Below are 47915 nucleotides of genomic sequence, written 5' to 3' on the forward strand. Positions count from 1 at the left end.
GCCGCAGCACGCCGGAAGAGGTGCGTTCGCACGGGAGTCGAATCCACAACGGCGTTCCGGCAAGCGCGGCGCTTGCCGCAATCCAGCAAGGGAGAATGAGATGGCAGGAAGTACGATTCGCGCTCTGGCCTGGTCCGAGATGTCGGAGCCGGCCAACGTCTATCCCAACGGTATCAACGGCGCCTTGGCGGAGCACCTGAATACGTGCCAGGGCATCACCGCGAAAACGGCGCAGATCGGCGACCCGGATCAGGGCGTCCCCGAGGATGCGCTGGCCGAGACCGACGTGCTGTTGTGGTTCGGGCACGTCAAGCACGGCGACGTCACCGACGAGACCGTGGCCCGCGTCGTGAAACACGTCAAGGAGCGCGGCATGGGCTATCTCGCGCTGCACTCCAGCCACTTCGCCAAGCCCCTCAAGGCGCTCCTCGGCACCGCCTGCTCGTTTCGCGCCTACGTCCATGACGGCAAACCCGGCCGCATCCTCGTCGCCGCGCCCGATCACCCCATCGCGAAGGGAGTCGCGGACTTCGTCATCCCCAACGAAGAGTGGTACGGCGAGCCGTTCGAAGTGCCGACCCCGGAGGCGATCGTGATCGCAGGCGTCTACAACGATGACACGGAACTCACGCGCGACGGCCTGGTGTGGACGGTCGAGAAGGGCCGCGTGTTTTACTTCCGGCCGGGGCACGAAACCTACCCCATCTTCGTCATGCCGCAGGTGCAGAAGATCGTGGAGAACGGCGTGCGGTGGCTGGCCGGTAAAGCGTAAGCCGGAGCGGCCGGTTCCCAAGGCGCGCCACAGAGTCGCACAACCGTTCGGCGAACAGCGGCGGGGGCGCTTGTGACCAGACACGAGCCCCCCGCCGCGCGTTAATTGACACCCCCCTGCGGGTCTGCTAGAATGCACGCGCGCTCGGATGTGACGCGGCGCGCGTAGCCCAAATGCGCGCGCTGCAATCCCGATCGAGGACCGACCATTGCGACGGCGTTCATGCGGATGCGCTTGTGGGCGAGCCCCCGGCAAGGCCCGACTCCCGGTGGTGATCGGGCTTGTCATCCTCGCCGTCGTAATCGTACTCGCCGCCGTGCTGATCGCCGGACGCGACCGGACGCCGCCTCCGCCCCCCGTGCCGCCGCCACCGCCCGGACCGACTCAGAGCGCCCCGGACGCGGCGCGCGAGGCCGTGGTCACCTACATGCAGCACCTCCAGCACGGCGAATACGCCGAGGCCCACGCCCTGCTTTCCAAGGAGTCGCGCGAGCGCCATCCCCTGGATAAGTTCCAGCGCCAGGCGGAGCAGAGCGTCACCTTCTATGATCTGTCCTCCGCCCGCGTCAAGCTCACCAAGCCGGGGCGGGCCGAGGTGACCCTCCGCCAGGAGGAAGACCCGGCATCGGCGACGGTCATCGCGGTCCGAGAGGATGACGCGTGGCGCGTCGTGTACCTCGGCGGACGCCCAAGCCAACCGTATCCCTAGCGCGTTCCCGCAAAGGCTATGACGCGTATCTCCAACCCGATCCGTGGGCTCATCGGTTCGACCTTCAGGCCCGTCGTGCAGGTCTTCGACTTCCTGCGGGCGGTTGCCCGCGACTATTCCGCAAAACGGCTGTCCATCATCGCTGCCGGGCTGGCGTACTACACGTTCCTCGCGTTCTTCCCCTTCGTGCTCGTCATGTTGGCGGCGGCCGGGTACGCGCTCGGCTCCTCGGAGCAGCAGTACCAGGTGGTGGAGAACGCGCTGACCAGGGCGATGCCCACCGCCGGTCTCCGGATCCGGGAGCAGCTCGACACCATCGTCGCCAACCGCGCCGTGGTGGGCGGACTGGGGCTGCTCGCTCTGGTGTGGACCGCCTCCAACGCCTTCGCGATCATCATCCAGGCGCTGCGGATCGTGTGGGAGGTGAAGGTGCCGTCGAGGTTCGTCGTCATGCGCCTGCGCGCCCTGGCGCTCCTCGCCATCGCCGTGGTCTTCCTCCTGCTCTCCGTGCTCGCCAGTTCGGCGATGCCTGTCGTAGCGCACCTTCCCATGGCAGGAGTTGTGCGGCGGCTGGGTGAATTACCATTACTGTGGTGGCTCGCGTCGGCGGCGCTGTCGCTCGCGATAAGCTTTCTCGCCGTTCTCGTCCTGTATCGGATCGTACCGACGCCGCAGATCAAGCTGCGCCACGAGGCGGCGGGGGCGGCCTTCGCCGCGGTTTCGTGGGAGCTTGCCAAGAGCGGATTCGCCTGGTACCTGCAGAGGTTCGCCAATTTCGACCGCGTCTATGGCCCCGTCGGCGCCATCGTCATTCTGCTGCTGTGGATCTACATATCGGCGGTCATCGTGCTCGTCGGAGCTGAGATTGCAGCGGTCTACGCGGTGCGCGAGCGGGGCCCCGGCCCCGACCAAGCCGCACGATCCGCGCGATTGATGGAGATCCTGGGGGAGACCGAGCGGTGATCGGCGGACGGGACGTCCCGGGCCGCCATCGAGGAAAGCATCACGGCGCCGCCGGAACCGCCACCGGCCGACGCGGCGCCGAGTGTCACGCTGAAAGGAAAGAGACCTGCGCCGCCAGCGCCGCGACGAGCGGACCTGGCGCCGGCGCGAACCGTTGAGGGAGGGATGATGAGAGTAATACTCACCGAGGAAGTGCCCAACGTGGGCATGCCTGGCGAGCTGGTTGATGTTGCCGCGGGCTATGCGCGCAATTACCTGTTGCCGCGCAAGCTCGCGATTGCGGCGACCAAAGGCAGCGTCAAAGCACTCGATCACCACCGGCGCGGCATCGAGTCGCACCAGAAGAAGAGGGCCCAGAGCGCGGCCGCGGTTGGCGAGCGCGTGAGCGCAACGCCGATCACTATCTCCGCCAAGGCCGGGGAAACGGGCCGGCTCTACGGGTCTATCACCAGTGCCGCCATCGCCGAGGAAGTGCATCGCACCCTCGGCCTGGAATTGGACAAGCGCAAGATCGAGATTCCGGAGCCGATCAAGGTGCTCGGCGACCACGAGGTGAAGGTGCGCCTGCACCGCGATGTTCAGGTGCCGTTGACGGTCACCGTCGTGGCTGAGAGCGCGCCCGAGGAGGCCGCAGCGCCTCCGGCCGAGGGCGAGCCCTCGGCGACGGAGGACGCTGCACAGGCGCCCGAAGCTGCAGCCGCTGAAGCGCCGGCTCCTGCGCCTCCTGCCGAGCAGCCGCCCGCAGCCGCGCCATCGGCGGAGGATGACAGTGGCGCGGAGGCTGGGCAGGAACCCGCCGCGTCGGCCGGCGAACAGGAATCTACGCCGGAGTGATCTCGGCGGCCGGGTAGGTGGAGGGATGCGCCGGCGGGCCGTCCGTCGGGAACATCACGAGCCCGGCACGCCTGCCCGTGCCCGGGGATGCACCAATCGCGGGCACGCGCCGTAGTCCCGGGGGAGCGTCACATGGATACCACATCTGGCGGGCCCGCTCCGCGCTCTGGAGCGGCCGCCGCCGCGGATAGTGCCACAATCCTAGATCGAGTGCCGCCGCGCAGCGAGGAGGCTGAGCAAGCCACGCTCGGCGCCATGCTGCTCGAGCGCGAGGCCATCGCGCGCATCGTCAACATCGTTCAGCCCGGCGACTTCTACACCGACGCCCACCGCAATGTGTTCAACTGCGTCGTCGAACTCTTCAACGAGGGGCAGCCGGTGGACGTGGTCACCCTGGCCGAGCGGCTGCGGGTGCGCGACCTGCTGGAGCAAGTCGGTGGGCAGGCGTACCTGGCGCGCCTGCTCGACGCCGTGCCCACCGCGGCGAGCGCCGAGCGCTACGCCAACATCGTGCGGGACAAGGCGATCCTGCGCGACATGATCGGCGCCGCAAACCGCGTGCTCGCCAAGTGCTACGAGGACAGCGACGACATCCCCGAGCTGGTGGATACGTGCGAGCGAGTCATCTTCGAGGCCGGCGAGCGCACCGTCGCCTCCGCCTTCACCTCCCTCAAGCCGCTGCTCAGCGAGACCTACGACCGCATCGAGAAGATGAGCCAGACCGGCCTGCCCGGCACCGGCCTGCTGACCGGCTTTGCCGAGATAGACCTCATCACTTCCGGGCTTCAGCCCGCCGATATGGTGATCCTTGCCGCGCGCCCTTCGATGGGCAAGACGGCGCTCTCCCTTAACATCGCCACGCACGTCGCCCTGCGCCACAATCTGCCGGTGGCTTTCTTCAGCCTCGAAATGGCGAAGGAGCAGTTGGCCTTGCGCACGCTGTGCTCCGAGGCTTCCGTGGATCAGCAGCGCATCCGCCAGGGCGAGGTGGACGACGACGAGATGGAGCGCTTGGTGCGCGCGACCGAGACTCTCTACCACGCCCCCATCTTCATTGACGACACCGCAAGCATGAGCGTGCTGGAAATGCGCGGCAAGGCGCGGCGGCTGCAGGCGGAACTCGGCGGGCTCGGCCTCATCGTCGTTGACTACCTCCAGCTCATGCACGGCCACGGGCGATACGAGAACCGCACCCAGGAGATATCGCAAATTGCCCGCGGCCTCAAGACGCTCGCGCGCGAGTTGCGCGTACCGGTGCTCGCGCTGAGCCAGCTCAGCCGCGCGGTCGAGCTGCGGCAGGTGCGCCGGCCCATGCTCTCCGACCTGCGCGAGAGCGGTTCCATCGAGGCGGAAGCCGACGTCGTAAGCTTCATCTACCGCCCATCATACTACGGCGCGGACGAGTTGAAGCGCGCGGACTACAGCTCCGATGACCAGAGCGTCACCGAGGTCATCATCGCGAAGCAGCGCAACGGCCCCATCGGCACCGCGCGGCTTGCCTGGATCGGGAAGTACATTCGCTTCCGCCCGCTGGAGGAACTGCACCCGGTCGAATAGCATCCCGGCCCGGAAGCGTTGGCGGAGGTAGGCGCGTCACGCCACCCGCGCCGATGCGCCGGGCGTCCGGCGCTGTCACTACATAACCGGGAAAGGCCCGCTGGCGGCGGCGCCTCCCGTGGGAGAGTGACTGACAATGGAGCATTATCGCATCGCCGCGGCGGCCGTCACCGGTCTTCTCGGCCTGTGCTTCCTGATCGGTTTCTTCAAGGCCTTCCTCGAGCGCATCTACCTCGGCCTGCTCGGGTTCAGCTTCATTGCCCTCGCGGCGGCGTTTCTCATAGCGGCGCCCGCCCTGGCGTGGCTCAAGATCGTGCTCCTCGTGGTTGCCGGGCTTCTCTTCGTTAGCGCGGCGTTCTTCGCGGTCGTTCAGACCATGGCACAGATGCGCCTCATTCAGGAGCGCCGCAAGGGCCTCGAGCGGGAGATGTGGGAGTACCTGGAGCAGCTCAAGCAGCGCGCCGCAGAGGAAGCGGCGGCCGCGGATACGGGGCAACCCGCCGAGTCGGCGGAGGCGAGCGACGGCGACACCGAGCCAGGTGATGCGGGCAGCGAGACCCAGGAGTAATCCCGATGCGCGTCGTGCTCGACCCGCATGCACCTGATTCCGTTTGCAGCGGGACGAGTCGGCCCTCGGCGGCTGCGGAGCCTGCCGAGCATGACTGCCGGGAGACGCGTTCGCTTCGCTCGGCGGTGGCGCGCGGGCGCGGGCCTGCGGTGTTATTCTGTCAGGAGAGGTGAGCGATGTTCAGGCTTGGCGTAATGACGGACGAGATCTCGCAGGATTTCGCGTATGCGGTGCGCGTGTGCCAGGAGTACAAGCTGCAGACCGTCGAGATCAGATCGGCGTGGGATAAGCCGCCCCAGGAGTTGGCCGACAAGGACGTCGCCGAGATCGCGCGCATCCTCGAGCCGACGGGGATGAAGGTCTCCAACATCGCCTCGCCGTTCTACAAGTGCGACATCGACGACGAGGCCGCAGTCAAGGAGCACCACCGGATTCTCGCCCGGTGCATTGAGGTCGGGCGCAAGCTGGGCAGCAACATTATCCGGGGATTCACGTTCTGGAATACCGGGCGCACCGAGGAAGTGTGGGGCAAGATACTGGAGCTCTACGAGAAGCCGGTGCAGATTGCCGCGGAAGCGGACGCCATCATCGCCATCGAAAACGAAGCCGCGACCAGCCTTGCCACCGCGCGGCTGCTCCAGCGCTTCCTCGCCGACCTCGACGCCCCCAACGTCAAAGCCCTGTGGGATCCGGCGAACGAGGTCTTTGCCGACGGCGGCGAGCGGCCGTTCCCCGAGGCCTTCCGCCGCATCGAAAAGGAGATGGTGCATTTCCACCTCAAGGACGCCCGCCGCAATGAGGACACCGGGCAGCCCGAGTGCACCCCGGTCGGCGAGGGTGTCATTGACTGGCAGGGGCAACTCGCCGACCTGCTCGCGTCAGGCTATGCCGGCGCCGTTTCGCTCGAAACCCACTGGCGCCCGCAGGCGCTGACTGAGGAGCAGTTGAACCGCCCCGGAGGCGCCGCGTTCTCCGAGTCCGGCGAATACGCCTCGCGCCTGTGCCTCGACAACCTGATGCGGATCATGAAGCAGGTCGCGGGGTAGCAAACAGCCGCCGTTCGCCGCGGGTGAATGCCGATTCGGGGTCCGACGACATCCCATCGTCAGCCCGGCAGGCATTTGCCCTGAACCGGCGTCGAAAGGCCCTCGCCTGCCAACTCCATCTGCCGCGCCGGCCCTCAGGTCTGCCAGGAGATGTCCACCGGCTCGCCCGAATCCGCGGACTGCTCCATCGCCTGAATGACGCGCGTCGCGGCGAGACCATCCTCGCCGGTCACCAGCGGCTCGCCGTCGTTGACCACACAGTCCACGAAGTGCCGGATACTCTCAACCGCGAACCCCAGCGGCTTGCCGTACACCGTGGGCTGAATGAACGTGTCGGGGAAAGCCGCTTCGTTCTGCGTGTAACGCTCCAGCATGCGGTGGTGGCTGCCGTCCACGTACAGCGCGCCCTGGTCGCCGACAATCTCGAACTTCAGGTCAATGATGTTCGGCGTCGTCTCGGGCAGGATCCACCCGTTCTCCATGAGCGCCGTCGCGCCGCTCGGGAACTCGAGGGCGGTCTGGTAGAAATCGGGAGTCTCGATACCGCGCGCGGTGAGGGTGCGCGCGCGCCGCATGCAGTAGACCCGATGCGGCCTCTCGCCGAGTAGCCAGTGCATCGTGTCCACGCTGTGGCTCGACAGGAACCACGCGACGGTGGACTTGCCCGCCCAGCTCAGCATCTGCGTCGGCACCCAGATCGTGTCGCTCAGCCGGTAGTACATGTACATCGGCGCGCCGATCTCGCCCGCTTCAATCGCCGCCTTCGCCTTGAAGAACGGCGGGCTCCACCGATTGTGGAAGTCCACCATCAGCTTGACCTTGGCTTGTTTCGCCGCGGCGATGATCTCCTCGCAGTCCGCGACGGTGAACGCGAGGGGCTTCTCGACCAGCAGGTGCTTGCCCGCGCGCAGCACCGCAAGCGCCGGCTCGACGTGCGCGAAGTCGGGCGTCGCGATGCCCACCGCGGCAATCGAATCATCGCCGGCGATCTCGTTGAAGTCGGTGCACCAGCGCTGCGCCCTCGCGCTCTGCGCGACCTCCTTCGCCCGCCCTTCGTTGGCATCGCACACCGCCGCCAACTCCACGTGTGGATGCTCCGCAAATATCCGCGCGTGGGTGCTTCCCCACGTCCCCGCGCCGATTACCGCAAACCGTATTCGCTTCATCGCTTCCTCCGTCTTACGTCGTCCGCGGCGCACGTCGTTCCGTGACACAAGCCCCATGTCATTCCGAGCCGCAGGCGGCGCTTGCCCGCCGGTGGCGAGGAATCTCGGCGGCGCATGACGCCCCCGCCCCACGCTGCCCTGCGATCCGCGCCGGGATCCCTGCCCGAGGCAGGTGAGCTTCGCTCGCTGTACGCGCCCTGAATGACAGACCGATGCGCCCTGCCGTTCCACGCTTTCGCTCACGGTGACGCGATACCTGCGCCGCGCCCCCGCAGCACCCGGCCCGGCAGCGCGCCGGTCAGCGCGCCGTCGCGCGCGACGATGCGCCCGTTGACCCAGACCCCCTTGATCCCCTGCGGCGGCTGGATCGGATCCTCGTACGTCGCCCGGTCCGCGATGCTCTCGGGGTCGAAGAGCACCAGATCCGCGTGCGCGCCCCGGCGCAGCACCCCGCGATCCGTCAGCCCCAGCCGCCGCGCGGGCAGCCAGGTCATCTTCCGTATCGCTTCGCCGAGCCCGATGACTTTCCGCTCGCGGACGTAATGGCCGAGCACGCGCGGGAACGTCCCGAACGCGCGCGGGTGGGGCTTGCCCCGCGCCCGCGGGCCGGCCGTCGCGCGCGCGGACGCGTCGCTGCCGACCATGACCGCGGGATGTTTCATCACCCGCTCGATATCCTTCTCACACATCGCGAAGCGCACCATGGACACGTGCCCGCGCTCGCGCACGATGAGTTCGATGACCGCCTCGGGTTCGCTCATCTCCAGCTGCCGCGCCGCCTGCGGCACGGTCAGCCCCTCGGCCCAACGATTCCCGTCGGCCTTGACCTGGGCGATGCGGACCTGCTCCCATGCCTCGGGCGGCAAGCCTTGGAAGTCCGCCGCGGCGCGCCGCCGCGTGTCCGCATCGAGCAAGCGGCGGCCCGCCGCCTCCGCCCCACCCTCCTGCGCCCACTCCGGCAGCAGCACGTACAGGCCGGTGCTCGTCGCGGTGTAGGGATACTGATCGGCGGCGACGTCCATGCCCGCCTGCCGCGCGAAGTCGAGCAGCGCCAGGCTGTGTTCGACCAGGCCCCAATTCGCCTCGCCGCACACCTTGTGGTGCGCGAGCTGTACCGCGCACCCGCTGCGACGGCCGACTTCGAGCGCTTCCCCGACCGCGTCGAGCAGTTGTCCCCTCTCGTCGCGCAGGTGGGTGGCGTAGAAGCCGCCCACCGCTCCCGCCGCGCGGCATACCTCGCCGATTTCGGCCGCGTCTGCAGACGTCTGCGGCGGGTAGATGAGCCCGCTCGACACGCCCACCGCGCCGGCACTCATGGCCGCGGCCACCTCGGCCTGCATGACACGGATCTCCTGCTGCGACGCCGGGCGCTGCTCGTAGCCCATCACCGCCGCCCGCACATTGCCGTATCCGACCAGGCATGCGAAGTTGAGCCCAATCCCGCCGGCTTCCAGGAGCGCCAAGAACTCCGCCAGCGTCTCCCACGTCACCGCCATGCCGAAGTCCGCCAGCTCGGCTTCGGCCTCGGCGCGTACCGCGTCCACCATCGGCGCGGGCGACCCCCCGCAGTTGCCGCCGACCTCCGTCGTCACCCCCTGCAGCACTTTGCTTTCGGCATGCGGCGCCGCGAGGAGCAGGTAGTCGGAGTGGCCGTGGATATCAATGAACCCGGGCGCCAGTGCAAGCCCCTCGCAGTCAATGACCTCATGCGCGCGCGCCCCCTCGGCGTCGCCGACGAACGCGATGCGGTCACCGGCCACGCCGACATCGGCCGAGAACGGGGTGGTGGCCGTGCCGTCGATCACCCTGGTCTTGCGAAAAAGGAATGTGAGTTCTGATGCTGCCATGGGTGCGTCGCGCGTCTGACACCGGGCCGCGCTGCCTGCTGCCAGCCGCGCGGATGATTCACCTCAAGTCGAAGTTCCAGCGCAGCAGCGGGTCGCCGACCCGCTCCATCCACTCCGCCAGTCTATCCTTCATCTGCCGCAGCGGGTCGGCGTAGTCCGCGTCCTCCGCCAGGTTGCGCAGCTCGAATGGATCCGCGCGCTCGTCGTACAGTTCGTCCAGACCATCGGGGTAATAGACGTACTTCCAGTCGTCGTCACGCACCATGCGCAGCGAGCACAGCGAGTACTCGTCCCCGTGGAACTGCGAGTAGATGCTGTCCGGCCAGTCGGGCTGCTCCCCGCACAGCCATGACGCGAGGGATCTCCCGTCACGCGAGCCGAGCGCCTCGACGCCCGCCGCCTCCAGCAGCGTCGCGGGCACATCAATCGCGCTCACGTACGCCTCGCACACCGCGCCTTGCTGCGACACACCCGGCCAGCGCATCACGAGCGGGATGCGATACAGCTCCTCGTACATGATCGCGCCCTTGTTGAAAATCTTGTGGCTGCCGGAGAGGTCGCCGTGGTCCGTGGTGAAGACGACCAGGGTATCGTCGCTCATGCCGAGGCCGTCCAGGGCTGCCAGTATGCGCCCGATCTCGTGGTCTATCAAGCTGGTCAGCGCAAAGTACCGCGCGACGTACACGCGCCACTGCTCCCACGGCGCGTCAATCCCGTTGCGCAGCACCGCGTAGCGCCAGTGCGAGCGCGGCTTGCCCTCGAATGTCTCGTCGAAGTTGCCCCACGGCGGGATCGTTTCGGGATCGTACCTCGCCGCCCACTCCGGCGGCACGTAGCACGGGAAGTGCGGCCCTTCGAACGAGCAGACCAGAAAGAATGGCTGCGCATCATCTCGCTTGTAGCGTTCGAGCGCCTCGATCGTGCGCGAGGCGAGGAACGCGGGCCGCAGTTGATCCCCGCGCGCGTTGGTGATCGCGGCCCAGGGCATGTCGCGGCCGCGCCGCACGCGGCCGACCGGGTCGGTCAGCTCCTGCCCGAAGCCGGTGCTGCGCAAGTACTCGCCGAAGCCGCGGCCTTCGATGTACTCCGTGTCCGCGAAGCCGCGCTCGGCCGCCTTCGCGGCCGACCCGATGTGCCATTTCCCGATGTACCCGCAGCGGTAGCCGCCGCGCGACAAGGCCTCGCTGATCGTCGGCACCTCGTCGCGCAGCTCCGGGCATACCGAGTCCTTGGCGTGCGTGTTATTGAGCATGCGATGGTTGTGCGCCCACAGGCCGGTGAGCAGCGACGCGCGCGCCGGCGAGCAGATGCCGACGGAGGAATAGTGCTTGACGAAGTTGACGCCGGATTCCGCCAGCGCGTCGGTGTGCGGCGTCCGGGAGATCTCGCTGCCGCAGCAGCCGGTGGCGTCGAACCGCTGCTGATCGGTCATGATGAACAGGATGTTCGGTCGGTCGGGCATTGTCGCGAAATCCGGGTCGGCAATCTACTTATCCGAGCCCACCATCACCGGCTGGGTGTACACCTTGCGCCCGTCGGCGTCCTCGACCTCCGCGCGGACGTAGATCTCGTCTCCGCGCACCGCGTACGACGCCTCGCCGCTCCCGCGATTGGCGCGCGCCAGTTGCTCCCCGCCGCGGCCGATGAAGCGGATCACCCTCGCGCCGTCGGCGGCGACTCGGTATTCGCTCCCCGCCTTCCCCTCCCCCCGGTTGACGTCCAGCACGAGAGCCGCGCAGCCCTCCTGCACCGCGATGAATTCGCCCCGGCGCAGCGCCTCCAGCACCGGCCACTGCTCCAACTTCCCGGCACGCACCTCGACGTAGCCGAAGCGCCCGAGGTGGCTGATGTGGTGGATGTCGGTCGCCTTCGAGCCGTAGAGCACCATCCCCTCCGCGAGCGCCTGGTCCCACAGCCGCACGGCGAAGACGACCTCCTCCGCCTTGCGCTCCTCCTCGTTGGCGTGGATCTCGATGATCCGCGCTCCCCGCGCGACGGCGTCGCGGATGTCATCCATCTCCCAGCGCCGGTCGGCGGGGTGGTTGATGCGAATCAGCGCCTTCGGAATCCGCTCGTTGATCTTGTCGAAGCCCTCGGGGACATGCCAGTAATCGGTTTCCGTGTCGGGGAACGGGATATGATTCGGCGCGATGCTGAGGTGGGCGTACTTGTCGGCACGCGAGAGGAACGCCTGCTCCGAGCCGTGGATGACCAGGAAGTCCGGCCGAGTCAGCGACCCCTGCGGCGGGATTATCTCCACCGGCTCCATGTCCTTGTACTCCAGGATCACGAAGTCATACCCCAGCTCCTGCAGCATGGGGATCGTGTCCGCCACCGGCACCTGCTTGACCCAGTGGTAGTGAATGTCGCCCTTGTACCAGGTGGAACCTCCGGCTGTGCGCATCAACACGTCCTTTCGCTTGGTTTGCTCATCATCCCCAGCGGGTTTGACTTTGACGGCGCGAGCACGGGCTCCTGCACCAGCGGGCGCGTGGCTTGACGCATTCCAGGGAAGGCAGCGCGCGGATCCCTCACGTTGCGCCCGGCTGCTCGACTCGAGCGCGGAACGCGATCAGATACACGACGGCGGACGAGACCACGGAGGCGGCGGCGACGAGGTACGCCGATGCAAGGCCCCACGCGGCCGCGATTGCGAGCCCGACCAGCGGGCCGCACGCTGACCCGAGGTCGAGCAGCGTCACGTAGGTGCTGACGAATCGGGCCCGGTCGCGATCGGTCGTCAGGTCCCTCACCGTTGCATCGAGCGCGGGCGCGACCGCCGCCGCGGCGACCGCCAGCAGCAACACCGCGCCGACGATCAGCGCCAGGTGCGTCGTTCCCGCGAGCAGCACGTGGCACGCGATCGCGACCAGCAACGCCGCCACGATGACGAGCCGCCTGCCCAAGACATCCGAGGCGTGCCCGAACACGGGCGAGAGCACCAGCGACAATCCCGGCCGCACGCCGATCAGGATGCCGGTCAGCGACGCTACGCCAAGCGTGAGGCCGAGCACCGGGATCGTCGCCCCGAGGCGCACCAGCAGGAGCCGGCCAAGGGTGGCGACGACGATGCTGCTGATCGCGAACAGGCTGCAGAAGCCGACCCAGCAGACCGCGACGCGGCGCGCTCGCAGCAGCCGCGCGTGGGCAGGCGGGTCGTCCGTCGCATACTCCGCGATATCCCCGTCGGCGATCGCGTCCGGGTCCGCGATTGCGCTCGTCGGTTCGCAGCGGGCGCCGCGCGGCGGCGGACGGCGTGCGGCAACGGCGGCGCCGGTGAGGCCGATCGCCGCGAACGCAAACAGCGCGCGGCTGAAGCCGATCGCATCCGTCAGCACACCGCCAAGGACGCTGCCGGCGAGGGTCCCGATGCGAACGATGGACTGCGAGGTGCCCATCACGCGGCCGATGTTGGAGGAAGACGAGGTCTCGTACGCGGTCTGGTACCATTCCAGCCGCAGGAACGACCAGCAGAAACCCCATAGGATGCGCAGCATGAGGAAGGCGAAAAAGCCCCGCGCGACGCCGTAGCCCGCCGTGATCGCCGCGCCGACGATCAGCGCGGCGAAGAACGGGATGCGCCGCCCGTGCTTGTCGCAGATGCGGCCCGCCCACGTGTTGGTCAGCAAGCGCACGAAGCGGTTGGCGGAGAGGATGACGCCGAGCAGACCCACACTCACCCCCACCGATTCCGCGCGCGACGGGAGCACCGCGTACATCGTGGCATCGCCCAACAGCGACAGCGCCACCGCCGCCGCCACCGCGAGCAGCCGCGCTTCCATGCCCTCGACCAGCGCCGCTAATCGCCGACGTACCACCGCTGCTCCATCGTCAGCGTTCCGCCCCACAGCCCGCGCAGCATCTCGCGCGCCTCCGCGCACACCGCGATCACCTGCGCGATGTCATTGCCCTGCAGCTCGAACACGATCGGTCCGCGAAAACCCACCTTGCGTACCGCCGCCGCCACCGCCGGATAGTCAATCACATTGTTGCGGTTCACCGGCACGTGCTCCATGAACCCGCCCCAGTAGTGAACGACCCCGTTGAAGTGGATCTCCACGAGCCGGTCGGCGAATTCCTCGATCAGCGCCGCCGGGTCAACACCCTGCATCGCCGTATGACCGAGGTCAATGTTGACGCCCATGTCCGGCACTTCCGCGAACACGCGGCGCAGCCGCCCGACCGCGCCGGTCTCGTACCCCACGCGCAGAGCGCGCCGCTCCGCGTACTCGACCGCCCGCCGCGCAAACGAAACCTCGTGCGCGAGCAGCTCCTCCTCGGGCCGAATGAAGCCCGGCGTCGCGTGGCCGGAATGAAAGGTGACGATCTCGACCCCCAGGTCTATGGCGAGGTCCATGCACTCGAAGTACTGGCGCACGGACTCCTCGCGGATGCCGCGATTCGCCGACGCGATGTTGAGGTCGAGATGCGGCGCGTGAACCGTGCTGAAGCGGAATCCCGCCAGGCGCTGCCGCAGCACCTGGCGCTGCTCGGGGAGAAACTCGCGCGGCCACAGGCCGACGTTGGGGATGTTGTGCGGGTGGCCGATTTGCGCCTGCGCATCGGCGGGCACGATCTCGAATCCGGCAAATCCCGCGTCGAGCACCGCGTCCGCCGCCTGCTCGAGCGTCTCGCCGTGGGTCGCCGGCATGAAGTGCGTCGAAATGCCGAACTGCTCCTCGATACTCTGGTCTGCCATGCCGCTCTCTTTGCTGTCTGACGCTCCGAGGTCCTTTCGACCGGGTTCACCGCCGCTCCTGCGGACGCCGGGTTACCCACACCCGCGGGTGGTCTGCTATAATCGGGGGGCTATGGATGGCAGTGCAAACCGCCGCGAGCCGCATGACGTCACGCTGCACGACGTGCGGCAACTCGTCCACCGCCGCATCGAGCGCTACCTGCGGCGCAGCCCGTATCGCTTGTTCCCCGACGAGACAGTCGTGCGTAGCCTCGTCACCCGCCTCGCGCGCAACCTCGTCGCGCACGGCCGCCAGTACTGCCCGTGCCGCAAAGTCACCGGCGACCGCGCCGCGGACCGCCCCAACATCTGCCCCTGCCGCACCCACCGCGCCGAGATCGCCCGCGACGGCCACTGTGAATGTCGGTTGTTCGTCAGCCAGGAATTCATCGAGCGCCGGTCAAACGATAAGCCGTAGGCAATCTCGGGCGAAGGGAGGAGAAACGATGTCACTCGCGATCGGAGATCAAGCGCCGGACTTCGAACTGCCGGGAGTGGACGGACGCAACTACACACTCGCCGACTTCGCGGATATCCCCGTCTTGGCCGTCATCTGGTCGTGCAACCACTGCCCGTACGTCGTCGCTTACGAGGACCGCATGGTGCAGCTCCAGCGCGACTACGCCGACAATGGCGTGCAGTTCGTGGCGGTCAATTCCAACGACGAGCGCCGCTACCCGGAGGACGATTTCGATCACATGGTCGAGCGCGCCCGCAGCAGGGACTTCAACTTCCCGTATCTGCGCGACGAGGCCCAGACGGCGGCGGAAGCCTACGGCCCGGCCGTGACCCCCGAGGTATTCCTCTTCAACGTGGACCGCGAGCTCGTCTATCGCGGGCGCATAGACGACAACCCCGACAACGCGGCGGCGGTGAAGAAGCACGACCTGCGCGAGGCGCTCGACGCGCTGCTCGCAGGCGAGGCGATACCGACGCCCCAGACCGATGCCGTCGGCTGCAGCGTGAAGTGGAAGTAGGCGGGGTCAACTCAGGCTGAGCACAGACGGAAGCAGCTCCTCGCCCCCGACTCGGTGCGACGGAACGGCCTTACGGCGGTGAGCATGGCACGAGGTCTAATGCGGGAGGCGGGCGCGCCGCGGGAGCGCGGCGCGGGCTCGGCCGATGCGGGGGCGGCGATCGCCTCAGGCGGCTGCCTGAATGATGCTCTGCAGGCCGGAAACGGACTCCTCGATCTCGCTGATCTTGTCATTGCAGCGCGCGATAAGCCGATTCGCCTGCGCCAGAGGGTCGGTCCGCTTGCGCCGGATCACCTCAATGGCGACGACCAGGCTCGCGGCGAACGCCAGCCCGCCGAGGATCAGCCACTTCTCACCATTCTTTGACATCGGAGTCGCTCCGCTGTGCAGCCCCCAGACAGAAAACGTCCGCGCAAAGCAACTGCGCCGACGGTTTTATACCCGAAACCAGCCCCGCCCTAACATTGTCCGGGCAGCGCTGTGAGCCTCGCGCGCGCTATTCATGCACGCCGCGCCTACCGCCGGACTGGGTGGCGCGCCAGAGCATCATGAATGAATCCAAGCTAGACTTCGTAGGTATTGTCGTCGCCGCCCTCGTCGTAGCTCTCGAAGATCCGCTTGACGAACGTCAACAGCTCGAGCGGGTTGAATGGCTTGGTGAGATAGCAGTCAACGCCCGATGCCCACCCGCGGAAGACGTCGGCGTCCTGCGCCTTGGCGGTCAGCATCACGACCGGGATGTTCTTCGTCTTGTCGTCCGACTTGAGGCGCTTCAGCACCTCGAACCCGTCCATGTGCGGCATCATGACGTCGAGCACGATCAGGTCCGGCTTGTCCGATGCCACCTTCTTTAACGCCTCTTTCCCGTCGAAGGCAGACACCACCTGGTACCCCGCGCGCTCCAGGTTGACCTGCACCAAACGCACGATGTGACGCTCGTCATCTACCGCGAGAATCTTCTTCTGCTTGGGCATCTAGCTCAGCCTCCTGCACCCCCGGCGCGAGTATAGCACAGCCCCTTGCCAGTGTCAACGCGACCCCCTCCAGAGCGAAGGGGGTCGCGAAACGGGATTCCGTCTTCGATTCATCACCTGCGCCCCGATCACGCCGCGCCGCCGCCCCCGTACCCGGCCGGCGCCGACAGCTCTCTCGCGCCGCCTCGGCGCGCCGGCCGCTAGAACATCTTGTTGTAGCTGACCCCAAGGCCGAGGTCGTCAAGATCGTTGAGCCACGCCGCATGCGCGCGGAAACCATAGCCGATGTTCAGTCGCGCGCCCAGATTGACGTCTGCGGTATCGTACTCGGCGATCAGGAACAGGCGATCGCCGAGCGCCGCCGACGCGGCGAGGAATATGCCGTCGAGGGCGCCGCCGGCGCCGCCGATGTGCGCCCGCAACCCCGTAACTTCGCCGTCGAACACGCGCGCGCGACCCGCCACGACTTTGCTCGCGACCACGTACACCGTGCTCTCGATCTCATCCGTCGGGTCGAGCACACCGACCGCCACTGCCGCGTGCGCCTCGGTTTCCGGCCGGATGCGGTACTTGGCATTGAGCACGGTCTCGCTTTCCGCCAGCTCGACCCTCGTCCGCAGCACGCCGATCTCGAGGTTGTCGCGCAGTCCCATGTTGGCCGCGTATGCCGTCTCGTCCCCGTCGGTGAGATCAACATTGAACCACGCGAGATTGAACTCGTTCAGGTTCAGGGTATCCGCGTCCGGCACCCGCAGCAACCCCGTGAACCCGAGGAATGACGGCGCCGCCGCAACCGTCTGCGCGACCAGTAGGGTTACGATAAACACTATCGCCAGTCGAGCCATAAAGACCTCCTTCCGACCGCTTTCCGCTGAAGCAGGCGGTTGTCCCAGGCGAATGCAAGCACCATATTCTCAAGCTCTGCACCTTATCCTCTTGCCCCAACGTCGGAAAACCCGCCCAAAGCGGCACAACTACGAAATGCTCGTCTTGCCGGTCCAGCGGAATCTGATCCGGCCCCAGCGGTGCCTCATAGTGCCGCTTGATCGTCCCGAACCGGTACGCCAGCGCCGAGCCGATGCGCCACACGGAGTACGCGACGACGATTGCCAGGAACGCCCACGCCGCTATCTTGAGCCAGCGATCCGTTCCCGGCTCGGACCACCGCTTTCGCATGCTACACCTTGCTCCCGCAGCCCTGCGACCGCTGATTCCCCGAGCGTCTGCGCTTCCTCGATGAGGTCTTCCCGCGACTGCGCGGCCCCCGCCTCGCGCAGCCGGGCGCCGACCAGCGATCCCGCGGTCTCCGCCCCCGCGGCCCACAGCACCTTCTCCAGGTACGCGGCGACCTCGCGCCCCTCGTCATCCGTTTCCGCCTCTTGTACGACCACCGCGAGCCCGCGCCGGTCGCCGGTCAGGCGCCGGTGATAGTCTCCGTCGAAGCTAAAGAACGCATAAAGGCGATCGATTAACGACTTCAAGTGCGCGCTGACGTGGAACCAGTACACCGGCGTCCCAAACACCCATACCTCCGCCCGCTCCAGCTTGCGGTACAGCGCCTGCATGTCGTCCTGAATCGCGCACCGCTTCGTCCGCGGTGCCTTGCACGCGTCACACCCCAGGCAGCCCTTCACGTCCAGCTCTGACACGAACACCAACTCGGTCGCCGCGCCGGCCTTCTCCGCGCCCTCGAGCACCTTGGTCAGCAGAAACGCCGTGTTGCCGTCGCGCCGCGCGCTGCCGCATATCGCCAGCGCCCGGATGCGCCCGCGCCCCTTACGCTTGACCGCCATCGAGCTTCACCTCCATCCCGTCGTATGCCGCCTCGACCCCGCGCTCCCGCAGCAGCTCCCCAAGCTCGTCGTGCGCCGGATTGTTGCGGTGCGAGAAATGGGTCGCGATAAACCGCCCGCCCGGCTTGAGCAGCCCCTCCTTCTCCGCTCGCGCCCGGTGCGCCGCGATTTCCTCCAGGTTGGTGTGCCCGGGCGACCGCTCCGAGCCCATCGTTTCCTCCATAATGATCGCGTCGAACTCGTGCTCCGCCAGCGCCTCCCACACCTCGTCCAATGGCTCACCGGTGTCGCACGCATAGAGGATCTTCCGTCCGCCGCGCGCCACCGCGTAGACCATCGGCGCTTCAGTCCCGTGCCGTGCCGGGAACGTCCACACCTCCGCGTCGCCCGCGGAGAACCGTTCGCCCGGGCCCACGGCGGCCGGCGTGACGACGAGTTCCTCGAAGCGCTCGAACGCCTCGATCTCGCGCGCCACCTCGGCCGGGCCGTAGATCGTGAGCAGCGGCAGCTCGCCGACCCGGAAGTGCGGATGCCGCCAGCGCAGCACGTCGAGGTCGAAGTGATCCGCGTGCGCGTGGGTGATGAGAACGGTGCGTAGGTGATGCAGGCGCAGACCGTAGGTGAGAGCCGCGTGGATCACATCCGGTCCCAGGTCAATCAGCAGATCGTCGTCAATCAGCAGCGACGAGCGGCACCGCACGCTGTGCCCGCCGATCTGCCGTGCGCGCTCGCAGTTCTCGCAGCCGCAAAACACCGCCGGGTACGCCTCCGCCGCGGCGGTGCCCAGGAACAGGAGCCTCATCACCGCACCTCGCTGTTGCACTTCGCCTGCAACAGATGCTCTCCTTCCGCCTCGCCCGTGGTTCCCCGCCTCCCCGAAAGCCTCCGGCGCGCCCCGCCTGTCGCTTGACGCATGCGTCGCACCCTGCGTAGAATCATCTCGCACACGGAGCTCGATCTTGTCAGACCACGTCAGCCCTCAACGGCGCAGCCCGCTCGTGGCTTTGCGCGAGACGCTGCTGCCGGACGGCCTTGGTGTCGCGGACCGGTGGGTCTGCGCGCTCGTCGTGGTCTGTTTCTGCTGGCCCGCCCTGGTTATCTTCGTCGAGCAGACGATTATCGCCGTCTCCACCATCACCCAGTCGCTCGGCATCGCCGTGGGCGCGGTGGCGTTCGGCGCGATCTACGCCGTCATCGCGTATCCCCTGCTGCGCAGCGTCCCGCGCTCGCTGCGCGCGGTGTCGGCAATCGCCCTTGCGCTCGTGATTCCGGTGTGCATCCGTTTCGCCTTGACCGGTGTGTTCCTCCCCGGCCTGCGCCCCAGCGCCGGTTGGCTGCTGCGCGTCGTCCTTAGTACCGCGGCGCTCTATGCGACCGCGCGCTGGCTCCGGCGGCGCCACCTCTTCTACGTGGTAGGACTGTTCGTCATCATCACCACCGCGATCGCCTGGCACCACTACTATCGCGGCGACTGGATCGTGGATCTGTTCACGTTCCGCCAGGCGCTGTGGACGACGCTGCACGGGCAGGGCTTCTTCTACGCGTCCGACGAGGGCGGCTCTCACTTCGGCACGCACAACTCGCCGATGTTCTTCCTCCTGCTGCCGCTGTATGCGATCTGGGATTCCGGCGCTCTGTTGATGCTCGTGCAGAGCGTCGCCGTCGGCCTGTCCGCCTATCCCGTGTACGGCCTCGCGCGCGACCGCCTCGACGAAAAGCCGGCGCTCGTCCTCACCGTCGGCTTCCTCCTGCTCCCGCCCGTCATCGGGCCGACGCTGACGATGTTCAAGGAGTTCCCGTTCGCCCTGCCGCTGTTCCTCGCGGCGTTGCTCGCGTTCGAGCGGGGCCGGTTGAAGGCTTTCACGGCGTGGGCCGCCGCGTTGCTGCTGGTGCGCGAGACCCTGGTGATAACCGTCATCCTGTTCGCCCTCTACGCGTTGCTGCGCCGCCGCTCGTGGCGCTGGGTGGTCATACCTGCGGCGATCGGCCTCGCGTGGGGCGCGTTTTCGTTCGGCGTCGTCATGCCGCACTTCTTCGTCCCCGGGAAGTCGGATCGCCCCTTCCTCGCGCTCTACGGCGAACTCGGCTCCAGCATGCAGGAGGTCGCCGTCAACGTCGTCAGGCATCCCGCCGCCGCCGCGGACCGGCTGTACAGGCGCGAGAACATGGACTACGTGGAGCATCTCACCCGCCCGTTCGGCAGGTTCCTGCCCTTGGGCAGCGTCGTCACCGCCTTCGCCGTGCCCGACGCGGTCATGGTCGGCCTGTCCCGGCATCGCGGCTGGCCGACTCACGATGTCTCCGCGAATTATCACGTTATCATCGCCGCCGCGCTCGCGGCCGCGATGCTCTACGCTCTGCTTGGGCTCACGCGGCGACTGCGATTGACCCACCTCCCGACGTATCTCGCCCTCGGGCTGTTTTTCGTCACCGCGCTTGCGGACGCCCTGCCCATCATCTGGGATCCGCCGCGCGCCGGCATCCTGCCGGACCGCGACGTGCGCGCGCGGCAGGAGATCGTCGCCATGATCCCGCCCGAGGCGTCCGTCAACGCGACCTATCGCATGCTCACCCAGCTCGCGCATCGGCGCGAGGTCTATCCCGTCATCCCCTTCACCAAGCACGCTCAGCGCTGGGTGTCCACGGACTACGTCATCATGGCCGACGAGGTGGGCAACCAAGTGCTGATGGATCGGCTGCGTGCGGAGGGTTACCGACTGGTGGCGACCAGAGGCTCGTTCGTGGTCTATCAGAAGCCCGGCGCGCCGCCGCTGGGGAGCGGCGGCGGCGCGCGCGACTAAGCCCGGGGCAGGAGAGACGCCCCTGCCCTGCGAAGTTCTTGTTCTCGCGGCGCAGCCCAGAATACATCGTGCCGCACATGGAGACCAGCTTTGACCCATCGCGAGCGCTTCGTGCGCACTATGCACTACGAACCCGTGGACCGCATCCCGGTCTGGGATTTCGGCTTCTGGGAGCAGACCATCGCCGAGTGGCGCAAGCAGGGGCTGCCCGAGGGCGTGTCAACCGACGAGTTTTTCGGCATGGACAAGCAGTGGCACGGCGTCCCCGTCAGCCTCGGCATGATCCCCGGGTTCGAGGAAATCATCTACGAGGAGGACGAGGAAACCCAACTCGTGCGCGACGGCGGCGGCGTCGTCTGCCGCCGCTCCAAGAGCGGCACCAGCATCCCGACTTTCGTCGAGTTCCCGGTCAAGAATCGCGCCGACTTCGAGGCGATGAAGGAGCGCTACGACCCCGACGACCCGCGCCGCTATCCCGCGGATTGGGACGAGCGCGTCAAGCAGTATCGCGATCGCGACTACGCCCTCGGCATCGGCGGCGGCGGCTTCTTCGGCTGGGTGCGCGGCTGGATGGGCGTGGAAAACACCTGCATGTGCTTCCACGACGACCCGCAGCTCATGCACGACATGATGCACTTCGTCGCCGACTTCGTGTGCCGCGTCATCGAGCGCGCCCTCGCCGAGGTCGAGATAGACTACGCGTCGTTCTGGGAGGACATGGCGTACAACAAGACGTCGCTGATATCCCCCGCGATGTTCCGCGAGTTCATGGTGCCGCGCTACCAGAAGATCACGGGCTTGCTTGCCGCCCACGGCGTTGACGTGAATGTCGTGGACTGCGACGGCAACATCGAGGAGCTGATCCCGCTGTGGCTCGAGGGCGGAGTCAACTGCATGTTCCCGCTCGAGGTCGGCGTGTGGGGCGCCAACGCCGTCGAGTATGCGCAGCAGTACGGCCGCGAGTTGCTGATGATCGGCAACATCAGCAAGCGCGCCCTGTCGGGCAGTCGCGCCGACGTCGAGCGCGAGGTGATGTCGAAAGTCCCCCCGCTCGTCAAGCGCGGCGGCTACATTCCAACGCCCGACCACCGCGTCCCGCCCGACGTCCCGCTCGCGAACTACCAGTACTACCTCGAGTTGATACGGCAAGTGGCGGTGGGGTAGTCAATCCATCGGGCTGCAGCGATGACACCCGGCCAACGCTTACGTGCGACATATGAGTTCCAGCCGATAGATCGCCTCTACCGCACCGAGTTCTACATCTGGGAAGAGGCCATCGCGCGCTGGAAAGCCGAGGGCCTGCCGGACGACTGGGCCGAACGGAACTTCTTCGACTTCGATCCCGCCGGCAGATTCGACACCGGCGTCAACCTCGGTTGGTGCGAGCCGCCCTTCATCCCCGCCTTCGAGGACAAGGTCGTCGAAGCCCACGGCGACTACGAGATCATCCAGGACGTCGCCGGCAGGCTGCTCAAGGTCTTTACCGGCAGAAGGCACGGCTTCATGCCGGTCTACCTCAACCACGTCGTCACCGGCATGGCCGATTGGGAAGCGGTAGCCCCGCGGCTCGATCCGGGCAATCCGACGCGCTGGCATGGCCTGGCCGACACCGTCCGCGCGCGCCGCGAGGAGGCCGATGAAGCGGGCGGCCTGCTCACCCAGCGCGTCATCGGCGGCTACATGTATCTGCGTTCGCTGATCGGGCCCGAGGATCTGCTCTACATGATTCACGACCAGCCCGACGTGATCCGCGCCGCGATGCGGGGGTGGCTCGACCTGATGGATGCCGCGCTGGCGTTCGTCCAGGCGGAAGTCGAACTCGACGAGGTGTTCATCGCCGAGGATATCTGCTACAACCACGGGCTGCTTATCTCACCCGCGAGCATGCGCGAGTTCCTGCTGCGCTACTACGACGAACTGCTGACCAAGGCGAGATCGCGACAGACGCGCCCGCTGCATTTCCAGGTGGACACCGACGGTGACTGCCGCCCCGCGATTCCGCTCTACCGCGAGGTCGGCATGACGGCAATGTCGCCGTTCGAGGTCGCCGCCGGGTGCGACGTCGTCGAGATCGCGAAGCAGTACCCCGATTTGGTCATCCTGGGCGGCATTGACAAACGCGTGCTCGCGGCGGGGAAGGGTGCGATCGAATCGGAACTGCGGCGCATCATCCCGTTCATGCTCGACCGCGGCGGGTATTACCCGACCTGCGACCACGGCGTGCCGGACAACGTCAGCCTGGAGAGCTACCTCTACTACCGCCGCCGTGTCTGCGAGCTGGATCACGGGTGACGCGGTCTGCCGTCACAACGCTGTAGGGCGGGCATGCCGATAGTCGCCGAGCCGCCTCATACCTGCCGCTTGCGCGCCACGACATACCAGTGCCAGATGCCGGTGGGCTCGCCGTCCATCTCACGTTCCGCGAGCGACTCGATCTCCAGACCGGCAAGCAGGTCTCTGATCTCCTGCTCCGTGCAGTAGTGATGCGGCACCGGACCTTCGCGATGGTTGTCATCCACCCACGTGCCCGGCTCGATCTCGCGCCCCTTGCCGCATTCGCGGTGGCGCGGGGTCGGCGTCGCCCAGACGAGCACGCCGCCGGGCGACAGCTTGCGCTCGATGCAGTGGATGATCCGCGCGAGCGTCGAGCGCTCGGAGTGGTGGATGACCTGGGTCGAGATCACGAGGTCAAAGCAGCCGTCGGCGAAGGGGAATTCCGTCATGTCAATCCCCAGCAGGTTGGCGTGCAGCCCCGCCTCATCGAGGTTCTTGCGGCAGGCGGCTATCGCCGCCGGCGCGTTGTCCGTCGCGGTGACCTCGAAGCCCCGGTGCGCCAGGTACACCGTGTGCCGCCCTAGGCCACAGCCGATATCCAGGACGCGCGTGCGGCCTTCCGCCGCCAGCGCGTCCGCTGCAGCGACCACTTCCGGCAGCGGCGGCCTTTCCCGCCACCGCTTCGCGATGTCCGGATCCTGCCACAGCCTCTGCCATCCGCTCACTGCGCTCCTCCGTGCGGTCTCAGCTCATTCGTCGGGCGGCGTCGGCGACCAACCCAACTCGCCCTCGGGATCGTACAGCCGCAGGTACACGCCCCACGCGCCATGCGCGCGCGTGACCTTGACCAGCATCCAGTTCCACCCCTGACGGAAGTGCGCGCGCGGCTTGTCCTCATCACGCTGGGGCGAGCGGCCGATGGCCTCACCCCAGACGAGTTCCCCGTTGACCCACAGCTTCCCGCCGTCGCCGGTGCCCAGGAGCACCGTGCGCATGCCGTCGTCCGGCACATTGACGTACGTCAGGCAGTACGCCACCGCGTCGCGCTCCGCGAACGCCGACAGCAGATCGAGGTAGCCGTTCGCCTCGGCCTGCACCCGCCGCCAGCGCACCCGCTCGCCGCGCTTGCCCTGGTACACCGCGTCCAGCCTGATCTCTCGCTCCGGCGGATAGGCCGCGTCGTATCCCGGCATGTCATCCCCGGTGTTGTCGAACGGCCCGATTACCGACCACGCCTGCGGCGGATACCCCACGTCATCTGTCCACAGCGCCCGCAATCCGATGCCATACCCGGTCGCGCGCTCGTTTCTCCCGACCGCGACGAACTTGTACGTGCGCATTCCGCGTGGCAGGTCCATGACGCCCACCCGCACCATATCGCCCGGTACGGTCACCGCGCTGTATAGATCAACCGGCTCGCCGACCGGCTCGTCGTCCACGTAGAGCTGCGCGATGCCGCGGTCGGGGCCGGTGGTCAGCCACGCCTGGATCTCCTCGCGCTCCGGGCGCCCCATGCGGCACTCGAAGGAAAACCAGTCACCCTCCTTGCTGCCCGTCATGACCAGCTCTCCGCCCTCCCACGGCAGGCCGATCTCCGACCACGGCCGCACCCACGCCCTGGCGCCCGGCGCGTGCTTCACGTTGTACAGCTCGCTCAGTGTCCAATGATCCCCGAGCGGCGGCAGGGGCAGCGGGGTCGTCCTTGTCGTCCCCTGGGAAGTGATCGCCTTGTTGAGAGCCGTCACGGACTCCACCCACTGCCGCGCGGTCCCGCCGAACGTGTACGTCGGTTCGCGCCCGCCGGGCATGTACAGCAGGGGCCACGCGCCCAGGAAGAACCAGTAACCGTCCGAGCGCCGGCACGCCCAGTAAGCGCTGTCCGCCATCTCGCGGGGATACCACACCCGCTCGGCGGGGACGAGATTGAAGCCCGTGACCGCGACGAAGTCCAGACCGAGCGCATCGTAATCCGCCTGCTGGCGCTCGATCTGCGGCCCGTAGCCCCAGATGTACGTGGTCTCGTCGAGGAGCATGAACGGCGTCGCCGGTGTGCCAAGGCCGCGCGCGAAACGGATGTCCCAGTCAATGCGGGAATCGCGCTCCTGCGGCGCCACGTAGATCCAGGGGTAACTGGCGAACACGAACCCGGGTGCGGTCGCGTCAATCTGCCTGCGGATCCCCGCGAGGATGGCGACCACCGCGTCGTCCTGGAACTCGCGATAGCGGCTCCACAGGTTATTCTCGACGATCCACCCCAGCCGCTCGGCGGCGGGCCGAGACGCGCTCTCCTTGCCGACGGATTTCACGAACGCGGCAAAGCAGTCGTCGCAGAAGCAGTACGTCATCGGGCCGACGGACGTGTCGCGCAGATTCGGGTAGTCCTCGATGTCGAACAGCAGCCCGGTGACGGCAGGATGGCGCGCGCGCAAGCGCGCCGCCGCGAGCGCCTGCGTGCCCAGGGTCGCCTGCCAGTAGCGCTCGTCCGTAGGGCACGGTGCGACGGGGATGAGCATGCCGTCTGATCCGACGTAGCGGCGCGGATCGTCGGAGTGCTTGAGGTAATCGTCGGTCTTGAAGTACGTCACGAGCATAAGCCGCAGGCCCGCGTCGTCGGCTGCCCTGAGGAGCGGCGCGAGGGCCCTTAGCGGCGCGCCGCCCCATTGGACGAGCGCGGAGTTGAAGCCCATCGCGCGGAGCTGCGGGATGGATTTGACGATCAGCTCGCTTGCATCGAGGTACGCAATGCACCGCACTTTCTCGCGCCGGTACCACGCGTCGTCGTCGGCACGGCCCACTGCCGCGGCGCCCGCGAGCAGCGGCACGAACGTCAACCAACCCAGCGCAATCCAACATTGCCTGGCACCATGCATCTCCGGGCTTACTCCTTGTCTCATGAGTGGCGGTGGTCGCCGCTCGGGATAAGGTGAAGGGTACATGTCCTTGCCGCAGCGCGCCTTCACCGCCGCATCCGGGCAAGGCGTTCTCTGTTCCCGCAGCCAGACCGACCTCGAACGGGTGACTGCCTCCGCTCTCCGCTAGTCGGCAGTATACCCGAGGCTGCGCAGCCGCTCGCGCATGTCCGGCGTCAGCTGCACCTCGCCCGGGCGCGCGCCGCCACCTCTCGCCTCCTGCGTGATCCACGTCTTCAGCATTTGGCGCTCGCGCGGCGCAACCTTTCCGTCGCCGCCCAGGTCGCGCCGCTCCATCGGATCGCGCCCTACGTCATAGACCTCCGTTCGCCCCGTCGCGGCGTGATAGATCACCTTGTACCGCTCGGTCCTCAGGCATTTCTGCTCGTCCCCGTACAGCAGCCCTTCCGCGAACAGCGGGCGCTCCGCGTCGCTCGCGCTCAGTGCCGCCATAAGCGAGCGCCCCCGCATGGGCCCGTGGTAGCGTACGCCGCCGACATCGAGCACCGTCGGCGCCAGGTCAATCAAACGCACCTGCCGCTTGACGCGCCGCGGCGATGACGCGTCGGGCAGTTTGACCATGAGCGGCACCCGCAAGATCTCATCGTGCAGCGCGTGCCCGTGCCCGAGATGCCCGTGATCCCACAGCTCTTCCCCATGATCGGCGGTGATGACGATCAGCGCCGGCTCGTACAGCCCCGCCTCACGCAGATAGTCGAGCAGCGCTCCCGCCGAGCGATCGGCATAGCGCACCTCGTAGTCGTACAGCGTTCGCACCGCGGCGCGCACCGCCTCCGAAAGCTGCGGCTCCGGCTTCCCTTCGTCCATCCAGGAGCCCGTGCAGCGCAGCGGCACGCCGCGCAGCGGAGGCAGGCTCGCCCGCACCGCCGCGGGAATCCCCGGCGGTAGATACGGCTCGTGCGGGTCCATGTAGTGCACCCACAGGAACTTCGGCGCGCGTGACTCCCGCTCCCGGAGCCACCTCGTCGCGGCGGCGGTCAGCCAGCGCCCCCCCTCTCGACCGGGCGCGCCGCGGTGGAGCACGGTCTCTCTCGTCGGCCTCACGTACGGGCGCCGCGCGAACCACCCCGCCAGGCTCGCGTGCCGCCAGCCGAGCAGCGCGCGCGTCGGCGACGGCCGCCGCCAGGGCGGCTCCGGCGGCGCGCTCTGCTCGTTGCGAAAGTAGTCGAAGCCCCGGCACCAGCCAAGCCGCCGGTCGAGGTATGGGTTTGCGATTTCCGCAGCGGTCTCGTACCCCGCCTCGGCGAGGATCTCCGCCAGCAGCGCAGGCGCGTGCCCGACACCTCGCAGACGGTAGTCGCGCATCGGCGTGGGGCGCGGGGGATCGGGCGCGGCCGGCGCCATCCCCAGTTCCCTCGGATAGCGCCCGGCGAAGATTGCGGCGAACGAGTCGGCGGTCCACGGCGCCGCTGCGAACGCCTCCTCGAAGACGATCGCTTCGCGCGCGAACGCGTCGAGGTTGGGAGTAAGCCCGTCGTCCGCTCCGTAGCACCCGAGCCGATCCGTGCGCAGCGCGTCAATCGTTATCAGCACCACCGGCGGCCGCGACCGCGCATCCAACGCGCCAACGGCGAGCCACGCCGCCAGCCCCGGCGCCGGGAGAACAGCGGCCACCATGCGCCACCACCGCGCGCGCTCCCCCGTTGCCGCGAGCCATCGCCCGACTATCGCGAGCACGGCGATCAGCGCCAGAAGCCCCGCCCCGGTCGCCGTCGCGCGCAGCCACAGCGCCTCGTTGCCCCAGCGCGCATAAGCGGCACCCCACGCGGCGCCGATGGCGAGCGGCACAATCAAGACGACGCCCGGGCCCGGCTGCGCCAGACGCGGCAGTCTCCTGGAGATGCGCGGCACGACGACGAACGCGCCCACCGCCGCCGCTGCCCCCAGACATGCAGACCCCGCCCACGCGACGGCCGTCGGCGGGCCGGGGTTCAGCCAGACGCGCGCGATGAGCGCAAAGGCAATCGCGCCTACCGCTAGAGAGGAATACACGTGAGGACGACTGAATACGCGCACTCGCCTGCGGATAACGAGTGCCGTGACCGCGACCGCGGCGCCGCACAGACCCAGCAGAAGCCACAGCGCGGCAGCGTCCACCGCTGCCGCCTGTGTGATCCCGAGGATGAGCCCGCCGGGCGCCTCCAGTGTGTCCCGCGTCGCCCCGAAGAGCGCGCCGGCGTGAATCGCGCCGGCGGTCGCGCCCCACCCAAGCCCGGCAAGCGCTCCATGCCTTAGCTGTGACACCACCTCACGCATCTATCGCAAGCCGGACGGCGCGCTGCGCAGGCCGCTCGCTGTCGCGGAGCCGGTGGTCGCGAGGACAACCGGCGGCGGGGTCGCCTTCAGCCATTGTCCTCGGCGCTCGCCTCAGGCGGCGGATTCGCCTCAGGCTGCGGGACGCTCGTCCTCGACCGCAGCCACAGCCAGAACTCCGGCTTTCTCGCCAACCGCAGCCCGAGCGCCACCATCCACACCAGCCCCATGAGCAGGATCGGCGCGTATGCCAGCAGCAGCACCAAGCTCACCAGGTTCTCGCTCATCTTGCCTCGCTCACTCATCCGCCGGCAGTGCCGCGTCCGCCGGGCACACTTGCGCGCACAGCCCGCAGTCGGTACACAGCTCGGGGTCTATCGTGAACACCTCCCCCTCGCTGATCGCGTCGGCCGGACATTCGTTGAGGCACGTTCCGCATCCCGTGCACTCGTTGGTTATGGTATGAGGCATTGCCGTACCTCCAGACCACCCGGCGCCCATCGCAGCGACGCCCGCAATCTCCCCCCACTGATTGATTCTTTGACGGCTCGCATCGTCATCCCTGCCGCCTGCGGCGCACGGCAGGACATTGCCCCGCCGAGCCGAACACCTCAGCTATCACCTCGCGCGAGCGAATGATTGCCGCCCTGCGCCGACCCGGGGCGGCAGCCCGCCGACGCAACCATGGTGGCCGATGACCGCGCACGAGCCTGCGATGCTCGCTGGTGCGCGCGCAGCGGCTCCGAAGGCCAACGAAGGTGTCCGGGACAGACGCCCGTCGTACGAGTACCACGCGATTTGCCATGACGCTTGGGGTCGTCCTCCTCGTCGTGGTCGTCGCGGTGTACCTGCTGCTGGTCGCCGACCTGCGCAGAACCCTCAACCAGCGGCTCGCGGATCTGCGCGCCGCGGGCATCCCCACCAGCCTGGCGGAAGCAGCCCCGCCGCCGGCGCCCGACGCCGACAACGCGGCGCTGCTCTACGAACAGGCCATCGCGCGGCTCGACCTCTCCATCCAGGACAGCGACGCCGTGCGCGCGGTGCTGGTGACCGGCAAGCCTGTTGATCGCGCCGCTCTTGCGCGCGTGGAAGGGATCCTGCGCCGCAATCGCATCGTGCTCGACCTCCTCGCGCAGGCCGCCCGCAAGTCGAGTTGCCGGTTCTCCATTGACTGGGATGTCAATGCGCCCGGCGAGCTGCAACAGGCCTACCTGCGCGACATGCGGCCGATGGCCAGGCTCCTCGCCGCCGACGCCCGCGTCGCTGTCTATCACGGCGACTTCGGCCGCGCTGCCGAGTCCTGCCGCAACGGGCTCAGCATGGCAGGCCACGTCGCCGCCGAGCCCACTCTGTTCTCTTTCCTGTCGAGCGTTGCGGTCAACGCGATCATGCTGCGCCCTCTGGAGGAGACGCTTGCGAGCGGCGACTTGGATCACGAGACCTGCGCCGCCCTCTTCCGCGAGCTGGAGCGGCCTGATATGCACCGCGCTCTGCGTCGAGCCCTGGAGTTGGAAGCCACCGGCGCATTCTGGCTCTTCGAGGCGGCGGAGCAACGGCCCCGGGATGCCCGCGCAGGCCTCGAGCACATGACGGGTTCGCGGGTGCCGGTCGTCCTCTACCTGAACCCCGTCGCAAAGCCCGTGCGGATGAGCGACGAGATCGCATACATCGCCAGCGTCGAGAAGAACCTTATACTGGCTGAGAAGCCGTACCGCGAAGCGGCCGCCCTCTACGCGCAAGCGAGGGCCACGAACAGAACTCCCATCTATCATCTGGTGAGCCTGATGTTTCGTGGGCCCTCCGAGCGTGCCGTCGTCGCGCGCGATCGCGTCATCGCCATGCGCGGCGGGATGCAGGTCGCCCTCGCGCTCGAGGCCTACCACACCAAGCGCGGCACCTATCCGAACACCCTCGACTCGCTGCGCGACTACCCGGGCTGGGAACTGCCGCCTGACCCATTCTCCGGCGAGCCGCTCATGTATCAGCGCCACGGCGAGGGGTACGTGCTCTACAGTTGGGGCTATGACCTCGATGACGACGGCGGGCGCCCAGCCCGGGCCGGCGGCGAAGGCGACCTGGTCTGGCAGTTCGACAGGTAAGGGGCAAGGGGCTGAGATCCGCGGCCTACGCACTGCGGCCCCCTTGGCCTGAACCAGGCGAGAGAGCGCGGCGGCGCGCGGGAGTCGGACCGAGCCTGCACAGCCGGCCTGCGAGAGCAAGGGCGCCCTTCGCCCCGGCGTTAGCAGCAAACCTATGTTTTCTTTAATTCGAAAAAATGCCGCCTCGCGAGGAAGGAGGAGCACGTCGAAGGCAGAAGCGTTGTCTCGGTGGTCCGAGATCTTGCCCCGAGCATCGCCCGTCTGACGGGCTCGTTCGGCAAGGACTTGTCCGGACAGTCCGTCGAGCAGGCTTCTTCGACTTTGCTCGCGGCGGGTTAGGACAAGCTGGTCGGGCACGTTCGCGGCAGGCAGCCCTCGGGCCGGGTCGAAGCAACAGTCGCAGCCAAAGGAGGTGAAGCGATGGAAGCCTATTGCGTCAAGTGCAAGGCGAAGAGAGAGATGCAGAACCCGCAGCAGGTCACGATGAAGAACGGGAAGCCCGCCACCCAGGGCATATGCCCGACGTGTGGCACCAAGATGTTCAAGATCGGCGGCGCGAAGAGCAGTTGCTGCAGCGGCTAGCCGCACGGACAGGGAGTAATCTACTGGGGCGCGGATGCCTTCCGCGCCCTGTTTCTTTGATCGGCTGAGCGCGGAGGCCCTGGCGGCAGAGGGGCTATCCGCTCTCCTCCCTCACAACAGGCGCAGCAGAAACGCGGCGTTCCCGCCCAGAATCGCGTCGCGCTCCGCAGCGGGCAGCTCCGAGGCGTGGACCTTGGCCACCGCCGGCAGGGGGTATTGCAGCGGCGCGCCCGTGCCCATGAGGAGCCGCTCGGCCCCAAAGTGCTCGGCGAGCACATCAACGCACCCCACCGGGCCTTGGACGCCCGAGAGGTCGAGCCAGACGTTGTCCGCCGCCAGCAGCGCCTCCGCCTCGGCATAGCGGGCCATGCACGCGATGATGCGCGCCTCGGGCACGGCCCGCGCCAAGTCGGCGACCTCATCGGCGGGCACGGCTGGCGCCATCATCCGCGGATGGTGGTGGCGCTCGTCCTGCATCCGCAGGGAGATGAAGACGGCGAGCCCGGATGCGGCCGCCTGGGTGACCGCCGCGCGCGCCTCGATATCGCCGAGCGAGTACGCGTGGTAGTTCGGGAACAGGCGCATGCCCGGCGCGGAGGCTCCCAGCGCCGCCTCCAGGTCGCGCTCCCAGCCGGGGAAGGCGGGATTGACGGCGGGGATGGGAACGAAGAACCCGCCGGTCCGCTTGAGCGCGCGCAGCAGTTCGCAGTTCGCTGCTTCGCACTCCTGGCGGAAGATCGCGGCGAGCGGCGACACGAGCGCCCGCGTGATGCTGACCCCTTCCAGAGCGCCCCGCAGGGCCGTCGCAGTGCGGTGGCGCTGCGGCCGAAACGGCCACTCCCCGAGATACGCATTCGCGTCAACGACGAGGGCTGGCGTCGAAGCACGGGCTCCCTGTGGCGCAGTAGGGCCGTTGCAGGAAAGCATCAGCTCCCCCGTCCCGCAAGCCGCGCCAGGCGCGCGAAGTTCCCGCCCAGCACGAGGCGCCGCGCACGCACCGGTATGCGCGCATCGGTCACCTTCGCCAGGTTCACGGCCAAGTCGCCGCCGTGCGCGTCTGAGCCGAACAGCACGCGCCGAGCGCCGAGCTCCTTCACCGCGGCCTCGATCATCCCGTCCTCCACCACGCTGCCCGAGGTGTCCACGCTGACATTGGGCTGATCGCGCACGGCGCGAATGCCGCGCACCCAATTGCCGCCGATGTGCGCCATGATGAATTGAACGTCAGGGAAATCGGCCGCCGCGCGGGCCACATCTTCGGGGTAGGACTCATGCGGCAGGTTGCCCGTTATCTTGTGCCAGGCATGATGCAGCACCGGCACGCGCAGCTCCCGCGCCTTCTCCAGCACCGGCCGCACGCGTTCGTCGGTGGCGCGGCAGGCAACCCACAGCTTCAGCCCTACGAACCCCCACTCCGCCACACACCGCTCGAACTCCTCCACCGCCTGGGGATAGCACGGGCTGACGTACGCGAGCCCCAGGACCAGCCCCGGGTATTCCTCCATGAGCCGCCGCACGTCCCGGTTCCCCTGCTCGCACTCCTCGTGGGACGGCTCGTACGCCCACGAGCCCAGCGAGCTGACGACCAGGCGATCCACCCCCAGGCGCTCCGCCTGCCGCACGAGGCGCGGGTCGAGCCCTGCCCCCTGCGGGTGAACGTGGCAGTCTATGATCACGCGACCTTCTCCCGTCGCTGCGAGCGATACACGCGGTAGCCCGCCTTCTTCTTGACCTCGGTAACGTCGCCGAACGTTCGCTCCATGCGCCGGGCGAACGTTGCGACCCCGCGCCGCATCCGCCCAACGAGGTAGAACCACCCTCCCGCCAGCAGCGTGCGGTGCGCGGCCTCGATGAAGCCGAACACCGCGCGGTTTCCCGCATGAACCGGTGGGTTGGTCACCACGACATGGAATAGATTATCAGCAAGACAGTCGGCGCTGTCGGCGAGCACTGTGTGGGCGTTGGCGATGCCGTTGAGGGCGATGTTGGCTCGGGCCAGCTCGATCGCGCGCGCGTTGCGGTCGAGCAGGACGGCCATCCCCTCTGGCGCCAACCCCGCTGCAACGATGCCGAGCACCCCGTAGCCGCAGCCGAGGTCGAGCACATGGTCGGAGACGCGGATCTCCATCACCTCGGCGAGCAGGCGTGTCCCCGGGTCCACCCGCGTCGCGGAGAACACGCCGGCGTCGCTGCGGAAGCGAAAGCTCCGGCCGCGGATCTCGGCTGCGATGTCTATCGGTCGTCGGGTGCTCGTCGGCTTGCGCGCAAAGTAATGGTCGGTCATGACATGATGCCTAACGTCGAACGGAAACTTCCAGCACCAGCGGGGAGGCACCTGCCTCCGCTGGCGCGGCTCGCCGCACCCGGCGCGGCCGCGCTGGCCATCGCCCTATGCCTCGGAGCGCTTCTCGCTCCGGCCCGTGCGGCCGGTGAATCGGTGCTCCGCGTCGGGCTGCTGGGCGCCGCATCTGCCAACCAGTGCCGGGTGACAGTCGCGCCGAGTGGCCCGCAGGCGGGGGAAATCGAGCTGGAGTTCCGTGCCGGCGACGGCGGCCTGCTGCTGGCGCTGCGCGGGAACGACGTGGCGCGCGTCGCTCCGGCGGGCGACGGCGTCGTGGTACGTGACGGGCGGGGGCGCGACAAGCGCGCGCTCATGCTCGTCGCGCGCGCGCGCGGCGGTTTTGTCGCCGTGACCAAGGATTCGACCCAGCCGCTGCCCTACCGCGGCGAGTTGGAGTTCACGGCGTCCGGCGGCCGGCTGCGCATCGTCAACACGGTCGAGTTGGAGGGCTACCTGCGCAGCGTCGTGCCGGCGGAGATGCCGCGGCTGTTCCACGAAGAGGCGCTCCGGGCACAGGCGATCGTTGCGCGGACGTACGCGCTGCGCGCCGGCGCGAGGCACGCCGCCGACGGCTTCGACGTGTGCGACAGCTCTCACTGCCAGGAGTACCGCGGCGCCCTGGCGGAGGCGCCGGAGACCGACGCCGCGGTGATCAGCACGCGCGGCCGGGTGCTGATATTCGATCGAGCCCTCGCCGACATCAGCTACCACTCCAGCTGCGGTGGGCACACTGCGGCTGCGGGCGATGTGTGGAACGGCGGCCGCCGGCTGCCCTACCTCGCCGGGGTCCGCGACAGCATCGGCGGCAGCCCCGCGTGCGCGCATGCCCCGCAGTTCTGGTGGAGCGCCGACATATCGCGCGATCAACTCGGCCGCATCGCGGGCGGCAATGGCGCGGCCGCCGCAGTCGGTGGCCTCGCCGTCACGCGGAGGTCGCCCGAGGGGCGCGTGTTGGAGGTGCAGATCGGCTCGGGCGGCGGCGGGCACACGATGAGCGGGTACGAGTTCTACCGTCGCTGCGCGGGTGTGCTCGGATGGGGCAAGATGAGAAGCGCCTGGTTCGACGTGAAACCCGGCAGCGGCGGGTGGCGCGTGATCGGGCGAGGCGCGGGTCACGGCGTGGGCATGTGCCAGTGGGGGGCGCAGGGCCGCGCGGAATCGGGCGCCTCGGCGCGCGGGATCCTGCAGGCGTACTTCCCGGGAACGGAACTGCACCCGCTGGACACGCTCGCTGCAAGGTAAACGGCTTGCGATTCTCCGGGTGCTGCTCGCGCAGCCGCGTGCTTCCCAGAGGCGGCGAGGGGCTACGCTTCGACGTACACCGCGCGCAGGATCTCCTCTACCGTGGTAATGCCCTCGCGGGCCTTCTGTATGCCATCGTCGCGCAGGCTGCGGCAGCCAAGTTCGCGCGCGAGATGCCGGATCTCGGTCGCTGACGCCTTGCGCACGACGGCGGAGCGGACGCTGTCCTCGACGACGACGATCTCGAACACCGCGACCATGCCGTGATACCCCGTGCCCCGGCACTCGTTGCAGCCGCGCCCGCGGTAGAACACCGGGTTGGGATCGGTGATCCCGAGGCGCCCGAGGATGGCGGGCGACGGCCGGTGCTCCTGCTTGCACGCTTTGCAGACGCGGCGCACCAGGCGCTGCGCGATGATCGCGCACAACGAGGACGCCACGAGGAACGGCTCGGCGCCCATGTCAATCAATCGGATCGGCGCGCCCGCGGCATCGTTCGCGTGCAGGGTGCTGAACAGCAGGTGCCCGGTGAGCGCCGACTGGATCGCCATCTGCACCGTCTCCAGGTCGCGAATCTCGCCGACCATGATGACATCCGGGTCCTGGCGCAGGATGTGGCGCAGGCCGGCGGCGAACGTCAGCCCGATCTTCGGGTGCACCTGGATCTGCGTCACGCGCGGCAGTTGGTACTCGACCGGCTCCTCGATGGTGATGACGTTCTTGCTGATGCGGTCCATCTTCATCAGGCCCGCATACAGCGTCGTCGTCTTGCCGCTCCCGGTGGGCCCGGTCGCCAGCACCATCCCGTACGGCCGCCGCAGGATGTCCTCCATCGTCTCCAGGTGATCCGGGCCCAGGCCGAGATCCTTGAGCCGGCGCATCCCGGAGTACTTCGGCAGCAGCCGCAACACCACGGTCTCGCCGAACACCGACGGCACCGTGGAGACCCGCACGTCGTACGCCTGACCGTTGAAGCGCCCCTCGAAGCGTCCGTCCTGGGGCAGGCGCTTCTCCGCGATGTTGAGCCGGGCGAGGATCTTGAGGCGCGACACGATCGAGGCGTGGTAGTCAATCGGCAGCGTCATGTTATCGTACATGACGCTGTCGACACGGAAGCGCACCATCAGTTTGCGCGGATGGGGCTCGACGTGGATGTCGCTCGCCCGCTCGGCGGTCGCCGCTTCGAGGAGCCGGTTAACCGCGCTGACCGCGGGCGCTTGCTCGACGAGATCGGCAAAACCGTCGGGCACCTCGGCTGCCTCCGGGGCCGTCGGCAGCACCGCCTCCATCTCCTCCATCTCGTCGCTGTAGTAGCGCAGAATGCCGCGCTTGATGACGTCCGCCGCGGCCTTCGCGGGCTTGACCTTCAGCCCCGTGACGCGCGTCACCTCGTCTATCACCCACAGGTTCTCCGTGTCCGGCATCGCCACCACGAGGTGGCCTTGCTCCTCGCGCACCGGGAACACTCCCAGCCGCTCGCAGAACTGCCTGGGCAGGAGCCCTAAGGCCTCACCGTCGCCGTACAACTCGTGTTCGGAGTAGATCTCCTCGACTTCTTCCATTTGCCGCATCCCACCCACCGGCGCACTGCGTCATTGCGCCGCGCCGTACAGGCCACAAAGCCCGCGGCTTCGCGGCCCGGGCTGGTGTCCTGTGCTGTTGTCAACCGCCATTATACCATAACTCGAACACATGCGCTCCGCGCCCGCCGGCTCGCGCGGGAACCGCGACTAGTTTCCAGGCGCGGCGCCGCCCATCATCGGACATTGCGGAACCGTCTTTTCGACGTGCCGCCCGCCCGCTGGGTTCCGTGCGATGTGGCTCCGCTCGTCAGTTGTGAATGCCGAGCGCGTGTGCGGCGGGTTGACGGCGCGCGCCGCCGGTGGTACATTCCAGTTGAGGGCGTGCTCGCGTTCACCCCGACGATATATTGAGCTTCGAGGAAAGGCGCATGTCCGAGGAGAAATCGGCGACGACAGAAGAGACCACACCCGCGATCCCGGAACCACGCGCGCGGGCCAAGCGCCAGCTTCGCGAGTTGCTCCTCATGCTGCCCAACCTCGCCAAGCTCCTCGGCCGGCTTGCGGTGCACCCCGATGTGCCGGCGCAGGAGAAGGCGCTCCTCGCCGCGACTATCGCCTACCTCGCGATGCCGATAGACATCATCCCCGATTTCGTGCCCGGTCTCGGCCAGGTGGACGACATCTTTCTCGTCGCCGTCGTGCTCCAGCGGCTCATCAACTCGGCGGGCGAGGACTTGGTGCTGCAGAACTGGGACGGCGATCCGAAGCTCCTGTCCATCATTCAGCAAATCCTCGAGGTCTCGACTTACTTCCTGCCCAAACCCATGCGCGAGAAGCTCGTCGGACATGTGAGCGCGAATCGGTAAAGGCGCCGTCATCCGCGCCGCCGCTCGGCAGGGCCTATCCGCGACTGTCTCCCGGCAAACTCCTCAGCGGGCATCCTTAATGTGGTCGTCCGCCGGTCTCCGCCACCGGCGGTTCATCGCGCAACCCGACGGTCACACCTCCCACCTTGGCAAAAGCCTGTGGACAGTATAGAATATGCCCGTGAGGCTCGGAGGTGTGGAGGCCGCCGGGCCGTTTCCGTCTCGGAACAACTATGGCCCGCTTCCGCCTGGCAATCAACGCCGGTTTCGCGATCAATCGCTTCCCCGAGCCGGAGGTATGGTTGCGCATCGTCGGGCAGGAACTCGGCGTGCGCTGCGTGCAGTTCGTCGCGGATCTGCTCAATCCGTTTCTGCCGCCGGTCGTGGTTGAAGAACAGCTCGCTCTCCTCAGCGAGCACGCCGATCGCAACGGCGTCACCATCGAAACCGCGTTCACCAGCGCGTTCACCCGCGTGAATCATGTCCTGCATCCGGATCCCTCGGTGCGTGAGGCATGGGTGCAGTGGTTCGAGCACTTCCTTGGGATCGCGCGGCGCCTCGGCGCGCGCGGCGTCGGAAGCCACTTCGGGATTCTCTCTGTGCGCGATTTCGAGGATGACGCCCGTCGCCGCGAGCGCGTCGAGCAAGGCATCGCCGCCTGGCAGCGCCTCAGCCGGCGCGCCGCTGACCTCGGGCTCGAGTTCCTCATGTTCGAGCCGATGAGCGTGCCGCGCGAGATGGCATCCACCATACCCGAGACCCGCGACCTGCTCGAGCGCGTCAACGACGGCGCGGCGGTGCCCATGCTGCTGTGCCTCGACGTGGATCACGGCGATGTCTCGCACCCCAATGCGACCGACCCCTACGTCTGGCTGCGCGAGTTCGCGGTGCACGCCCCGGTGGTGCACATCAAGCAGAGCAAGGCCGACAAGTCCGGGCACTGGCCTTTCACCACGGAGCATAACAAGGAAGGCATCATCACCGGCCCGAAGGTGCTGGAGGCGCTCGAGCACGGCGGCGCGACGGATGTCTCGCTCGCGCTGGAACTCTCGCACCGCGAGCGCTACCCGCACGAGTACCGGGTGCTCGATGATTTCCGCGAGTCCGTGGCATACTGGCGGCAGTACGTGAGCGAATGATGCTGGCAGCGGTTCTGCATGCGATAGGCGATCTGCGCGTCGAGCATGTGCCCGACCCGGAGCCGGGCCCTGGCGAGGTGCGCCTGCGCGTGCATGCCTGCGGCATTTGCGCCTCCGACGTCCCGCGCATATTCGAGACCGGCGCGTACACGCTTCCGCTCATCCCCGGCCACGAACTGGCGGGCGAGGTGGATTGCCTCGGCCCCGAGGCTCACGGCCTGGAACCCGGCATGCGCTGCGCGGTCTATCCGCTGATCCCGTGCGGGGGATGCGATAGCTGCCGCGCGGGGTTGACCAACCTGTGCGATGCCTACGACTACCTCGGTTCGCGCGCGAACGGCGGGTTCGCGGAGTATGTGCTCGCGCCGGCAGCGAACTGCGTTCCGTTGCCGGACGGCGTCAGCTTCGCGGCGGGTGCGTTGACCGAGCCGTGCGCGGTGGCGCTGCACGCGGTGCGCCGCGCGCAACTCGCGGTGGGCGATTCGGCGGCGGTGTTCGGCGCGGGAGCGATCGGGGTCGTCATCGGCCTGCTGTGCCGGATGGCGGGCGCGCGAGTTCTCATGGTTGACGTGGACGAGCGGAAGCTCGCAGCCGCCGCCGAGTTCGGTTTGGGCGACGGGCTCGATGCGCGCGGCGAAGCGGCGCAGCGGCTGCGGGAGGAAACGGACGGCGCGGGCGTCACGGTCGCGTTCGAGGCGGCAGGCGCCCCGGCGGCGTTTCGCGATGCGGCGGCGTCCGTCGCCAAGCGCGGGACGCTGGCGCTGGTGGGCAACATGGCGGGTGACGTGACGATCCCCCAGGACGAGTATTCGAGTCTCCTGCGCCGCGAAGTGCGCGTCTTGGGCAACTGGAACTCCATTGCGCGCGGCCTGGCACAAGGCGATTGGGCAGTCGTGCTGGAATTGATGAATACTGGAGATGTGCCGGCGGAGAAGCTCGTCACCCATCGCTTCCCGCTCGCACGGGTCGGCGAAGCGCTGGCGCTGATGCGATCCGGGGAGTTCCACCACCGCGTGGTGCTGGAGACGGGATGACGGGACGCCCGGTGTGGGAGCGCACGGCGGCGCCCTGATTGAGCCGGCGGGTGATAGCGGAGACACGTTGATGCGAGCGGCGGTACTCGAGGACTTGGACAGAATGGTTGTCACGGAGGTTCCGGACCCGGAGATCGGCCCGGGCGAGATCCTCGTCCGCGTTCGCGCGTGCGCCGTCTGCGGCTCGGATGTCCGCATCTATCATTACGGCAACCCGCGTGTCGGGCCGCCGCAGATCCTCGGTCACGAGATCGCGGGCGACGTGGTCGCGGTCGGCGCAGGCGTCGAGAAGTTCAAGGTCGGCGACCGCGTCGCGACCGCCGCCGACGTGCCGTGCGGCGTGTGCGAGTTCTGCCGCAGCGGCATGGGCAACAACTGCGCCATTAACTACGCCCTCGGCTACCAGTTCCAGGGCGGCTTCGCGGAGCTGCTCCCGCTCAACCAGATAACCGTCAACTACGGCCCGGTGCACCACATCCCTGAGGGCATGAGCTACGAGACGGCGACGCTCGCCGAGCCGCTGGCGTGCTGCCTCAACGGCCTCGAGCGCAGCTTCCTTCAACCCGGTGACAGCATCCTCATTATCGGCGCGGGCCCGGCGGGCATCCTGCTCTGCGAGGCCGCCAAGGCTTTCGGGGCGACGCTGGTGATTCTCGCTCAGCGCTCGCGCGGGCGGCTCGAACTGGCGCAGAACTTCCGCGCCGACGCCTTTGTCGCCACCGCGGAACAGGATCTGGTCGAGGCGGTCATGGGCCTCACCGACGGGCACGGCGTGGATATCGCCATCACCGCCTGTGCCTCGCCGGAGGCTCAAGAGCAGGCGCTGGCGGCGGTACGCCCGCGCGGGCGGGTGAATTACTTCGGAGGATTGCCCCGCGGAAGCCGGAACATCAGCCTGGACAGCAACATCATACATTACAAGGAGTGCTACGTTCACGGCTCTCACGGCAGCGTTCCCAGGCAGCATCGCGTGGCGCTCGACCTGATCGCCAACCAGCAGGTGCGCGTGGAAGGCCTGATCACGCACCGCTTTGCGCTCGACCGGATCGCGGACGCCTTCGCCGCGCAGGAGCACAGGGACGGGCTCAAGGCCGTGGTTGAGCCATAGGAGCATGCTAAAGTGAAACGAGGACTGCGCATCGCCCTGTTCGTCATCATCCCGCTGGCACTGCTCGCGGGGGGCGGACTCTATCTTCGCCATCGGCTGCGCAAGCCGCCGCCTAAGCCGGAGACGGCCACCGTCGAACGCGGGCGCCTGGTGGTCAAGGTGTCGGAGACCGGCGCCGTTGAGCCGCTCACCAAGGTTGAGGTGAAATCCAAGGTCAGCGGGCGCATCAAGAACATGTACGTCGAGGAGGGCGACACCGTCACCGAAGGGCAAATCATCGCCGTGCTCGAGGTGCCCGAGTTGGAGTCGCAGGCGGAGCAGATCCGGGCGAGCCTCAAGGCGTCCGACCGCCGGGTGGAGCAGGCGAGCGAAAGCTACGAGGTGCAGGTCCTCCGCAACAAGCGGGAACTGGAGCGAGCGCACGCCGCCGTGAGCGAAGCGGATGCGCGCCTGAAGGAACTCACGGCCGGGGCGCGGCCCCAGGAAATCGCCCAGGCGCAGGCGGACGTCGACCAGGCGCGGGCGCGGGTGGATGAGACGAAGCTCATCCTCGACCGCAAGCGCGAGCTGCTGGCCAAGGGATTTATCGCCGCCCAAGAAGTGGACAGCGCGCGCACCCAGTACGACACCGCTCAGGCGGCGCACGAGAGCGCGCAGCAGCGTCTGGCATTGGTCAAGGAGGGTCCACGGGTCGAGCAGATCCGCGCCGCCGAGATGCAGTTGGAGCAGACGCGAACGGCGGTCGCCCTCGCCGAGGCGGAGCGCCAGCGCGAGCGCGTGCAACTCGCGCAAATCGAAGAGGCCAAGGCCGCACGCGAGCAGATCGCCAAGGTCCTTGAAGAGCTGGAAACCAAGCTCGGCGACGCCATCGTTACCGCCCCGCGCTCGGGGCAGGTGATTCAGGCCAATATCCGCGCGGGCGAGCTCATCACCTCCGGCGTCGCGACGTTCACCAGCGGCATGACCATCTGCACCATCGGCGACATGTCGAAGATGATCGTGCGCGTCTACGTCAATGAGGTGGACATCAGCGAGCTGCGCCTCGGCATGCCGGTCGAGATCACGCTCGATTCGCTCAAGGGCGAGGAGTTCCACGGCACGGTGACGCGGATCGCGCCGGCCGCGTACGGCAGCGCCACGGCCCAGCCCGCGCCGCCGGGACAGGCCCAGGTGGTGCGGTTCTCAGTTGAGATCGAGATCACCGACGCGACGCCCGCCGTGCGCCCGGGAATGACCGCCGCCGTTGATATGATTTCGGCGGACCGTAAGAACACCTTGTACGTGCCCAACGAGGCCATCCGCCGGCAAGGCAAGCGGAGGTTCGTGCGGCGCATGGCAAGCGACAAGTCGGCGAAGGTCTTTGTGACGACGGGCCTCAGCAACGACGCGTTCACGGAGGTCCTCTCCGGGCTTCGCAAGGGAGACGAGGTGCTGCTGTTCAAGGCCGACGATATACCGTCGCGCAAGACCATCGACATCGAGCCCGGCCCGCACGGCGGGGGCGGCGGCGGAGGCAGGCGGCGCTAGGTCGCCGCGAGTCGTTGACAACATCGGTAACTGCGAATGGTCTGGTTCGAAAGCCTTAAGGTCGCCCTGGCCTGTCTCTGGGCCAATAAGCTTCGCTCCGCGCTGACCATGCTCGGCGTCATCTTCGGCGTCTGCTCGGTGATCGTCATGGTGGCGATCGTCGAGGGCGCGCGCGCCGAGGTGGTCAGCCAATTCTCGGCTCTCGGATCGCGCCTCATCATCGTCTTCTTCAGCCCCGAGCGCGGCCAGCGCGAGCGTATCACCGTCAGCGGGCTCCGCCTCGAGGACGCCGACGCGATCCGCGAGAAATGCCGCGACGTGGCCGCCGTATCGCCCGAGACGCCTCCGCTCAACGTCGATATCCACTACGGCGCGCGCGAGGTGCGCGCCAGCGTCGTCGGCGCCCAGCGTGAGTGCATGCTCGTCCGCGATCTCGCGGTCGCCCGCGGGCGCTTCATCAACCGCGAGGACGAGGAGGACTGGCGCAAGGTCTGTGTCCTCGGCTCCGCGCTGCCCAGCGAGCTGTTCGGCAGCGAAGACCCCCTGGGCAAGGAGATCGAGATCGAGAAGATCCGGGTCACCGTGATCGGCGTGCTCGAAGAGAAAGGCCGCGCCTTCGGCGAGGAACTCGACGAGCGCGTATACGTCCCCATCACCACCGTGCAGAAGCGCGTCATGGGCTCCGTCCAGCTCGGCGTTATCTTCGCGCTGGCCCGCAGCGACGAGCGCAGCGAAGCCGCTGCGGATCAGATCTGGGAAGTGCTCATGAAGCGCTACGACAACCAGCGCGTTTTCACCGTTGACACGCAGTCGCGCATCCTCGACGCGCTGGGCCAGGTGTTGATCGTCTTCGAAATCGTCCTCGGCGGCATTGGTGGGCTGTCGCTCCTCGTCGGCGGCATCGGCATCATGAACATCATGCTCGTCAGCGTCACCGAGCGCACCCGCGAAATCGGCCTGCGCAAGGCCCTCGGCGCCAAACGGCGCCATATCCTGTGGCAGTTCCTCACCGAATCGGCCACGCTCAGCGGCGTCGGGGGGCTGTTCGGCATCGCCCTCGGGGCGCTGCTGAGCTGGCTCGTCGGGCACTTCGCCAAGGACTACCTGCCGACCGCGGTGCCCCTGTGGGCGGCGGCGCTCGGCTTCTTCTTCGCGGCCGCCGTCGGCCTGTTCTTCGGCATCTACCCCGCGTTCCGCGCCGCCCGCCTCGACCCGATTGAGGCCCTGCGCCACGAGTGACGGGCATCCGCCGCGCGCGGCGCAGCGGCGATCCGCAGCAGCCGGCCGAGCGCGGATTCAAGTCTTGACCAGGAGGCCGTTCCGTGACCACACCGGAGATCGTGCAAGCCACGCAGGAGATGATCCGCGCCGACAAGCCGTTCGTGCTCGCGACCGTGGACGCCGGCGGCGTCCCGCAAATGCGCTGGATGGGCGCGGCGATGCTCGACGAGCCGCTGACGGTCTTTATGGCCGCAGGCGCGAACTCGCGCAAGATGGACCAGATGCGCGCCCACCCGCAGTCGCAGCTCATGTTCCAGGACGAGGACTTCACGCGGGTCGCGACCCTGAGCGGGACGTGCGAGGTCGTGGGGGATATCGAGACTAAGCGCCGCGTGTGGCAGGGCATCCCCGCCGCCGCGCACTACCACTCCGCGCCGGAGGACCCGACCTTCGGCGTCATCAAGTTCGTCTGCCGCCGCGTCGAACTGCTCAACATCAAGGAGAGCCATACCCCGGCCGTGGTCGAACTGTGACCTCCGCCGGGTCGAACTCCTCCCCCTCTCGGGGGGAGGTTGGGAGAGGGTCAAACGTCACGCCTCTTATCCCCGGCTGGCCCTTCGTGCGCGGCGCCATCAGGCCGCCATCACTTGGAGCCTCCACGTGCAGTGGAGAGGCCTACTCTTCTCCCGATCCGTGCGTCCGCCACTCGCCGCCCTACTCGCACAGTACGCGCAGCACTTCCTGGGCGATGAGCAGATGCCCGGTGCGATACGGATGCACCGGCTCGGGGCAGAAGACATCCGGCGCGCGGAACTCCAACTGCCGCTCGAACATCGGCTGAAGCCGCACCAGCCGCGCGCTGAGCTTCTCAGCCATCTCCTCCACGGTCGCGATGTACTCCGGCAGAATCTCCAGCACCTGGGTGCGGAATGACTGCCGCGAATCATCGGTGCTGACATAGAACGGGGTGATGAGGACAAGCTCCGCCTTCATCTTCTCCGCCGCGCGCGCGAGAATCTCCTCGTACACCTCGCGAAAGATCGCGGGGGAGACGCCGCCGGGATCGCCGCGCAGGTGCGTGTGCAGGTCGTTGATCCCGATCTTGATGCTCAGCCAGTCGGGCTGCTCGCGGATGACGTCGTCCTCCCACCGCAACTGCAGGTCGGTGACCTTGTTGCCGCCGATGCCCTTGTTGACCCACGTGATGTTCCGCTCCGGCCAGCCCCCGATCACGAGATCGTGCAGCAGGCTGACGTAGCCGTCGCCCAGCGGCGCGGCCTGCGCGCGCCGCCCGCAGTCGGTGATGCTGTCGCCAATGAACAGGACCTTCTCCCCGTCCTGGAAACACAAATCGCCCATGCTCTGGTGAATCCTCCGTGCCGGTGAACGTCAGAAATGCCCGGTCGCGAAGAAGATTCGCCAGGTTAAGGGAATTCACCCCCATCGGCGGTGCATCGTACGGGATGCGCCCGGTTTACTAGCCGAGCGCAGTGCGAGGAATCTGGGCCAGTTCTGACCCACGTGCCGGCGCCGGCAAACCGTAGGGCAGCCCCTCTGCGGGCTCCCCAGGTAGATAACCGCGCGGCTTCCCAGTCTTCGTTCGGTTCCGCGCTATCGAGCACCACCCCGCGCGCCCTCGCCTGGCCGCGGGCGCGGCGGGCCCGGACGGTGCACGGGCGTGCGCTCCTCCACTCGAGCCAGTTCGCTCCTGTTCGGGGAGACGATGAGCGCCAGCATCTGATAGAAGGTGGCGCGCACGTACTTCGCATGGCCATCTACAAACGCCATGGGGGCGGCGACCGGTATTGTCGGCGCATCCCCGCCCAGTTCTACGGGGCGCACGTGGTCGCGTACGTAGTCAGAGGCATAGCCCTCGTGCACGCCGAACGAGTTGCACGCCGCGAGCGGCTCCTGCGTCGGTTCGTCGAAGGCGGACAGCGCGGTCGAACATGCGAGGTAGTCCTGAGGGTTCGCGGCGTCGCGCGCACCAGGCTTGCCGACGTAGCCGAGGAACTGCGCCACGTCCCATAAGGCGAGGAGCGGAATGCCGGGGCAAGTCCTGAAGTCGGCGCCGTAACGGCCGGCCTTGGCTGCGGCGCTGCGGGGATGGTGCGCGCACATGTAGATGTACGATCCGGACTGGCGCACCTTTGTCGTCTTGCGCTTCCGCGCGCCGGCGACGAGGTCGAGGAGCGGATCGTCGGAACCGGTCTGGCCGTAACGCGTGCCCGTGCCGATGACGTACGTTTCGATGCCGAATCTCGGATCACGTCGCATCAACGTCGGACAGTTGAAGACGTCTTTGCTCTTCGTGTACGGAATCAGCAGATCCGCGAGCTGCCACATCCAGCGGCCGTCCAGGTACTCCTCGCCGTACTTGCTCGTGACGTCGCGCGTCAACTGATCCCACGTCCGATTCGTGTACACGCCTCCGACTGCGTGCGCGGTCCCCTGGCCGTCATCGGCGACACACGCCGGCAGCACTTCGTCGTAGTCCTGGGCGTACATCAAAGCCGCGAGCGCGATCCGTTGGCAGTTGGCGAGACAGGTGGCTTTCCTGGCGGCTTCGCGAGTCCTGCTGAGGCGCTCGGGATTGTACGTGACCAAGGCCAGGACCGCGATGATCGCGATGACGACCAACAGTTCGACCAGGGTGAAGCCAGGGTTGCGTCGCATGGCAGAGCCCTCCCTTCTCTACCCACGGGCTCACGCCGGCCCCGCGCGTGAGGCCCCGCAAGCAGTCGCAAACACACGATTCCCTGCGGATGCTGGCCCATCCTCTTCGTCGCGGCCGACAACTCGGGCGGCACCGTGTGGCGCACGCGCCCGTCCGCGGTCTGCGCGGCCCGGCGCGAAACAGACGCGCCCACGCATCGCCAGCCAAGGAACCCGGCCCGCCTCCGATGCCCGCCTTAACCGCGCCTCCCTGTGTGCTCCATCGGCCTTGGTCACGGTTGACGCCATATGGGCTTTGTGCTAGCATACCTTGGTTCTATGGCGGCAGCAGCCGCCGAGTCGTCCAGCAGGAGGGAGACCCGTGCGCAAGGCCGCGTTCTTCATCACCGCGCTCAGCTTCGCACTCATCGCCGCGAGCCTGCCGACCGCCCTCGCGGCCGCACAAGACACCGGCCCCGCCGCCGCCATTTCCAGCCCCGCCCATTCCGCCGTGATCAGCGGCGACACGGCCACCGTCACCGTCCTGTTCGACGCCGGCGAGGACGCCGAGGTCATCGCCGCCGAACTCTACGTTGACGGCGAGTTGCACGCGACCGCTCCCGTGTCGCCCCCCGCATCATCCGGCAGCGCCAAGCTGACGTGGGGCTGCGGCGAGTTCGACGAAGGGCGACACACGCTCACCGCGCGCGTCTACGATTCGCTGGGCCACAGCCGCGCGGTTGACGTGGAGGTTGTCCTGCAGGCGGTGACAAGCGGCGGCGACGCCGAACGCGTGCGCGTCGAGATCATCGCCCCGCGCGGCGGACAGGAAATCTCCGGCAAGGCGCAGGTTCGCGTGGCTGCGGACGAAAGCCGCGTGCGCTACGTCATGCTGCTGATTGACGACGTCTTCGTCGCGCTGACCAACATGCCGCCGTTTACTTTCTCACTCAACACGACGCGCTACCTCAACGGCTTACACGTCCTGCGCGCGACCGCATTCGATTTCAGCGATAACCCGACAGACTCCGATCCGGTCAACGTGATGATCAACAACCCCGGCGGCCGGACCGAGATGCGCACCGAATCCCCGGCCGAGACTGCACAGCCCGCGCCGTCGCCCGAGCCTGCAGTCGTCGCAGCCGAAGCGCTGCCTGCGGAAACAGTTGCGCCGCCCGCAGCGCCCGCGTCCGCGCCGCAGTCCGCGAGCACATCGGCGCCTGCCGCGCCTATCGGCACGCCTGCCGGCGCGTCGACTCCCATAACTGCGGCCGCCGGACTGGAACAAGCGATCGGCCAGGGAGGCACTCCGGCCGAAGCAACAATCGCGACACCGAGCGGAACGGTTCAGCCGACCGCGGCGGCGCAAGCCGTGGCTCCGCCGCGGGCGACACCGGCCGCAGCGGAAGTGATCGTGCCGGACGCGTCCGCAGCGCCCACCCCCGCGCAGCCGGCGCTCGCCGCCTCAGCGGCGCAGCCCTCAGTTGATGCGCGTTCCTCCGCGGCTGCCGGTGCCGACGTCGCAGCGGCGTCGCACGGTCCCGCCGCCGCGACCGCCGCGACCGAGGCAGCCGCGCCGCTCGGCACGCTGCCTCCACAGGCGGTGCAGATCGCCATGGCGCGCACGTCACCTGCCGTCGGCGTCGGACCCGTCGCAGTCATGGCCGCGCCCGAGGCCCGCGCTCCGGTAACGAGCGGGAGCGCCATTGAGGCGAGCCCTGGGATCACGACCGAGGCGACAGTTGCGCCCTCAGAGGAGGCACCCGCCGAGCCCGCGCAGCAGGTCGCCGCTCTGCCGCCGCAGCTTGAGCCGGCCGTAGTCGCGGCCGTTCCGGAGCCGATGCCGGCGGATGCGGCATTGACCGCCGCCGAGGCCGGCGTCCAGGTCGCGGCGCTCGCGCCGGAAATGAGCATGAGCGCGGACAGCGCGGCGATGGCCGAGATCACCACGACTCCACCGCCCGCACCAGTGCACATCGCGCGCGCGCCGTCTCCGCCGATTGTCGTCTCGGCGACGCGGAGCGAACGCGGGGATGTCATCCTGCACACCGTCAGGCCGGGCGAGCAGTTGGGCACGATCTCCGCGCGCTACAGCGTGCCGACCGAGGCGATCGCGCGCCTCAACGGGCTGCATGCCAACGCCGAACTCGCCGCCGGCCGCACGCTGCGCATCCCGTGGCAATCCTCGCTCGTGCTCAACGGTGAATCCGTGTACACCGACGTGCCGGTTCTGACTGAGGGCGGTATCTCCCTCGCGCCGTTCCGCGCCATCGTCGAGCACGCCGGCGGCGCGGTTCACTGGATACCCGCAAGCAGGCAAGTGCGGGCTAAGGCCTTCGCGCGCGACATCTGGGTCACCATCGGCAGCCGGGCCGC

Annotated in this window: 45 protein-coding genes; 23 read left to right on the forward strand and 22 right to left on the reverse strand. The window is 67.9% G+C overall.

What is annotated here, in order from left to right; genetic code table 11:
* The first annotated feature begins 100 nt into the window (after positions 1–100).
* The 7 genes from JSV65_18070 to JSV65_18100 all read left to right on the forward strand — a co-directional run bounded on the left by JSV65_18070 (position 101) and on the right by JSV65_18100 (position 6449).
* The gene (locus tag JSV65_18070; GenBank protein ID UCH34407.1) at positions 101–772 is read left to right on the forward strand and encodes a ThuA domain-containing protein; all 672 of its coding nucleotides are present in this window, start codon (positions 101–103) and stop codon (positions 770–772) included.
* Positions 773–1043: 271 nt separating this feature from the next.
* Positions 1044–1481, forward strand: a complete 438-nt coding sequence (locus JSV65_18075) for a hypothetical protein (GenBank protein UCH34408.1) — start codon at positions 1044–1046, stop codon at positions 1479–1481.
* Between the two features lie 18 nt (positions 1482–1499).
* A complete protein-coding gene (locus JSV65_18080; protein ID UCH34409.1) occupies positions 1500–2444 on the forward strand; it encodes a YihY/virulence factor BrkB family protein in 945 nt (314 codons plus the stop codon).
* Between the two features lie 165 nt (positions 2445–2609).
* A complete protein-coding gene (locus JSV65_18085) occupies positions 2610–3278 on the forward strand; it encodes a 50S ribosomal protein L9 (GenBank protein ID UCH34410.1) in 669 nt (222 codons plus the stop codon).
* A gap of 198 nt (positions 3279–3476) precedes the next feature.
* Positions 3477–4835 (forward strand): replicative DNA helicase, encoded by a 1359-nt coding sequence (dnaB, locus tag JSV65_18090; protein ID UCH36836.1) that lies wholly within the window; start codon positions 3477–3479, stop codon positions 4833–4835.
* A 136-nt stretch (positions 4836–4971) separates the two neighbouring features.
* Entirely contained in the window at positions 4972–5403 is a 432-nt protein-coding gene (locus JSV65_18095) for a hypothetical protein (GenBank protein UCH34411.1), read from the forward strand.
* Positions 5404–5579: 176 nt separating this feature from the next.
* The gene (locus tag JSV65_18100; protein ID UCH34412.1) at positions 5580–6449 is read left to right on the forward strand and encodes a sugar phosphate isomerase/epimerase; all 870 of its coding nucleotides are present in this window, start codon (positions 5580–5582) and stop codon (positions 6447–6449) included.
* A gap of 134 nt (positions 6450–6583) precedes the next feature.
* On the opposite strand, the gene JSV65_18105 is transcribed toward JSV65_18100, so the two are convergent.
* The 6 genes from JSV65_18105 to JSV65_18130 all read right to left on the reverse strand — a co-directional run bounded on the left by JSV65_18105 (position 6584) and on the right by JSV65_18130 (position 14161).
* A complete protein-coding gene (locus JSV65_18105; GenBank protein UCH34413.1) occupies positions 6584–7615 on the reverse strand; it encodes a Gfo/Idh/MocA family oxidoreductase in 1032 nt (343 codons plus the stop codon).
* A 239-nt stretch (positions 7616–7854) separates the two neighbouring features.
* Positions 7855–9462: a D-aminoacylase gene (locus JSV65_18110; GenBank protein ID UCH34414.1), complete on the reverse strand. Its 1608-nt coding sequence runs from the start codon at positions 9460–9462 to the stop codon at positions 7855–7857.
* 58 nt (positions 9463–9520) lie between these two features.
* Positions 9521–10924: a sulfatase-like hydrolase/transferase gene (locus tag JSV65_18115; protein UCH34415.1), complete on the reverse strand. Its 1404-nt coding sequence runs from the start codon at positions 10922–10924 to the stop codon at positions 9521–9523.
* 24 nt (positions 10925–10948) lie between these two features.
* On the reverse strand, positions 10949–11866 hold the full coding sequence (locus JSV65_18120) for a hypothetical protein (protein ID UCH34416.1): 918 nt from the start codon (positions 11864–11866) through the stop codon (positions 10949–10951).
* Positions 11867–11993: 127 nt separating this feature from the next.
* On the reverse strand, positions 11994–13280 hold the full coding sequence (locus JSV65_18125) for an MFS transporter (GenBank protein ID UCH34417.1): 1287 nt from the start codon (positions 13278–13280) through the stop codon (positions 11994–11996).
* The gene (locus JSV65_18130; GenBank protein UCH34418.1) at positions 13262–14161 is read right to left on the reverse strand and encodes a sugar phosphate isomerase/epimerase; all 900 of its coding nucleotides are present in this window, start codon (positions 14159–14161) and stop codon (positions 13262–13264) included. The genes JSV65_18125 and JSV65_18130 overlap by 19 nt, the downstream gene beginning before the upstream one ends.
* A gap of 112 nt (positions 14162–14273) precedes the next feature.
* Between JSV65_18130 and JSV65_18135 the strand changes: the two genes are divergently transcribed.
* Complete coding sequence (locus JSV65_18135) at positions 14274–14618, forward strand: ferredoxin:thioredoxin reductase (GenBank protein ID UCH34419.1); 345 nt, start codon at positions 14274–14276, stop codon at positions 14616–14618.
* Between the two features lie 28 nt (positions 14619–14646).
* Entirely contained in the window at positions 14647–15177 is a 531-nt protein-coding gene (locus JSV65_18140; GenBank protein UCH34420.1) for a thioredoxin family protein, read from the forward strand.
* 165 nt (positions 15178–15342) lie between these two features.
* Here the strand turns inward: JSV65_18140 and JSV65_18145 are convergent, their stop codons facing one another.
* The 5 genes from JSV65_18145 to JSV65_18165 form a co-directional block, all read right to left on the reverse strand.
* A complete protein-coding gene (locus JSV65_18145; GenBank protein ID UCH34421.1) occupies positions 15343–15546 on the reverse strand; it encodes a hypothetical protein in 204 nt (67 codons plus the stop codon).
* Between the two features lie 194 nt (positions 15547–15740).
* Complete coding sequence (locus tag JSV65_18150) at positions 15741–16151, reverse strand: response regulator (GenBank protein UCH34422.1); 411 nt, start codon at positions 16149–16151, stop codon at positions 15741–15743.
* Between the two features lie 200 nt (positions 16152–16351).
* Positions 16352–16996 (reverse strand): hypothetical protein, encoded by a 645-nt coding sequence (locus JSV65_18155; GenBank protein UCH34423.1) that lies wholly within the window; start codon positions 16994–16996, stop codon positions 16352–16354.
* Positions 16997–17278: 282 nt separating this feature from the next.
* Positions 17279–17944, reverse strand: a complete 666-nt coding sequence (locus JSV65_18160; GenBank protein ID UCH34424.1) for a flavodoxin family protein — start codon at positions 17942–17944, stop codon at positions 17279–17281.
* On the reverse strand, positions 17928–18746 hold the full coding sequence (locus JSV65_18165; protein UCH34425.1) for a hypothetical protein: 819 nt from the start codon (positions 18744–18746) through the stop codon (positions 17928–17930). The genes JSV65_18160 and JSV65_18165 overlap by 17 nt, the downstream gene beginning before the upstream one ends.
* A 157-nt stretch (positions 18747–18903) precedes the next feature.
* On the opposite strand from JSV65_18165, the gene JSV65_18170 reads away from it, so the two are divergent.
* The 3 genes from JSV65_18170 (at position 18904) to JSV65_18180 (ending at position 23037) form a co-directional block, all read left to right on the forward strand.
* Entirely contained in the window at positions 18904–20745 is a 1842-nt protein-coding gene (locus tag JSV65_18170; protein UCH34426.1) for a DUF2079 domain-containing protein, read from the forward strand.
* 90 nt (positions 20746–20835) lie between these two features.
* Positions 20836–21909 carry a hypothetical protein gene (locus JSV65_18175; protein ID UCH34427.1) on the forward strand — a complete coding sequence of 358 codons (1074 nt, stop codon included), beginning with the start codon at positions 20836–20838 and terminating at the stop codon, positions 21907–21909.
* 21 nt (positions 21910–21930) lie between these two features.
* Positions 21931–23037, forward strand: coding sequence for a hypothetical protein (locus tag JSV65_18180; GenBank protein UCH34428.1), 1107 nt, complete (start codon positions 21931–21933; stop codon positions 23035–23037).
* 56 nt (positions 23038–23093) lie between these two features.
* Here the strand turns inward: JSV65_18180 and JSV65_18185 are convergent, their stop codons facing one another.
* From JSV65_18185 to JSV65_18205, 5 genes are all read right to left on the reverse strand, one after another.
* Entirely contained in the window at positions 23094–23744 is a 651-nt protein-coding gene (locus JSV65_18185) for a class I SAM-dependent methyltransferase (GenBank protein UCH34429.1), read from the reverse strand.
* Positions 23745–23768: 24 nt separating this feature from the next.
* The gene (locus tag JSV65_18190; GenBank protein ID UCH34430.1) at positions 23769–25889 is read right to left on the reverse strand and encodes a hypothetical protein; all 2121 of its coding nucleotides are present in this window, start codon (positions 25887–25889) and stop codon (positions 23769–23771) included.
* A gap of 165 nt (positions 25890–26054) precedes the next feature.
* Complete coding sequence (locus JSV65_18195; protein ID UCH34431.1) at positions 26055–28205, reverse strand: sulfatase; 2151 nt, start codon at positions 28203–28205, stop codon at positions 26055–26057.
* A gap of 86 nt (positions 28206–28291) precedes the next feature.
* Complete coding sequence (locus JSV65_18200) at positions 28292–28489, reverse strand: hypothetical protein (protein ID UCH34432.1); 198 nt, start codon at positions 28487–28489, stop codon at positions 28292–28294.
* Positions 28490–28499: 10 nt separating this feature from the next.
* On the reverse strand, positions 28500–28673 hold the full coding sequence (locus JSV65_18205; GenBank protein ID UCH34433.1) for a 4Fe-4S binding protein: 174 nt from the start codon (positions 28671–28673) through the stop codon (positions 28500–28502).
* A gap of 332 nt (positions 28674–29005) precedes the next feature.
* Between JSV65_18205 and JSV65_18210 the strand changes: the two genes are divergently transcribed.
* Both JSV65_18210 and JSV65_18215 read left to right on the forward strand, forming a co-directional pair.
* Complete coding sequence (locus JSV65_18210; protein ID UCH34434.1) at positions 29006–30301, forward strand: hypothetical protein; 1296 nt, start codon at positions 29006–29008, stop codon at positions 30299–30301.
* A gap of 420 nt (positions 30302–30721) precedes the next feature.
* Positions 30722–30883, forward strand: a complete 162-nt coding sequence (locus JSV65_18215) for a hypothetical protein (GenBank protein UCH34435.1) — start codon at positions 30722–30724, stop codon at positions 30881–30883.
* A 111-nt stretch (positions 30884–30994) separates the two neighbouring features.
* Here JSV65_18215 and JSV65_18220 read toward each other — a convergent pair whose 3' ends face one another.
* From JSV65_18220 to JSV65_18230, 3 genes are read right to left on the reverse strand one after another with little or no spacing between them, the layout of a single operon-like run.
* On the reverse strand, positions 30995–31810 hold the full coding sequence (locus JSV65_18220; GenBank protein UCH34436.1) for an amidohydrolase family protein: 816 nt from the start codon (positions 31808–31810) through the stop codon (positions 30995–30997).
* Positions 31810–32559, reverse strand: coding sequence for an amidohydrolase family protein (locus tag JSV65_18225; GenBank protein ID UCH34437.1), 750 nt, complete (start codon positions 32557–32559; stop codon positions 31810–31812). The genes JSV65_18220 and JSV65_18225 overlap by 1 nt, the downstream gene beginning before the upstream one ends.
* On the reverse strand, positions 32556–33167 hold the full coding sequence (locus tag JSV65_18230; protein UCH34438.1) for a class I SAM-dependent methyltransferase: 612 nt from the start codon (positions 33165–33167) through the stop codon (positions 32556–32558). Before JSV65_18230 ends, JSV65_18225 begins: the two co-directional genes overlap by 4 nt.
* A 3-nt stretch (positions 33168–33170) precedes the next feature.
* Here JSV65_18230 and JSV65_18235 point away from each other — a divergent pair, with 3 nt between their 5' ends.
* Positions 33171–34466: a SpoIID/LytB domain-containing protein gene (locus JSV65_18235; protein UCH34439.1), complete on the forward strand. Its 1296-nt coding sequence runs from the start codon at positions 33171–33173 to the stop codon at positions 34464–34466.
* 62 nt (positions 34467–34528) lie between these two features.
* Here the strand turns inward: JSV65_18235 and JSV65_18240 are convergent, their stop codons facing one another.
* Entirely contained in the window at positions 34529–36028 is a 1500-nt protein-coding gene (locus tag JSV65_18240) for a type II/IV secretion system protein (GenBank protein UCH34440.1), read from the reverse strand.
* Between the two features lie 389 nt (positions 36029–36417).
* Between JSV65_18240 and JSV65_18245 the strand changes: the two genes are divergently transcribed.
* The 7 genes from JSV65_18245 (at position 36418) to JSV65_18275 (ending at position 43417) form a co-directional block, all read left to right on the forward strand.
* Positions 36418–36855 (forward strand): DUF1232 domain-containing protein, encoded by a 438-nt coding sequence (locus tag JSV65_18245; protein ID UCH34441.1) that lies wholly within the window; start codon positions 36418–36420, stop codon positions 36853–36855.
* Between the two features lie 233 nt (positions 36856–37088).
* Positions 37089–37994 (forward strand): TIM barrel protein, encoded by a 906-nt coding sequence (locus tag JSV65_18250; GenBank protein ID UCH34442.1) that lies wholly within the window; start codon positions 37089–37091, stop codon positions 37992–37994.
* Positions 37991–39028: a galactitol-1-phosphate 5-dehydrogenase gene (locus tag JSV65_18255; protein ID UCH34443.1), complete on the forward strand. Its 1038-nt coding sequence runs from the start codon at positions 37991–37993 to the stop codon at positions 39026–39028. Before JSV65_18250 ends, JSV65_18255 begins: the two co-directional genes overlap by 4 nt.
* Before the next feature lie 70 nt (positions 39029–39098).
* Positions 39099–40136 carry an alcohol dehydrogenase catalytic domain-containing protein gene (locus tag JSV65_18260; protein UCH34444.1) on the forward strand — a complete coding sequence of 346 codons (1038 nt, stop codon included), beginning with the start codon at positions 39099–39101 and terminating at the stop codon, positions 40134–40136.
* A 12-nt stretch (positions 40137–40148) separates the two neighbouring features.
* A complete protein-coding gene (locus JSV65_18265) occupies positions 40149–41663 on the forward strand; it encodes an efflux RND transporter periplasmic adaptor subunit (GenBank protein ID UCH34445.1) in 1515 nt (504 codons plus the stop codon).
* A gap of 36 nt (positions 41664–41699) precedes the next feature.
* The gene (locus tag JSV65_18270) at positions 41700–42902 is read left to right on the forward strand and encodes an ABC transporter permease (GenBank protein UCH34446.1); all 1203 of its coding nucleotides are present in this window, start codon (positions 41700–41702) and stop codon (positions 42900–42902) included.
* Positions 42903–42985: 83 nt separating this feature from the next.
* Positions 42986–43417, forward strand: coding sequence for a pyridoxamine 5'-phosphate oxidase family protein (locus JSV65_18275; protein ID UCH34447.1), 432 nt, complete (start codon positions 42986–42988; stop codon positions 43415–43417).
* A 181-nt stretch (positions 43418–43598) separates the two neighbouring features.
* Here JSV65_18275 and JSV65_18280 read toward each other — a convergent pair whose 3' ends face one another.
* Positions 43599–44243: an SGNH/GDSL hydrolase family protein gene (locus tag JSV65_18280; protein UCH34448.1), complete on the reverse strand. Its 645-nt coding sequence runs from the start codon at positions 44241–44243 to the stop codon at positions 43599–43601.
* Positions 44244–44495: 252 nt separating this feature from the next.
* Positions 44496–45560, reverse strand: a complete 1065-nt coding sequence (locus JSV65_18285) for a prepilin-type N-terminal cleavage/methylation domain-containing protein (GenBank protein ID UCH36837.1) — start codon at positions 45558–45560, stop codon at positions 44496–44498.
* Positions 45561–45921: 361 nt separating this feature from the next.
* Between JSV65_18285 and JSV65_18290 the strand changes: the two genes are divergently transcribed.
* The coding region (locus tag JSV65_18290) for a LysM peptidoglycan-binding domain-containing protein (GenBank protein ID UCH34449.1) at positions 45922–47915 on the forward strand (1994 nt) is incomplete at its 3' end.

This window comes from Armatimonadota bacterium (genome assembly GCA_020354555.1).
Lineage (GTDB): Bacteria > Armatimonadota > Hebobacteria.

What these genes read in the sequence shown, in the direction of transcription:
- JSV65_18070 (UCH34407.1), top strand. Translation starts at nt 101, where the DNA reads ATGGCAGGAAGTACGATTCGCGCTCTGGCCTGGTCCGAGATGTCGGAG.
- JSV65_18080 (UCH34409.1), top strand. Translation starts at nt 1,500, where the DNA reads ATGACGCGTATCTCCAACCCGATCCGTGGGCTCATCGGTTCGACCTTC.
- JSV65_18085 (UCH34410.1), top strand. Translation starts at nt 2,610, where the DNA reads ATGATGAGAGTAATACTCACCGAGGAAGTGCCCAACGTGGGCATGCCT.
- JSV65_18095 (UCH34411.1), top strand. Translation starts at nt 4,972, where the DNA reads ATGGAGCATTATCGCATCGCCGCGGCGGCCGTCACCGGTCTTCTCGGC.
- JSV65_18100 (UCH34412.1), top strand. Translation starts at nt 5,580, where the DNA reads ATGTTCAGGCTTGGCGTAATGACGGACGAGATCTCGCAGGATTTCGCG.
- JSV65_18105 (UCH34413.1), bottom strand. Translation starts at nt 7,615, where the DNA reads ATGAAGCGAATACGGTTTGCGGTAATCGGCGCGGGGACGTGGGGAAGC.
- JSV65_18110 (UCH34414.1), bottom strand. Translation starts at nt 9,462, where the DNA reads ATGGCAGCATCAGAACTCACATTCCTTTTTCGCAAGACCAGGGTGATC.
- JSV65_18115 (UCH34415.1), bottom strand. Translation starts at nt 10,924, where the DNA reads ATGCCCGACCGACCGAACATCCTGTTCATCATGACCGATCAGCAGCGG.
- JSV65_18120 (UCH34416.1), bottom strand. Translation starts at nt 11,866, where the DNA reads ATGCGCACAGCCGGAGGTTCCACCTGGTACAAGGGCGACATTCACTAC.
- JSV65_18130 (UCH34418.1), bottom strand. Translation starts at nt 14,161, where the DNA reads ATGGCAGACCAGAGTATCGAGGAGCAGTTCGGCATTTCGACGCACTTC.
- JSV65_18135 (UCH34419.1), top strand. Translation starts at nt 14,274, where the DNA reads ATGGATGGCAGTGCAAACCGCCGCGAGCCGCATGACGTCACGCTGCAC.
- JSV65_18140 (UCH34420.1), top strand. Translation starts at nt 14,647, where the DNA reads ATGTCACTCGCGATCGGAGATCAAGCGCCGGACTTCGAACTGCCGGGA.
- JSV65_18145 (UCH34421.1), bottom strand. Translation starts at nt 15,546, where the DNA reads ATGTCAAAGAATGGTGAGAAGTGGCTGATCCTCGGCGGGCTGGCGTTC.
- JSV65_18150 (UCH34422.1), bottom strand. Translation starts at nt 16,151, where the DNA reads ATGCCCAAGCAGAAGAAGATTCTCGCGGTAGATGACGAGCGTCACATC.
- JSV65_18155 (UCH34423.1), bottom strand. Translation starts at nt 16,996, where the DNA reads ATGGCTCGACTGGCGATAGTGTTTATCGTAACCCTACTGGTCGCGCAG.
- JSV65_18160 (UCH34424.1), bottom strand. Translation starts at nt 17,944, where the DNA reads ATGGCGGTCAAGCGTAAGGGGCGCGGGCGCATCCGGGCGCTGGCGATA.
- JSV65_18165 (UCH34425.1), bottom strand. Translation starts at nt 18,746, where the DNA reads ATGAGGCTCCTGTTCCTGGGCACCGCCGCGGCGGAGGCGTACCCGGCG.
- JSV65_18180 (UCH34428.1), top strand. Translation starts at nt 21,931, where the DNA reads ATGACACCCGGCCAACGCTTACGTGCGACATATGAGTTCCAGCCGATA.
- JSV65_18190 (UCH34430.1), bottom strand. Translation starts at nt 25,889, where the DNA reads ATGCATGGTGCCAGGCAATGTTGGATTGCGCTGGGTTGGTTGACGTTC.
- JSV65_18195 (UCH34431.1), bottom strand. Translation starts at nt 28,205, where the DNA reads ATGCGTGAGGTGGTGTCACAGCTAAGGCATGGAGCGCTTGCCGGGCTT.
- JSV65_18200 (UCH34432.1), bottom strand. Translation starts at nt 28,489, where the DNA reads ATGAGCGAGAACCTGGTGAGCTTGGTGCTGCTGCTGGCATACGCGCCG.
- JSV65_18205 (UCH34433.1), bottom strand. Translation starts at nt 28,673, where the DNA reads ATGCCTCATACCATAACCAACGAGTGCACGGGATGCGGAACGTGCCTC.
- JSV65_18210 (UCH34434.1), top strand. Translation starts at nt 29,006, where the DNA reads ATGACGCTTGGGGTCGTCCTCCTCGTCGTGGTCGTCGCGGTGTACCTG.
- JSV65_18215 (UCH34435.1), top strand. Translation starts at nt 30,722, where the DNA reads ATGGAAGCCTATTGCGTCAAGTGCAAGGCGAAGAGAGAGATGCAGAAC.
- JSV65_18220 (UCH34436.1), bottom strand. Translation starts at nt 31,810, where the DNA reads ATGCTTTCCTGCAACGGCCCTACTGCGCCACAGGGAGCCCGTGCTTCG.
- JSV65_18230 (UCH34438.1), bottom strand. Translation starts at nt 33,167, where the DNA reads ATGACCGACCATTACTTTGCGCGCAAGCCGACGAGCACCCGACGACCG.
- JSV65_18235 (UCH34439.1), top strand. Translation starts at nt 33,171, where the DNA reads ATGATGCCTAACGTCGAACGGAAACTTCCAGCACCAGCGGGGAGGCAC.
- JSV65_18240 (UCH34440.1), bottom strand. Translation starts at nt 36,028, where the DNA reads ATGGAAGAAGTCGAGGAGATCTACTCCGAACACGAGTTGTACGGCGAC.
- JSV65_18245 (UCH34441.1), top strand. Translation starts at nt 36,418, where the DNA reads ATGTCCGAGGAGAAATCGGCGACGACAGAAGAGACCACACCCGCGATC.
- JSV65_18250 (UCH34442.1), top strand. Translation starts at nt 37,089, where the DNA reads ATGGCCCGCTTCCGCCTGGCAATCAACGCCGGTTTCGCGATCAATCGC.
- JSV65_18255 (UCH34443.1), top strand. Translation starts at nt 37,991, where the DNA reads ATGATGCTGGCAGCGGTTCTGCATGCGATAGGCGATCTGCGCGTCGAG.
- JSV65_18260 (UCH34444.1), top strand. Translation starts at nt 39,099, where the DNA reads ATGCGAGCGGCGGTACTCGAGGACTTGGACAGAATGGTTGTCACGGAG.
- JSV65_18270 (UCH34446.1), top strand. Translation starts at nt 41,700, where the DNA reads ATGGTCTGGTTCGAAAGCCTTAAGGTCGCCCTGGCCTGTCTCTGGGCC.
- JSV65_18280 (UCH34448.1), bottom strand. Translation starts at nt 44,243, where the DNA reads ATGGGCGATTTGTGTTTCCAGGACGGGGAGAAGGTCCTGTTCATTGGC.
- JSV65_18285 (UCH36837.1), bottom strand. Translation starts at nt 45,560, where the DNA reads ATGCGACGCAACCCTGGCTTCACCCTGGTCGAACTGTTGGTCGTCATC.